The 57,671-nt window shown below is 38.1% G+C and carries 48 protein-coding genes and 1 tRNA gene (2 of these 49 running past the window's edge); 30 read left to right on the top strand and 19 right to left on the bottom strand.

Annotated features, from left to right (window positions below; translation table 11 throughout):
* The 5 genes from MED134_RS12205 to rlmB all read left to right on the top strand — a co-directional run.
* A protein-coding gene (locus MED134_RS12205; RefSeq protein WP_038599584.1) for a SusC/RagA family TonB-linked outer membrane protein crosses the window boundary here: on the top strand, nt 1-2,949 show its 3' portion. The gene continues 294 nt to the left of window position 1, outside the view; only the last 2,949 of its 3,243 coding nucleotides appear in the window; its start codon lies off the left edge, out of view; its stop codon occupies nt 2,947-2,949.
* Between the two features lie 25 nt (nt 2,950-2,974).
* Entirely contained in the window at nt 2,975-4,765 is a 1,791-nt protein-coding gene (locus MED134_RS12200; RefSeq protein WP_038599582.1) for a SusD/RagB family nutrient-binding outer membrane lipoprotein, read from the top strand.
* Between the two features lie 62 nt (nt 4,766-4,827).
* Complete coding sequence (locus tag MED134_RS14785) at nt 4,828-5,763, top strand: hypothetical protein (protein WP_148305672.1); 936 nt, start codon at nt 4,828-4,830, stop codon at nt 5,761-5,763.
* Nucleotides 5,764-5,840: 77 nt separating this feature from the next.
* Nucleotides 5,841-6,605, top strand: a complete 765-nt coding sequence (locus MED134_RS12190; protein ID WP_038599579.1) for a DUF6503 family protein — start codon at nt 5,841-5,843, stop codon at nt 6,603-6,605.
* 7 nt (nt 6,606-6,612) lie between these two features.
* Nucleotides 6,613-7,347 carry a 23S rRNA (guanosine(2251)-2'-O)-methyltransferase RlmB gene (gene rlmB, locus MED134_RS12185; protein WP_035327527.1) on the top strand — a complete coding sequence of 245 codons (735 nt, stop codon included), beginning with the start codon at nt 6,613-6,615 and terminating at the stop codon, nt 7,345-7,347.
* Here rlmB and MED134_RS12180 read toward each other — a convergent pair.
* The gene (locus MED134_RS12180; protein WP_052084285.1) at nt 7,342-8,118 is read right to left on the bottom strand and encodes a rhomboid family intramembrane serine protease; all 777 of its coding nucleotides are present in this window, start codon (nt 8,116-8,118) and stop codon (nt 7,342-7,344) included. The two genes, rlmB and MED134_RS12180, sit on opposite strands and share 6 nt — an antisense overlap.
* 98 nt (nt 8,119-8,216) lie before the next feature.
* On the opposite strand from MED134_RS12180, the gene MED134_RS12175 reads away from it, so the two are divergent.
* Nucleotides 8,217-9,494 carry a replication-associated recombination protein A gene (locus tag MED134_RS12175; protein ID WP_038599576.1) on the top strand — a complete coding sequence of 426 codons (1,278 nt, stop codon included), beginning with the start codon at nt 8,217-8,219 and terminating at the stop codon, nt 9,492-9,494.
* On the opposite strand, the gene MED134_RS12170 is transcribed toward MED134_RS12175, so the two are convergent.
* From MED134_RS12170 to radC, 7 genes are read right to left on the bottom strand one after another with little or no spacing between them, the layout of a single operon-like run.
* Nucleotides 9,491-12,838, bottom strand: a complete 3,348-nt coding sequence (locus MED134_RS12170; RefSeq protein WP_038599574.1) for a VCBS repeat-containing protein — start codon at nt 12,836-12,838, stop codon at nt 9,491-9,493. The genes MED134_RS12175 and MED134_RS12170 overlap by 4 nt on opposite strands.
* On the bottom strand, nt 12,838-13,662 hold the full coding sequence (locus MED134_RS14780) for a hypothetical protein (RefSeq protein WP_052084231.1): 825 nt from the start codon (nt 13,660-13,662) through the stop codon (nt 12,838-12,840). Before MED134_RS14780 ends, MED134_RS12170 begins: the two co-directional genes overlap by 1 nt.
* A gap of 4 nt (nt 13,663-13,666) precedes the next feature.
* Nucleotides 13,667-15,076: a DUF5723 family protein gene (locus MED134_RS12160; RefSeq protein WP_038599571.1), complete on the bottom strand. Its 1,410-nt coding sequence runs from the start codon at nt 15,074-15,076 to the stop codon at nt 13,667-13,669.
* 1 nt (nt 15,077) lies between these two features.
* Nucleotides 15,078-15,638 (bottom strand): hypothetical protein, encoded by a 561-nt coding sequence (locus MED134_RS12155; RefSeq protein ID WP_038599568.1) that lies wholly within the window; start codon nt 15,636-15,638, stop codon nt 15,078-15,080.
* A gap of 52 nt (nt 15,639-15,690) precedes the next feature.
* Complete coding sequence (locus MED134_RS12150; RefSeq protein WP_038599564.1) at nt 15,691-16,374, bottom strand: YjjG family noncanonical pyrimidine nucleotidase; 684 nt, start codon at nt 16,372-16,374, stop codon at nt 15,691-15,693.
* Nucleotides 16,367-17,650, bottom strand: a complete 1,284-nt coding sequence (locus MED134_RS12145; protein WP_038599561.1) for a polysaccharide deacetylase family protein — start codon at nt 17,648-17,650, stop codon at nt 16,367-16,369. Before MED134_RS12145 ends, MED134_RS12150 begins: the two co-directional genes overlap by 8 nt.
* 14 nt (nt 17,651-17,664) lie before the next feature.
* Nucleotides 17,665-18,378 carry a RadC family protein gene (radC, locus tag MED134_RS12140; RefSeq protein ID WP_038599557.1) on the bottom strand — a complete coding sequence of 238 codons (714 nt, stop codon included), beginning with the start codon at nt 18,376-18,378 and terminating at the stop codon, nt 17,665-17,667.
* Nucleotides 18,379-18,532: 154 nt separating this feature from the next.
* Between radC and MED134_RS12135 the strand changes: the two genes are divergently transcribed.
* From MED134_RS12135 to MED134_RS12115, 5 genes are all read left to right on the top strand, one after another.
* Nucleotides 18,533-18,973: a DUF1569 domain-containing protein gene (locus MED134_RS12135; protein WP_038599554.1), complete on the top strand. Its 441-nt coding sequence runs from the start codon at nt 18,533-18,535 to the stop codon at nt 18,971-18,973.
* A 9-nt stretch (nt 18,974-18,982) separates the two neighbouring features.
* Nucleotides 18,983-19,594: a MarC family protein gene (locus MED134_RS12130; protein ID WP_038599551.1), complete on the top strand. Its 612-nt coding sequence runs from the start codon at nt 18,983-18,985 to the stop codon at nt 19,592-19,594.
* A 319-nt stretch (nt 19,595-19,913) separates the two neighbouring features.
* Complete coding sequence (locus MED134_RS12125; protein WP_038599549.1) at nt 19,914-20,462, top strand: hypothetical protein; 549 nt, start codon at nt 19,914-19,916, stop codon at nt 20,460-20,462.
* 265 nt (nt 20,463-20,727) lie between these two features.
* Nucleotides 20,728-21,285, top strand: a complete 558-nt coding sequence (locus MED134_RS12120) for an RNA polymerase sigma factor (RefSeq protein ID WP_038599546.1) — start codon at nt 20,728-20,730, stop codon at nt 21,283-21,285.
* On the top strand, nt 21,275-22,780 hold the full coding sequence (locus MED134_RS12115; protein WP_038599543.1) for a PorT family protein: 1,506 nt from the start codon (nt 21,275-21,277) through the stop codon (nt 22,778-22,780). Before MED134_RS12120 ends, MED134_RS12115 begins: the two co-directional genes overlap by 11 nt.
* A 265-nt stretch (nt 22,781-23,045) precedes the next feature.
* On the opposite strand, the gene MED134_RS12110 is transcribed toward MED134_RS12115, so the two are convergent.
* From MED134_RS12110 to MED134_RS12095, 4 genes are all read right to left on the bottom strand, one after another.
* Entirely contained in the window at nt 23,046-25,352 is a 2,307-nt protein-coding gene (locus MED134_RS12110) for a M1 family metallopeptidase (RefSeq protein WP_038599540.1), read from the bottom strand.
* Between the two features lie 63 nt (nt 25,353-25,415).
* Nucleotides 25,416-25,910 carry a DUF6702 family protein gene (locus MED134_RS12105; protein ID WP_038599537.1) on the bottom strand — a complete coding sequence of 165 codons (495 nt, stop codon included), beginning with the start codon at nt 25,908-25,910 and terminating at the stop codon, nt 25,416-25,418.
* 71 nt (nt 25,911-25,981) lie between these two features.
* On the bottom strand, nt 25,982-26,755 hold the full coding sequence (locus MED134_RS12100; protein WP_038599534.1) for a hypothetical protein: 774 nt from the start codon (nt 26,753-26,755) through the stop codon (nt 25,982-25,984).
* Nucleotides 26,748-27,512 carry a carboxypeptidase-like regulatory domain-containing protein gene (locus MED134_RS12095; RefSeq protein ID WP_084811673.1) on the bottom strand — a complete coding sequence of 255 codons (765 nt, stop codon included), beginning with the start codon at nt 27,510-27,512 and terminating at the stop codon, nt 26,748-26,750. Before MED134_RS12095 ends, MED134_RS12100 begins: the two co-directional genes overlap by 8 nt.
* A gap of 157 nt (nt 27,513-27,669) precedes the next feature.
* On the opposite strand from MED134_RS12095, the gene pepE reads away from it, so the two are divergent.
* On the top strand, nt 27,670-28,374 hold the full coding sequence (pepE, locus tag MED134_RS12090; protein ID WP_038599528.1) for a dipeptidase PepE: 705 nt from the start codon (nt 27,670-27,672) through the stop codon (nt 28,372-28,374).
* Between the two features lie 59 nt (nt 28,375-28,433).
* On the opposite strand, the gene MED134_RS12085 is transcribed toward pepE, so the two are convergent.
* Nucleotides 28,434-28,506 (bottom strand) — tRNA-Gly (locus tag MED134_RS12085).
* Nucleotides 28,507-28,826: 320 nt separating this feature from the next.
* Here MED134_RS12085 and MED134_RS12080 point away from each other — a divergent pair.
* The 8 genes from MED134_RS12080 (at nt 28,827) to MED134_RS12040 (ending at nt 43,276) form a co-directional block, all read left to right on the top strand.
* Nucleotides 28,827-37,052 carry an S-layer family protein gene (locus tag MED134_RS12080; protein WP_148305671.1) on the top strand — a complete coding sequence of 2,742 codons (8,226 nt, stop codon included), beginning with the start codon at nt 28,827-28,829 and terminating at the stop codon, nt 37,050-37,052.
* A 15-nt stretch (nt 37,053-37,067) separates the two neighbouring features.
* Nucleotides 37,068-38,558: a hypothetical protein gene (locus tag MED134_RS15450; RefSeq protein WP_084811672.1), complete on the top strand. Its 1,491-nt coding sequence runs from the start codon at nt 37,068-37,070 to the stop codon at nt 38,556-38,558.
* 7 nt (nt 38,559-38,565) lie between these two features.
* The gene (locus MED134_RS12070) at nt 38,566-39,294 is read left to right on the top strand and encodes a hypothetical protein (protein ID WP_038599522.1); all 729 of its coding nucleotides are present in this window, start codon (nt 38,566-38,568) and stop codon (nt 39,292-39,294) included.
* Between the two features lie 155 nt (nt 39,295-39,449).
* The gene (locus tag MED134_RS12065) at nt 39,450-40,076 is read left to right on the top strand and encodes a hypothetical protein (RefSeq protein WP_148305670.1); all 627 of its coding nucleotides are present in this window, start codon (nt 39,450-39,452) and stop codon (nt 40,074-40,076) included.
* Between the two features lie 4 nt (nt 40,077-40,080).
* A complete protein-coding gene (locus tag MED134_RS12060) occupies nt 40,081-41,229 on the top strand; it encodes a gliding motility-associated C-terminal domain-containing protein (RefSeq protein ID WP_038599516.1) in 1,149 nt (382 codons plus the stop codon).
* A 72-nt stretch (nt 41,230-41,301) separates the two neighbouring features.
* Nucleotides 41,302-41,583: a GNAT family N-acetyltransferase gene (locus tag MED134_RS12055; protein WP_035327485.1), complete on the top strand. Its 282-nt coding sequence runs from the start codon at nt 41,302-41,304 to the stop codon at nt 41,581-41,583.
* A gap of 5 nt (nt 41,584-41,588) precedes the next feature.
* Nucleotides 41,589-42,542 (top strand): GNAT family N-acetyltransferase, encoded by a 954-nt coding sequence (locus MED134_RS15395; RefSeq protein ID WP_237747114.1) that lies wholly within the window; start codon nt 41,589-41,591, stop codon nt 42,540-42,542.
* Nucleotides 42,539-43,276, top strand: coding sequence for a M15 family metallopeptidase (locus MED134_RS12040; RefSeq protein WP_038599513.1), 738 nt, complete (start codon nt 42,539-42,541; stop codon nt 43,274-43,276). Before MED134_RS15395 ends, MED134_RS12040 begins: the two co-directional genes overlap by 4 nt.
* A gap of 2 nt (nt 43,277-43,278) precedes the next feature.
* Here the strand turns inward: MED134_RS12040 and MED134_RS12035 are convergent, their stop codons facing one another.
* The 4 genes from MED134_RS12035 to MED134_RS14980 all read right to left on the bottom strand — a co-directional run bounded on the left by MED134_RS12035 (nt 43,279) and on the right by MED134_RS14980 (nt 47,047).
* Nucleotides 43,279-44,250, bottom strand: a complete 972-nt coding sequence (locus MED134_RS12035) for a tetratricopeptide repeat protein (protein WP_316930965.1) — start codon at nt 44,248-44,250, stop codon at nt 43,279-43,281.
* A gap of 43 nt (nt 44,251-44,293) precedes the next feature.
* On the bottom strand, nt 44,294-44,818 hold the full coding sequence (locus MED134_RS12030; protein WP_038599508.1) for a DUF4136 domain-containing protein: 525 nt from the start codon (nt 44,816-44,818) through the stop codon (nt 44,294-44,296).
* Between the two features lie 65 nt (nt 44,819-44,883).
* Complete coding sequence (obgE, locus tag MED134_RS12025; protein ID WP_038599505.1) at nt 44,884-45,882, bottom strand: GTPase ObgE; 999 nt, start codon at nt 45,880-45,882, stop codon at nt 44,884-44,886.
* A 49-nt stretch (nt 45,883-45,931) separates the two neighbouring features.
* Nucleotides 45,932-47,047, bottom strand: a complete 1,116-nt coding sequence (locus tag MED134_RS14980) for an adenylate kinase (protein ID WP_081965013.1) — start codon at nt 47,045-47,047, stop codon at nt 45,932-45,934.
* 138 nt (nt 47,048-47,185) lie between these two features.
* On the opposite strand from MED134_RS14980, the gene MED134_RS12015 reads away from it, so the two are divergent.
* The 3 genes from MED134_RS12015 (at nt 47,186) to MED134_RS12005 (ending at nt 51,119) form a co-directional block, all read left to right on the top strand.
* Entirely contained in the window at nt 47,186-48,340 is a 1,155-nt protein-coding gene (locus MED134_RS12015; protein WP_038599502.1) for a 5-(carboxyamino)imidazole ribonucleotide synthase, read from the top strand.
* A gap of 10 nt (nt 48,341-48,350) precedes the next feature.
* Nucleotides 48,351-48,830, top strand: a complete 480-nt coding sequence (gene purE / locus MED134_RS12010) for a 5-(carboxyamino)imidazole ribonucleotide mutase (protein ID WP_038599499.1) — start codon at nt 48,351-48,353, stop codon at nt 48,828-48,830.
* A gap of 258 nt (nt 48,831-49,088) precedes the next feature.
* Nucleotides 49,089-51,119 carry a M3 family metallopeptidase gene (locus MED134_RS12005; RefSeq protein WP_038599496.1) on the top strand — a complete coding sequence of 677 codons (2,031 nt, stop codon included), beginning with the start codon at nt 49,089-49,091 and terminating at the stop codon, nt 51,117-51,119.
* A 40-nt stretch (nt 51,120-51,159) separates the two neighbouring features.
* Here MED134_RS12005 and MED134_RS12000 read toward each other — a convergent pair whose 3' ends face one another.
* Nucleotides 51,160-52,380: a glycosyltransferase gene (locus MED134_RS12000; RefSeq protein ID WP_038599492.1), complete on the bottom strand. Its 1,221-nt coding sequence runs from the start codon at nt 52,378-52,380 to the stop codon at nt 51,160-51,162.
* A gap of 88 nt (nt 52,381-52,468) precedes the next feature.
* Here MED134_RS12000 and MED134_RS11995 point away from each other — a divergent pair, with 88 nt between their 5' ends.
* The 6 genes from MED134_RS11995 to MED134_RS11975 all read left to right on the top strand — a co-directional run bounded on the left by MED134_RS11995 (nt 52,469) and on the right by MED134_RS11975 (nt 55,797).
* Complete coding sequence (locus tag MED134_RS11995) at nt 52,469-52,972, top strand: GbsR/MarR family transcriptional regulator (protein ID WP_038599489.1); 504 nt, start codon at nt 52,469-52,471, stop codon at nt 52,970-52,972.
* 87 nt (nt 52,973-53,059) lie between these two features.
* A complete protein-coding gene (locus MED134_RS15215; protein ID WP_148305668.1) occupies nt 53,060-53,440 on the top strand; it encodes a hypothetical protein in 381 nt (126 codons plus the stop codon).
* Between the two features lie 3 nt (nt 53,441-53,443).
* The gene (locus MED134_RS11990; RefSeq protein WP_316930964.1) at nt 53,444-54,358 is read left to right on the top strand and encodes a TIGR01777 family oxidoreductase; all 915 of its coding nucleotides are present in this window, start codon (nt 53,444-53,446) and stop codon (nt 54,356-54,358) included.
* A 5-nt stretch (nt 54,359-54,363) separates the two neighbouring features.
* Nucleotides 54,364-54,840, top strand: coding sequence for an SRPBCC family protein (locus tag MED134_RS11985; RefSeq protein ID WP_038599486.1), 477 nt, complete (start codon nt 54,364-54,366; stop codon nt 54,838-54,840).
* 70 nt (nt 54,841-54,910) lie between these two features.
* A complete protein-coding gene (locus MED134_RS11980; protein WP_035327462.1) occupies nt 54,911-55,462 on the top strand; it encodes a sigma-70 family RNA polymerase sigma factor in 552 nt (183 codons plus the stop codon).
* Between the two features lie 83 nt (nt 55,463-55,545).
* A complete protein-coding gene (locus tag MED134_RS11975; protein WP_038599483.1) occupies nt 55,546-55,797 on the top strand; it encodes a hypothetical protein in 252 nt (83 codons plus the stop codon).
* Here the strand turns inward: MED134_RS11975 and MED134_RS11970 are convergent.
* Nucleotides 55,778-56,629, bottom strand: coding sequence for a hypothetical protein (locus MED134_RS11970; protein ID WP_038599480.1), 852 nt, complete (start codon nt 56,627-56,629; stop codon nt 55,778-55,780). The two genes, MED134_RS11975 and MED134_RS11970, sit on opposite strands and share 20 nt — an antisense overlap.
* A 130-nt stretch (nt 56,630-56,759) precedes the next feature.
* On the opposite strand from MED134_RS11970, the gene gcvP reads away from it, so the two are divergent.
* Nucleotides 56,760-57,671, top strand: the beginning of a protein-coding gene (gene gcvP / locus MED134_RS11965) for an aminomethyl-transferring glycine dehydrogenase (RefSeq protein ID WP_038599477.1). Its footprint extends 1,938 nt past the window's final position; 912 of the gene's 2,850 nt are visible here — the first part of the coding sequence; the start codon lies at nt 56,760-56,762; the stop codon falls past the right edge of the window.

Here is a 57,671-nt window from a genome sequence, read left to right as displayed (position 1 = left end):
CTAGACGAGGTAGTTGTAACGGCACAAGGGGTTAAGCGTGAGAAAAAAGCGCTTGGTTATGCAGTAAGTGAAGTTGCTTCTGAAGAAATCGAAGGGCGTACAGAAGGTGACGTTGCACGTGTACTATCAGGAAAAGCTTCTGGTGTACAGATTACTTCTCAAAGTGGTGCTTCTGGATCTGCAACAAACGTAATTATACGTGGTTACACTTCAATTAATGGTAGTAACCAAGCTTTATTTGTAGTGGATGGTGTACCTTTTAGTAGTGATACAAACACTACAGGAAACTTTCTTAATGGTAACAACGGGTCTTCACGTTTCTTAGACCTTGATCCAAACAACATTGAAAGTGTAAACGTGCTTAAAGGACTTGCAGCTGCAACTCTTTATGGTACTGCTGGACGTAACGGTGTTATCGTAATCACAACGAAGTCTGGAACTACTGGTAATGGTGGACCAAAGAAAAGTGAAATCACAATTAACCAGTCTTATTTTGTTAATGAAATTGCTTCATTACCGGACTACCAAGATAGCTACGGAGGTGGTTTTGATCAATCATTTGGATGGTTTTTCTCAAACTGGGGACCTTCTTTTAATGCTGGTGGAGTAGATGGGTATTTAAACGATCCTGCTCAACTTATTGACGAGAATGGAACTGTTGCTCACCCTTATGACACTCAAGCAGCCTTTAACGGGTCAAGAGGAGATGAATTTGCTGGGCAGCGTTATGAGTACAGACCTTACAATAACGTTTCTCAATTCTTCCGTACAGGAGGGGTCTCAAATACTTCTATAAATATAAATGGAGCATCTGAAGATGGTAAAGTAAATTTCAACGTAAACTACGGTCACCTTGAAGACAAAGGATTTATCCCTGGTAACCAATTACGCAGAAACAACTTATCAGTTGGTGGACGTGCTCAACTTTCTAATAAATTTACTATTGCAGGAACAATGAACTTCTCAAGAACAGATGTTTCATCTCCTCCTGTAGCTGCATCACGTGGTAACGGTACGTTAGGATTCTCAGTATTTGCAAATGTATTCTTTACACCTCGTAACGTAGATTTAGCAGGGCTGCCATTTGACATTCCTGAAACTGGAGGTAGTTTATACTACAGAAATGGTAATGACATTAACAACCCAAATTGGATTGTTAGAAACGCTGGATCTAAAGAATTAACAAACCGTGTATATGGTACATCAACACTGTCATATGCAATTAATGATAATTTGAATTTACAATACCGTGCTGGTGTAGATTTTTACAACTCACGTTTTGAATTTGGTGTAAATAAAGGTGGTGTCCTTGGATCTGGAGGTGTTGATGACATTAATGGTGAATATAACACTAGAGATACTAATGTTCGTATTTGGGATCACTATGTTGCATTAAGTGGAGATTATGACCTCTCTGATAAAATTGGAATGACCTTCGTAACAGGAGCAACTTCTAGATCAAGAGAGATTGATGTTCAAGGTGTAAACAGTACTGGACAACTTGTATTTGGTGTACAACGACACTTTAACTTTTTAGAGCAAACACCTGTACAATTTACATCTTTTAGAAATATAGTTGGAGTTTTAGGGCAAGCAGACATAGATTATGACAATATGTTATTCTTAACACTTGCTGCTCGTAATGACTGGGTTTCTAACTTACCTAAAGAAAACAATTCAAAATTCTATCCTTCTGTAAGTTTATCTTTCTTACCAACAACTGCTTTTGATGGTTTGAAAGGAGATGCTCTTAATTACTTAAAAGTAAGAGCAGGTTTAGGAACATCTGCTGGTTTCCCTACAGGATTCCCTACTGTAAATACAGTAAGCCAGTTTACAAACCAATTTATTGATCCATTTTCAATCAATAACGTAACTACTAACAGTGTAAGTAACTTCCAAGCTAATCCAGATCTTAAGCCTGAGCTTGTTTCTGAATTTGAAGTTGGATTTGATGCTCGTTTCCTTAAAAATCGCGTAAGTCTTGATTTATCATACTTTAATCGTTCTACTGATGATTTAATTGTAACTAAACCTCTTCCTCCATCTACTGGATTTACTTCTACACAAGCAAACGTAGGTAAAGTAGAAGGTGATGGTTTTGAAATTGACTTAGGAGTTGATGTATTCGAATCAGAATCTGATGGATTTACTTGGAATTCTAGAATAAACTTTACTACTAGTGAGCAAATTGTAACAGAGCAAGAAGATGACCAAATCATCTATGCTGGACGACCTGAGCCTTTCCTTGGAGGAAACGCAGCAATACGCGGTGAGCAATTAGGAGTTATTGTAGGTACTCGTATACAAAGAGATGACAATGGAAACTTTGTAGTGAATGGAGCTGGTAACTATGTTGTTGAAGATAACGTTACTCTTGCTGATGGACGTAATATCACTCCAATCATAGGTAACCCTAACCCTGACTATGTAATGAACTGGATAAACAGTTTCTCTTACAAGAATTTCAATTTAGGTTTCCAAATGAACCATACTAAAGGTGGAGATATTGCTTCTTCTACAATTGCGGTATTATTAGGACGTGGACTTATCACAGAAACTGAAGATCGTGAGAATACTTACATACTTCCTGGTGTAACAGCGGATGGTAGTCCTAACCAAACACAGATCAACAACTCACAGTACTACTTCTCAAATGTATTATTTGGACCAAAAGAACTTCAGATATACGACGCATCAGTATTAAGACTTCAAGAAGTTTCTTTAGGATACAGCGTACCTAAGAAATTATTAGAAAAAACTCCATTTGGATCTTTCAGCGTAACTGCTAGTGGGTTTAACTTATGGTATGACGCTTACAATACTCCAGACGGAGCTAACTTTGACCCTAACGTAGCCGGTGTTGGTGTTGGTAACGGGCGTGGCTTTGATTACATCAATGGTCCATCTTCAAAACGTTATGGAGTAAGCGTAAAAGCATCATTTTAATTAAAAAGATTTTAAAAATAGAATTATGAAAAACACATTTAAATTCATAATGGCTGTTGCTATAGCAAGTAGTTCTTTGTTCTTCTCTTGTGAGACGACTGAACTAGAACTTGTAGAAAGCCCAAACAGTCTGCCAGAAGGAACGGGTGACCCATCTTTCTTGCTTAATTCAATACAGCTCGCGTATCGTAATAACGCAATTACTTTTAATGGTAATGGTGAGTCACTAACTAGAATAGGTACTTTTGGTTCACGAGATTATTTTAATGGCCTTACAGGCGGAAGTCTTGATGGAGCTTGGACAAGAACTTATGCAGGTATTTTTGCAGATGTTATTGCGATAGAACAACTTGCACAAGACCCAACCCAAGACCTTCGTTTCCACTTAGGAACTGCTAAGGTAATGCAGGCTCATTCATTATTATGGTTGGTAGATTATATTGGAGACATTCCTTTTACTGAGGCGCTTAATCCTATTGAATTCCCAAGTCCTAATGTAGATGATGGTGCATCTGTTTACGAGGGGGCTCTTGGAATTCTAAATGAAGGTAAAGCTTTACTTGAATCTATTTCAGCTGGTGACGCTCTCGTTCCTGCGGTAGATATGTTTTATGATGAAGATCCTACTAAATGGGTGAAGGCTGCAAATAGTATTGCTATGAAAGCTGCTATAACTACAGGAGATATTGCTACATTTAATGCAATTGTTGCAGAAGGTAATTTTATTACTGATGCTGAGGATGATTTACAATTCCAGTATGGTACTAATTTATTAAACCCGAATACACAACATCCAGATTATTTTGCAAACTATACTGAGCAAGGTGTAGGCCCTTACCGTAGTAACTGGTTAATGGGAACAATGCTAGAGAATAATGATCCAAGAATACGTTACTATTTTTACAGACAATCTGGATGTACACCTGGTGCATCTTGTGATCCTGAAGGAGATGGTGAAACTTTAAGTTGTTCTTTAGAAACTTCTCCTCCTCATTATAATGGATTTACCTTCTGCTTCTTAGAAGATGGATACTGGGGACGTGATTTCGGTGATGATAGAGGTGCTCCACCAGATGAGTTTGTTAAAACTGCAACTGGAGTTTACCCAAGTGGAGGAAAATTAGATGCTAATAACTTTGATAATCTTGTTGTTGTTGAGCAAGAAGATGGTTCATTCGCATTAGAACTAGACGAAGATGACGATCTTGTAGGATTAGGAGAAGGTGGAGTTGGAGCAGGTATTGAACCTATCATCCTTTCTTCTTATGTAGATTTCTGGAGAGCAGAAGCAGCTATGGTTTCTGGTGATCCAGGAGCAGCGGCAGGTTTTATTCAAAGTGGTTTAGAAAAATCTATTGCTAAGGTACAAGGTTTTGGTGACCTAGATCAGAGCGCTGTAAATGGAATATTATCTGCAGACATAGATTCAAACACTGGTGAGTTATCCAATGTTGTTTTAGCTAACACTTTGTTACCAACTTCAGCTGATAATCAAGCATTTATTGATGATGTAGTTGCAGATTTCAATAACGCTGATACAGATGGAAAATGGAATATTCTTGCTGAACAATTCTGGATTACAATGTATGGTGGTGGTGCTGAAGCTTATAACTTTTACAGAAGACAAGGCTACCCAACAACTTTACAGCCTAACTTAGAGGCAGATCCAGGAGCATTTCCAAGGTCATTTCCTTATACTACGTCTGAAATAGTTGCTAATCCTAATATTAGCCAGAAGCCAGATCAAAACGTACAAGTATTTTGGGATACTAACCCACCTTCAGCAGTATCTGGTGGTTTCCCAGCAGCTAACTAAAAAATAAAAGCAAAATGAAAAACTTAATAAAATATGCCTTTGCAGGAGCCATTCTAATAGGAATGGCCTCTTGTGAGGATGATGAACAAAACACAACAGATTTTGTTCAAGAAAATGTTGAAAGAGGAGCTGTTCTAAGAACAACTGAAATCTTTTCTAATGAATTACCTATTAATACACCTGGTGCTCAATTTTCAATTGAGATAGAAGAGCAAGATGTACAGGGAGGTGATTTACTAATGAGTGTAGATGTAGTTGGTCGTTTCGAGGACAACTCAGAAGACGATGGAGATACAACTGGAGCAAACTTAGAAACTTTTTCTTTAGGGACAGTTCCTGCAAGTGAATTTACTGATGGCCCTTTTGGACTACCAAGAACTACACTTACTTATACAATTGAAGAACTAGCAGCACTTGCTAATGTAGACCCTGCTAACCTTTTTGGAGGAGACGTATTTATTATTGACCTTACATTAAACCTAACTGACGGCCGTGTATTTAATGCCGATAATGCAGGAGGAATAATCACTGGAGGTTTCTTTAACTCTCCATTTCGTTATAATGCAAGTGTAACTTGTCCAGTTGGTGAAGAACAATTCCTTGGAGATTATGCACTTTCTATTGTTTCTGGAGTATTTCCTGATTTCGGTGTAACTCAAGATTTTACGGAACAGGTTTATACGATATCAAATGAAGAAGGTGGACCAACTGAGCGTACTATAGAAGACGTAATTTACCTTCCTGAGTTTGGAGGTTTTATAGGAGATATGGTTTTTAATTTAGTTTGTGAAGACACAGTAACACCATTCCAAAACGTAGGTGGTGGAGTTGGTTGTGGTGGAGCAATACAGCAAGGATCTTTTGGAACTAACTTTGGTTCTTATGATCAGACTGATGACACATCTTTCACTTTAGATTTCATCCTTACTGCTGGAGACAGTGGTAGTACTTGTCCAAGTTCACCTTATACATCTGTATTACTATTTACTAAACAGTAATAAGACTTATTTTTTACTTTTAAAGGTCACCTTACAAGGTGACCTTTATTTTTTTGTAACACATTTTACTTAAAGCTATGAAGAAGGCACTTATAATTATTCTAATACTTACAATTGGTTCTTGTAAAAAAATGTCTGAAAAAAAAGAAGAACATTCACTAACAGAAATAGTGAACAAGACGTTGCAAGCTCACGGAAGGTCAACATTTGACTCCCACAAAATTACTTTTACAGTAGGTAATACCACATATAGCCAAGAACAAGAAAATGGTCGAGCTATTCAATCATTCAGCCGCTATAAAGATAATATTGAACACAAAGGGACATACAACGGAGGCTATATAGAATACTTTATTGATGGAGATTTACAAGAGGAAGGTAGTTATCCAGCGCCAATGTTAGAAAAATCTCTTTACGGTTTTCTTTATGCAGCAAACTTACCTTTGTCTTTAGCTACGAACGATATACGCTATAGAAAATTAGATGAAGTAGAAATAAGAAATAAGACTTATTTTACAATTCAGGCCTCAAATGTTGAAATGCCATCTAAAATTGATGATCAATTTATCCTATATATAAATACAGAAGACTTTTTAGTAGAATACATAGCGCTCAACCATTCACTCTCGGGCAGTATGACTCAATTCCGAAGACTTATAAATACAAGAAAGATAAATGATGTAATTTTTCAAGACTATATTATCTTTACCCCGCGAGATAAGGAACTTCCTCTTTCAATGTTATATAAAGAATATAATTCTGCTCAATTGAAAGACCATAGAACTATTAGCTTTCAGAATATAACAGTTACACCTCGCGACTCCCTTAATCTTACTTATTAATTTATTTATGGAAAAAACACTACAAATACACGGAACACGTGCAATCATAGAAGCGATAGAAGCGGGCAAAGAAGTAGATAAAGTTTTTCTACAGAAAGGACTTCACAACTCACTACTGAGCGAACTGAATACACTTATCAAGAAAAATGGGATACAAACCTCTTTTGTACCTATTGAAAAACTTAATAAGCTTACACAACTCAACCACCAAGGTGCTGTTGCTACAATATCTCCGGTTAAATATCACGACTTTGAAGAACTTGTGAATAGAACGGTAGAAAGTGGAGAAACACCATTATTTATTTTGCTTGATCAACTCTCAGATGTACGCAACTTTGGTGCAATTATACGTACTGCAGAGTGTACAGGAGCCCACGGTGTAATAATACCCAAAAAAGGAGGTGCTCCTCTCAATGGTGTTGCTGTAAAAACATCTGCTGGTGCAGCATTTAGTATGCCTATTGCCAAAGTTGATCATATAAAAGATGCTATTTACTACCTGCAAGGATCAGGAATTCAAGTTGTAGCTGCAACTGAAAAAACAGACAACACTCTCTACGACGTAGATTTTAAAGAACCTACTGCAATAGTAATGGGACGTGAAGATAGCGGTGTATCACCAGGTGTACTTAAAATTGTGGATCATCAAGCAAAACTCCCTCTTAAGGGTTCTATTGCATCTTTAAATGTTTCGGTTGCCTGTGGAGCCTTTCTTTATGAAGCGGTAAGACAACGCTTATAAATCATTCTGAGGGACATCCAGAGCTTGCGCATCAACACCGTCGTTACTTACAAAGTGATAAATAATTGTATAACAGTCTGCCTCTGTGTCAATTTTTGGATCAGGGGGTAATTCAAAGAAGTTTCCATCTTCGTCAAACTGCCTCATAAAAGGATCATCTGCCTCATTATAATCAGGTTCCTCCCAAGCATATGTAATGGGTTTTGGTACGCTTTCGCGAAAGCGTAATGCAATCAAAGCACCAGCTATAAAACCAGATAGATGGCCTTCCCAAGAGATATTTTGGCTCGTAGGCATCGTGCCCCATATTAAACTCCCATATAAAAAAACCACAACAAGTGAAAGTGCTACTAGCCTGTAGTGCTTAGCGAGTATACCTTTAAAAAATAAGAAAGCCACGAGCCCATAAATAACCCCACTCATACCAATATGATAAGAGGTGCGACCTATTAACCAAGTTCCTAAACCACTTAGAAACACTATTAAAACTAGAACTTTCCAAGAAATTGTTCTATAAAAATAGAAAAGGGCAGTACTTAAAACTAATAGCGGTGTTGTATTGTGCCACAAGTGCTTTATACCACTATGTATGAATGGTGAGAAAAGGACACCTCTTAATCCCTTAAATGTTCTGGGACGTACGCCCCATTGTGTAAAATCTAATCCAAATTTTATCTCGACCCAAAATACAAACCAGATAATGAGCACAAAAAGCAACGGATACCCCACTACTCCATTATAGAATTTAAAATACGAAGATTCACTATCCATAAGCCCAAGCTTTGCCACAAGAAAGCAATTTTGTGACCATAGTGTATCTAGATGAAAGATTGTCATACAAGACATTTTTAATTAGCTATTTTTGTATGATGAATACACCGCTTGCAGAACGCCTACGTCCTAAAAAACTAGAAGATTACTTGAGTCAACATCACCTAGTAGGTGAGAATGGCTCATTGCAACAGGCTCTCAAAGCCGGGATTATACCCTCACTTATATTATGGGGACCACCAGGTATAGGCAAAACTACACTAGCAACCATAATCGCCGAAGAGTCTAAAAGACCTTTTTATACACTAAGTGCGATAAACAGCGGCGTCAAGGACATTAGAGAGGTAATTGATAAGGCAAAGCAAAGTGGCGGCCTCTTTACTCAGAAAAACCCCATATTATTTATAGATGAAATACATCGATTTTCAAAGTCTCAACAAGACTCTCTACTAGGAGCCGTTGAGCGTGGATGGGTGACTCTAGTTGGAGCAACTACAGAAAACCCGAGTTTTGAAGTTATACCTGCACTCTTATCTAGATGCCAAGTCTACATTTTAAAACCTTTTGAAAAGAAAGACCTCATTCTCTTACTCAATAGGGCTATTAATACCGATGAGATCCTTAAGAAAAAAAATATTACCCTCTTAGAAACAGAAGCTTTATTAAGACTGAGTGGTGGCGATGCTCGTAAATTACTTAATATTTTTGAGCTCATAGTCACTACAGAAAATGATAAGGATGTAGTCGTTACAAATGATATGGTATTATCAAAAGTGCAACAAAACATTGTGCGTTATGATAAAACAGGAGAACAACATTATGATATCATATCTGCATTTATAAAATCTATACGCGGTAGTGACCCTAATGCTGCCGTATACTGGCTGGCGAGAATGATAGAAGGCGGAGAGGATGTGAAATTTATTGCAAGAAGACTTATTATTGCCGCAGCAGAAGACATCGGGAACGCAAATCCTACCGCACTAGTTATTGCTAACAACTGTTTTCAAGCCGTTACTACAATAGGATACCCTGAGGCTCGTATTATTTTAAGTCAGTGTGTGACGTATCTCGCAAGCTCTCCTAAGAGTAACGCTGCATATATGGCTATAGGAAAGGCCCAACAACTTGTAAAGCAAACAGGAGATTTATCTGTACCACTACCCTTACGTAATGCTCCTACTAAGCTTATGAAGGAAATAGGTTATGGTAATGATTATAAATACTCACACGATTACCCTGGTAACTTTGTGCAACAAGAGTTTTTACCTAAAGAAATAAGTGGCACGACTCTGTATGAACCCACAGATAACACAAGAGAAAAAGCTATAAAAGAAAACCTAAAAGCCAAGTGGGGTTCTAAATACAATTACTAGTCTATATCTACCACTCTTATAGCGGCATCATTTACAGCAGAAACTAAGATATTTTTTGACAAGCCTTTGTGCGCTATAGTTTGGATATCTTTTACATTACCATCTAGAAAAAGTAGCGTCTCTGCAGTTGACAGTGCATTATAACCATCTTTCTTATTTGATATTAAAATAACTCCTACTCCAGCATCATATCTAGGCGTTTCAACCTCAGTTTCATAAATAGCACCAGCAATAATTAAGTCTTCATACCCGTCTTTATTAATGTCCAGCACTTCTATAGCAAGCCCTGGTCCAGTTTGTGCTAAAGCTGGAAGTGTAGCCGTAGTAAAACCACCTTCCTTTTTACCTATAAGAAGTAATGAAGAGAATGTATTTACCTCTTTTGCATATGCATTATTAAGACCTTCTCCATATATGTCTTGGAGGGTAGCATTTGCAAAATCAGAATATGTTGTAAATTTTTCAGAAATGAAAGGCATTTGCTGTGTGCTGCATTCCTTACCTCTCGCAGGCACATAATTGCCATTGTACTCATTACTTAACACAAGATCAAAAGTGCCATTACCATCAAAATCGTTTGCAAATACCTTAAATGGTTTTTTCTTTGACGCCTTGTACTTAATGTTACTACCTATGTTTCCTATCACATAATCCTTCACGCCATCACCATTAACATCTGTTTCGGCTGCAGCAAACCATAAGCCTAAAGATTCGTCTAGTTCTGGAAGGCTTTGTTTAACAAAAGTGCCTCCTATGTTTTTAAGTAACCCTACGGGTGACCACTCGCCTACTATTAATAGATCATCCTTTCCGTCATTATCAAAATCTGTAGTGAGTACATCATTTATAATTCCAAAATCTAAAAGGTCTGGCGCTACAGTCTCTGTTACATCTGTAAATACGCCTCCATCATTTTTATATATTACAGAGGCTGTACTTACTGGAAATTTACCCTGCTCTATACGATTACCTATTACTATGTCTTGATCACCATCTTGATCATAATCTATAGCTGCTATGCTCTTACTAAAAGAATAGCGATACTCACTATTACTATCAAACGCTTCTCTCTTGTAGGTGCCACTCCCATCATTTATATACAATCTATTCTCAAGTAATACATCTTGTGAAGCAAACTCATTTCCTCCACTTAATACAATGAGATCTTGGTCACCATCTTGATCTACATCTACAAAAAGAGATTCCATATCTTCATATAACTTATCTGCATTAAGACTAGGTTGTGAAGATTTAATAAATCCGGTTTTAGACTGCAGATAAATAGCGCCAGCTTGCCCAGCGGCACCACCTACATATAAGTCTTTAAGACCATCATTATTTACATCTCCCTTAGATATAAAAGGCCCCAATTGAGACTGTTTGTACGGTAACAGAACTTCTTTTTTAAAATCATTAAAATCATTCTCTTTATGAGTAAAATCTATCCCGTAGGTGGTTTTCGCTTTCGTGAAAGCGTACTTAGGCTCCTCCATTTCTATAACCGGAAGTCCTGTTAAAGCAGCCTCACTTTCCTTTATAACCAGCATTTGATTTGCTCTTACATCTATAAACTCACTGCGTTTTCCAGAGAGCCATTGTACAATAACTTTATCTATATTTTCATCGTCTCCTAACCCAAAATGCGCTATATCTTCCACGGCAGAAAGATAGCCTCTGGTTCTTTTATTTTCGGCTACTTGTATTCCATTTTTTGTAATGATTGTAACCTTAGCAAAATCTTCTGAGAGGACACCTTCGGTTTTTACTTTTATGAAGTTTCCTATTTCATTTTCGACCGATAGGTTTTTAAAAAGGAAAGCCGTGTCGTCTATATTATTTGTGATAAGCTCTAGGTCACCATCATTATCAAGGTCTGCATACGCACCCCCATTTGAGTAAGATGCTACAGCGAGACCCCACTGGTAAGAGTTATTTTTAAACTCAAGATCTCCGTTATTTACAAAAGCGATATTGCTCAACTTCTCAGTAGGCATCGCATCATATAATTTTTGCTTCACCTCTAGTGGTACTACACCGTTAAAGGCTCGCTGTGTCTCACGTACTTGATTTTGAATATCGTTATCAAGCGCATAACGTCTGTATCCATTTGTGACATACACATCCCGGTCTGCATCATTATCAAGATCTGCCATTAGTCCTGCCCAGCTCCAATCTGTTTTTGCCATATGGGCTTGATGCACTACGTTGTCAAACCTGCCATTGCCACGATTGAGCTGCAATGAATTAAACATATACTGGTGCTGGAAACCTAGATCTTCTGTAAGCATATTAAAGCGTTGCTCATTCATACTAGCCATAAGGGTTTTAGAACGTACGTGATCACTAGCAGCCATATCTAAAACAAAAATATCTTGTAGCTTATCATTATTAATATCTGCTATATCTACCCCCATTCCATAAAAAGAAACTTGGCGGGTATGTTCCTTTATTTTATCTGTAAAGGTTCCATCTTGATTGTTTATGTACATCGCATCTGGCACATAATAGTCATTTGCAATATAAAGGTCTAGCCAGCCGTCATTATTTATATCACTGACCACAAGGCCTAGACCAAAGGCGGGTCTAAGCAAACCTGCCTTTTCTGTTATATTTTTAAATGTATTTCCCGTATTTTCATAAAGCTGGACACTACTTTTTTCTAAATTTTTACGAATCTCCATACTGGCAAAAAATCGCTTAGGATCAAGCCCATAGAGTTCATTTTCGTTTGACACAACAAGATCAAGGTCTCCATCTTTATCAAAATCAAAAAACGAAGATTGTGTACTTATACCCGTATCTGCAATGTTGTATTGTTTTGCGCTTTCGCGAAAGCGGTTATCACCCTCATTTATATATAACAGGTTGCCACGCTCTTGTGCTTGCTTAGGTCCTCCTTGTGACACATAAATATCTATGAGGCCGTCATTATTTACATCTGCAAATGTGACACCGTTTGCCCATTGTTTACCTGCATTAATCCCTGCAGTATCTGAAATATCTTCAAACTGTAAATCACCCTTGTTGAGATACAATTTATTAGCCACCTGGTTACCTGTAAAAAAGAGATCTTGAAGGCCGTCATTATTAATATCTGCCACACCAACGCCAGCGCCATTATAGAAATAATCAAAATCAAATAGATTTGCTAGTGAGCCTACATCTTCTTTAAGTGTATTTGAAAAAGTAATCCCGCTTGAATCGCTAGGTATTTGCTCAAAAATCTTTACGTCCTTAGTGTTTACGACTTTTGATGGCCTAGTTTCTTTTAAAATAGTTTGTTCTGTCTTATCACCACAAGACAGTAAAAGTATACTTATGAGTAGTGTGTAAAATTGCTTCATTATTCCTTTGTAAATATCATTTCAACTACGCCCGCGATACCTTTTATTTTACGCTGTACAACGAGCCTACCTTCTAAGAAAAAGGCTGTCCCAGTAAAGTCTGTTGTAGTAACATCAAATGTTTCTTCATTACCCATCTCTGCAACGCCTATCTTTTTTGCGTCATCATAAAATGTGATTGAAGTACCCGTCTGTTTTGCTTTATAAAACCCATCTTCGCTAGTATATGTTGTAGTAGTTTTTACTTGACCAGATTGCGGAGCAACCGTCTCTGGTGCTGCTATATCTAATACTTTATCTTTACTCGCAGATGGCTGTAAGACAGTTTCTTCATTATTTACGACAACTTCGCTTTTTGTTTGTTCTGAAACCTGACGCTCTTCTACCCCAGCCGATGGGTCATAGCTATACTTGAGGGCTTCTATATCATAAAAAGCTTCACGCAAAGCAGCGTGGTATGCCTTTTTGTAATCCTTATTCTTACTCCTCCCTTCAGAAGTTTTAAATATCACTTGATCATTGCAATCTTTTAAAGTTACCTCCAAAGTAGTTTTAATAAAAGTAGCCTTGCCTGTTACATTTGCATATAATATCTTACAAGGGTCTGTGAGTTTATTGTAAGGTTTTTGATCCCTCTTAAGATAAGCCTCAAAACCATATTTATTAAATAGAAACTTTGTGAGACTGTTTACTTGATATTGATCTGGTGACTTTAAAAAATCAAACTGTTCTGGCACAATAACATACTTATAATCATTTACAGATTGTGCGTTTAAGTTAATACTCATTAATGCTATAATAAGTAAAGTGAAAAAGTATTTCATTAGATTATAATTTATTATCAAAAACTAGCTGCATACCCAGCTGTAGACTTGCTCCTCTAGCTTTTGCAACATTTGTATATTGCATTAAATTGTCTGTGGCAAGATAAAGATTAAATTTATTAATTTTAGTACTTACTAAGAACCCTAGATTAGTGGCAGAAAGCTTATCGTACGTATAGGTAAGTCTTGTAAGTAGGCCACTAGTCCAATCTTTATCATAATAAGCAGTAATGGCTGTTTGTAATCCTCTAGGTCTCCTAATAGTATTTAAATGAAGCCCTAGCTTATTTACATATTTTCTTGAACTAGAAGTCCGGCAATTACAAGTACCACTACGATCTTCACCAAAAGCATATTGTACAGATGTTTTAAGCTTTACTGGCCTCCAAGATGTGTAATTATTTGACAAGCTATCATTTGTGTTTATCGAGTCTTTAAACTCATCTTCTATATCTTGCCAATAGTCTGTAAACTCATCACCCTCAATAAGCGCAGAAAATGTAAGCTCTAAACCACTGGTCTCATAGTTACCACTCGCTATAAAATTGCGCACATCATCCTTATGACTTATAACACCTAAATCTATGACACTTCCTGTAATAGACCATTGCTCATTAATAAAATGAGTAAAACCTATATCTAATCCAAATCCATAGTTTTTACTTAAAAAGGCATTGCTTAAAAGCTCTGTAACGTCTGTATCTATCTCGTCATCATAAAAAGACGCAACACCAGAGGTATTTGCCACGAGACTAACATTGCGCAGTGTATGAGTATAAAAATTAGGCCCATTAGGTGTTGTTCTTGTGGTAAAATCTCCTCTATTATTTATACTACTTACATTTGCGACGCTCATATACATTTTTGCTCTCACGCCTAGTTGCCAGGAATCGTTTATTTTTTTATTTATTCCAAAATGGTATACCGAAAGCGCCTCTGCTGTAAAAGCCAACTCAGAAAACTCAAAAGGTACATCTATATAATCTGCATTACCGTTATATGCAAGTGTTGCTAGATCTTTAGGAAAATATGAGAATACATCTATCTCGTGATATATTCCACCAGAATAATATATGTCTGATTTTAAAGAACGCCACCCAAATGAGAGGAGCTCCACTTGCACATTTGTATTAAAATAGTCTGTACTACTCAAATCAAAAAGAGCATTACTAATCGCTTCATTAATAGAAATATCATCTCTAAAGATGTCATAAGCACTTACTCCAGATGAACCTGCCTCAAAAGACAGACCAGAGAGCAATGGAACCCCTATGTGTTTATCAAAACTTACTGCCGTCCCTGGATTGCTTAACAGGCTTTGCGGTAATGCATCAACATTATAGAGCTGAGGCCTGTTCTGAGAAAAAACATAAGACGTACAAAATAGGAAGAAGAGCACTAATCTATTTTTCATCTTACAGATCTGAAAATTCTAGAGAATAAATAGCTTTACTCTGTAAGTTCAATTCACCAGTTTGAGGTAATGTCCCGGCATCAATAATAACTTCATTTGCTAGTTGTATGGAATTACGGATACTTTGCAGCTCTTGTTGTGTTACAGTCTCTGTAAACTCTGTTACAACTGGCTCTCCACTATTAGAACCAGAAACAGGAAAGATTATCTCATACTGTATAGCTCCGTTCTCACTCAGAAAAATGGACCTATTTGTAATAGACTGGTCAAAACTATTTGTTGCTCTATATGTAATTTCTACCTCTACTAGATTTTCTTGAGTAACCTCATCATCTAGAAAGTTAAGCTGGGTCGTGTCTCTCAGTATTATTTGATTATTTACAATCTCCTCATTACTCAAACTAGTGTAGTTTACAGTAAAAAATAACAAATCTGCATCTAGCCTGGGTGTAAGTACGACCTCATCTAGGCGATCAAAATCTACATCATCTACACAAGAGCTACAATATAGCAATATCAAAAAGACACAACCTAGAAATAGTTTTACTGACGATGGCTTCATATGTGGGGTTCTTTATGTAATGCAAACGCTTGTAGTCTATGTGTTATTGCTATTATAGAAAACTCTTGAGATGTGTTATTTCATCTACAACCTTAATCTCTTGTGGAAGTTTTAATTTATGATAATTAAAACAAATGGCATCCATACCTACTTTAAGCGCTCCTACAATATCTGCCTCATAAGTATCTCCTATCATTATACTTTGATCTGCCGCAACGCCAGCTTTATCCATTGCAAAGTGAAATATCTTTTCATTAGGTTTTTTAACCCCTACAGACTCACTAGAGGTCATAGTTTCAAAATATGGTGCAAGTCCAGATTTATGCATTTTTGTAGTTTGCACTTCGTGAAAACCGTTTGTAATAATATGCATCTTGTATCTAGGCGATAAGTAATCTAGCAGTTCTATAGTGCCTTCAAAAAGATGATTGTTTTCTGGAAGACATTCTATATAATCATCAGATAATTTATCTATAATATCATCTGTGACGGAGATTCCCATCTTGTCAAATGTTTTTTTAAACCTACCGTAACGTAGCTGGGCTTTTGTGATGCGCTCTTCTCTGTACCATTTCCATTGCTGGAAATTAATAGGGCTATACACCTCAAGAAACTCGTTGTAGTTAATACTGAGATTATTTCTTTCAAAAATCTTTATAAACGCAAGGCCACTATTGCGATCAAAATCCCAAAGGGTGTGGTCTAGATCAAAAAATATGTCTGTAATTTTACTCATCTGCTAGTAGGTGTCTAAAAAGTTTTTTACTGTATATATCATCAAAAGATTGATTTGAAAACGAAATTCTAAAGACCCCATTTACTTTCTTTATACGATCACTCAACGCTTTGAGGTTTACAAAATCTATAGTGTGATTTTTATAATTAATTACATTATCAGATTGCATACATACGGGATGTATAAGTAATGGCGTTTGTATCTCGTAGTCTAGATCATAAAATAAAAAAGATTGTGAGGTACCTGCTCTAAAACCAGTAATATCTGCATATCCCATTGTATAATCGCTCTGTATCTCTTGATCTAAAGCATCTCTGTATACATATGGTAAATTAAGTTTAAAGTCTGAGACGTGCATACTTCTCATAGGCCTGTGTATAATTTCCTCCAGACGTTTACGCTCTATTGCCAGCGCCTGTCTATCTGTTGATGCTTGTGGTGATAGCAGTAAACCTACGCTGCAATAATCACCTATCATTTTTATGGTACTTTGAAAGCTGCGTTTTGAGTGCTTTATATTTTTTCCTGTCTGCCCGTAATCACCTATTTGAAAAAATATTTGAAACGGAATAGCACTTTGTTTTTGCACGTTTGCAAGCCAGCCAAAGCTGTCGTAAGGATCTTTTCTTGTTCCGAGAAGAACTTGTGAGCGTTTTAAAATTTCGCGAAAGCGTAATTTTCCAAAATCTCTAAAATAACCCCCTACAGCACGCAGTACACCAAGTTTTTTATACTTAAATGCCTGAGGAACGGTAACGAGCATATGAACCTTATAGTCTGTTTTTTTTGTAATTAAATCTGGAAATTGAGTCGTAAGTACACGAGCAAATCGTTGTATCCATATATCTATCACGGGCTGCTCTAAAAAGTTGTGCATACCCGCTAGACTCTCACTTGCCGGAAATCGACCTAAACTATCTTTTACGTGTGGTAAGTACTCCTCATACCTACTTAAGAGATAAAAAGAAGCAGCAAAAATATCATAAGGAATTTGTGCACTAGCGTCTTTTATTTGAAAAAAACACGGTACACCTTCCCAGTCTTGCACAGCAATATCTATGGCTAGTATCCCTTGCTCAAAAAGTAAATCTACACTACGTATGTGCAACTCATTACCTAGCTTTTTTGACGTGTACGAGAGTTTTGCTCCTTCGTATGCAATAAACTCTTCTAGCTTTGTGGTAAATTTTACAGACACCCCCAGTACTCTAGTGCAAATATGTTTAAAAACATAAGAGACACGAGGCGTAATTTTGTGCGTGTAAACAAGTAACATATGGGGCGCTGCTGTTATAGAATACCATCATCGGCAAAGCTAAAATACTGCTTTTCGGTCACAATAATATGGTCTAATACTTGTATATCTAGGCTTTGAGCAGCGGTTTTTAACTTTGTAGTAAGCATCTTATCTGCCTGAGAGGGTTTGAGCGTTCCAGATGGGTGATTGTGCCCTAGTATCATCCCCACAGCACTGAGCTCTATGGCCGTTTTCATAACCATACGCACATCTACCAGCGTGCCTGTAAGACCTCCTTTACTTACCTGCTCCTTGCGTAAGACTTTATTAGAATTATTAAGAAACAACACCCAGAATTCTTCGTGCGGTAATTCTCCTATAATGGGTTGTAAAATGGTATATGCATCTTTTGAAGAAGTAATACGCTTTCGCGAAAGCGTCTCTCCACCACTACGTCTTCTACCCAGCTCTAGTGCCGCTGCGATAGTGACTGCCTTTGCCTCGCCTATTCCTTTAAACTTCATTAAATCCTTTACCGAAAGTTTACCCAGCTCAGACAAGTTATTTTCGGCTTGTGAGAGAATGCGTTTACTAAGGGATACGGCACTCTCTTCTCGCGAGCCAGAGCCTATAAGTATAGCGATAAGCTCTGCATCTGAAAGGACAGAGCGACCTTTAATCATTAATTTCTCTCTGGGCCTATCATCTTCAGACCAGTTTTTTATTGAAATGTAAGAGGACGTGTCTTTTACAGTGTTTTCTTGCATAAGCCTTAAATATAGGGTTTTACAATATTATATCTTATTGCATTTTAAAGAAAACATAAACATCAAGATTGCTCACATTTTTAAAGAAAGCAGTAATTATTGTACATTAATAGTCTAATATTGATATAAGAAAACTAATCGCAAAGAACCGGCTATGAAATCACTTTTTGACCCAACCACATATCAAGAGACAAAAACCAGAATACAAGCCTTACAACCAGATAGCGCAGCTCGCTGGGGTAAGATGAATGTAGGGCAAATGGTAACGCACTGTCAATTTCCTTTTAAGGTAGCACTAAGTGACAAACCAAGAAAAGCAAAGTGGAACCCTATTATGCGGTTATTTAAAAAATCTTTGTATAATGATAAGCCCTGGCGTAAAAACCTGCCTACAGCTCCAGAGGCAAAAATCACAGATAGCCGTGATCTAGACCTTGAACGCGAGAAACTTCTATCTATGGTAGATGCTTTTTATAACAAACGCGAGCAACAAGAGTGGCAACCACACCCTATGTTTGGCCACTTTACTCACGAGCAATGGGGACAACTTGAGTATAAGCACCTTGATTATCACTTAGGCCAGTTTGGCGTATAAACATTTGTTATGACAGAGATATTTACCTCTATATTTTTCATATTTGCCGTTATTGACCCTATAGGGACAATACCTGTTTACCTTGAAGCGACTAAGGAGTTTGACTTAAGATATAAAAAGAAAATTGCCATAAGAGCCTCTGTTATGGCCTTTATGATTTTACTCTTTTTTATTGTTATAGGCCAGCTTATACTTGAGGGAATGTCTGTCTCGCTAGACGCATTTCAGATTTCTGGAGGTGTGATTTTATTTCTCTTTGCCCTTACTATGATTTTTGGTGATGGCAAGCCAGACCAAGAAAAAAATGGCATCACAGATTATAAACACGTTACTATCTTTCCTATTGCGATACCCTCTATAGCGTCTCCAGGAGCTATAATGGCGGTTGTTTTACTCACAGACAATCATTTATATTCCATACAAGAACAACTTATCACTACCGTGCTTGTGCTCATAGTTATAGGCCTCACCTGCTTGATACTTTTAGGTGCAAATAGGTTACAAAAACGTATAGGTAATTACGGAATTACTGTTATAAGTAAGATTATGGGGCTTATACTCGCAGCTTATGCAGTACAGAGTATTTTATCTGGGATAAGTCACTACTTTAGTAAGATTTAAAGCTGCTACACCTACTTATCCAAGTGTACAGTACGTCATAGTAGTGTGGGCCTAGAAAACTCAACCACATATTTAAGTTTTTTTCAATATTAAGACAGCGCTCTACGTCTCGCTAGATATAGTGCGTTTTTCAAAAGACTTCTAAAAAGAGGTTACAAATAGATTGATTTTTTTAGGGTTGCATTTACGCTTTCGCGAAAGCGTTATTCTATCACTTTTAAACCATTAAGTAACTCCCGATAATAGTTGACTTTACTTATCTAGCCTCATTTAAAACAGATTTGTACATTGCTATGGTTAATCAAAAAATCGAAAAACTATGAAATTTAAAGCTATTTACTTTCTCGTAATAATTATGGTATTTGCTAGCTGTGATGATGACAATGTTAACTTGAGCAGTATTGCAGATTCGGCTTCAAATGGAGCTGTAATAGAATTAGTAAGTACCACAAATAACACAATCTCTCAAGAAGATGCTCAGGGCTCACTAGAAGCGAGACTTGAATATAGGGATGATGAGAATGGGACACTTCTAGAAGAGATGAGAGTGTATCTAACCTACTACGACCTATCTGAGATGAGTGGAGACAGTACAGAGTCCCTTGTAGAACAAGAAATTCTTTTTGAGACTATTGGGGCTAGTAACTTTATTGCCGGCGAAAACAGCTTTCCTGTCTATGACCTAGCAATTACTGCAGATCAGTTTTTAAGTAACACAAATAATACATCTGCTAGCATTGCAGCTGGTGATATTTTTACAACAAGATTTGAATTATTACTTACAGATGGTCGTGTTTTTACTTCTACAAATACAGCTGTTAATGGTGGTCTCAATATAGATTTCATAATTAATACAGAGGTTAATTAAAGATTTTATATCATAATCACCCCACTACCATAGAGCGCTTCTTATTTTAAATATGTAGCATTGTTAACATTACAGGTGTCCTTACTGATAAAAAATTACGTTTTCACGCAACCTTTTTATAACTTCTAGTCTTTATTATGAAGAACAGAAAAAAGTTGCTATGAAATTGAAAATATCTTAATAATATATTGAAAGCTTAAGATCTCTTTTTACACCCCAAAAGATCTTAAGCTTTTTATATACTCACTGTTTAACATCAAATCTCTTGGAGCTAGAGAAGCTTTTAAAAAAATGTAAAAAGGGTGACCGTAAGGCACAGCAGTCTTTGTACAATGTATACAAGGATAGACTTTTTGCGCTTAGTATGAAGTATTGTAAAAACAGAGATGAAGCTCAAGATAATCTTCAAGACTCATTTGTAACCATATTTACAAAAATTAATACTTATAAAAATGCAGGCTCTTTTGAAGGATGGATGAAGCGCATTGTTATAAATAAAGCAATAGATAGATATAAGAGAAAACCATATTTAGAGTCTATAGATGATCATCAGGTTCAAGAAGAGGACACGACTATAGATCAAGATGATACGGCCATACCCTTGCAAACATTACTCAAGCTGGTGCAAGAATTACCAGATAGATATAGACTAGTATTTAACCTGTACCAACTAGATAACTATACTCATAAAGAGATTGCAATGGCCTTAAATATAAGCCAAGGCACATCTAAATCTAATTTGCACAGAGCCAAACTAATATTAAAAGAAAGAATAATAGCCTTAACGGCTGCTCAAAAAAATTCCATAGTAAATGGGAACTAGAAAAGACATAGGCAAACTCTTTAAAGAGCGTCTAGGTGGTATAGAGCAATCACCAGATGCTGGACTATGGGATAATATTGCCGCAGAACTTGACCAGACTAAAGGCCGTCGTATAGCGCCATTTTGGTATTATTTTGGAAGTGCTGTTATTATAGGAGCACTAAGCTTGCTTTGGTTTGCTCAACCAGAGCAAGTCGTAAAAAAAGAGAAACAAAGCTTAGTAAATAGCGAGACTATTAAAGACTCTGATAACGTTAATATAGAAGATGCGTTAACCACAACTTCAAAATCTACAGAAGATAAAAACACTACAGCGACTACTGGTGAGCAAGATAAAGTACAAACAATACAACAAGACACCACTTACAACTCACAGACAGCAATAATTCTATCAGGGTTAGCTACAAATAGGCCAACTATTAATACTATTAGTTCTAGTAACAAAACCAATTACTCATTAATAGAAATTGAAGCGCTTAAAAACAATAGTGCTACTGTGACTTCAAACAGTAACCGCAGTAACGAAAGTCACACCCCTCAACTTCTTTACACTAGCAAAGGTAATGAAGAGGCTCTTGCAAAGTATAAAGCCGAGGTCAAGAAGGCATTAGAACTCGAGATTGCTCAGCAAAAAGAGCAAGCAGCTATAGAAGTGGCGGCTATCATTAAGAAAAAGACAGATAGTATTAACAAGGCTGTACAAAAAGCGCTCACTTCAAACACAAAAGCAAAGAAAAAAATAAAACTACCTAAAACAGAAGAAGAACGTGCCGAAGATCGTAGAAACGCTACAGAATATGAGATTGCCATCTCACCATACACCAGTGTTTTAAGTTATGGCTCTGTGAGTAAAGGGTCTTCTATAGATGATAGACTAGTAAACAATCCCCGTGATGCTATATCTACAGTAGGATATGGTATGCGCGTAGACTACACACTAGGCGAAAAAAGTAGCCTTAGACTAGGTATAGGCTATGCTCCATTAAAATATCAAACAGATAACTTTCAAGTGTCTGTAACAGATGGAAATATTAATATCTATGAACTTTCTGCTATAAACTTAGCAAACTTAAATAGTGGTAGTAGTACAGAAAGCTCTCCAGAAGCGCAAAGTTTTTTTAATGCAAATGACATCGTCTCTATAGAGCAAAATATTTCTTACATAGAGGTTCCAGTAGGTTTCCAATATAGATTTATAAATAAACGTGTTTCTTTTAGTGTAAACCCCGGTTTGAGCTTGTTAATCCTGAGTAATAATGAAATATATGCAACCGCAGCCTCTGGGCAATCCATATTTGTAGGTCGTGAAACTAATCTCAACGGGCTGAGTCTAGCATTTAACTTTGGTTTAGGTGGCCATTATAATATAAACGAAAAATGGCGTCTTAATGTTGAGCCTGTTTTTAGATATCAACTCAATCCTTATGCAAATAACTTAAGTAACTTTAGACCATATTATATAGGTGCACAATTTGGAATGTCTTACAAGTTTTAAAGGACTAGTCTCCTGTAAAAAGAACTATTTACTGGATAGTTATAATTACGCTTTCGCGAAAGCGTAAAAGCTCTACAAATACAGTAACACAATAAACTTAGCAACCACAGCCCAATTAAAAAGAGCTATATAAAGGCTCTGTTAAAACAAGCTAAGATGGTTTACAGCCACTTGTACTATTAATACTTTAGAAGTCTATGTAATAAAAAAGCCGTTTCTCAATATTGAGAAACGGCTTTATAAATAGTGACAAAGGTATTAGTTACTAGTTACCCTTTGCATTGTTTTTAAACTTATCAAACTTACCTAGCTTTTTTGCTTTAGGCCAGCTGTTGTTATCTGTATTAATATCTGCAGTTTCAAGATCTGGATCTACTGTAATTTTTACAATTTCCTTATCTGAAGCTATTGCTTTACTTACCTCTGCATCATTCTTTCTCCACACTTGTGCCGGGTATGTAACTTTCTTTTTTGATCCATCTGCATATTCATACTCAACAATAATAGGCATTGGGATTCCTCCTGGCTTCTCAAAAACTACTTTGTATAAAAACTTAGGGGTTTTGATCTTTGCGCGCTCTTCTGGAGTAAAGTTATCCATAAGATATTCTTTAAGGGTAGGTGATGCTTCTAGCATATCTTTACCTCTCATATCTTCTGTAAATTCTGGGCTATCTTCATCTACTACATAAATAGCTTGAATTTGACTAGGATCTGTAATACCATAACGAGCTAGTAATGCCTTTCCAGCCTCTGTTACTTTATCTGTCACATAGTACTGCTTTACATCTTTAAGACCTATATCTACAGCCTCTGTACTATAAAACCATCCTCTCCAGAACCAGTCAAGATCTACTGCAGATGCATCTTCCATCGTACGGAAGAAATCTTCTGGTGTAGGGTGTTTAAACATCCAGCGTTGTGCATATGTTTTAAACGCGTGATCAAAAAGATCGTGCCCCATTACTGTCTCTCTTAAGATATTAAGAGCAGTTGCTGGCTTACCATAGGCATTTGCACCTAGGTTAAAAGCGTTCTCTGGGTTAGACATAATAGGCGCTATATATTCTTGATTTCCTTTCATATACCCTACTATTTTAGAAGGTGCTCCTCGTCTTGATGGGTATGCGTCATTTCCTTTTATAGCTTCTGGATAGTTTTGACCAAACTCTTGCTCTGTAAGGTATTGCATAAAGGTATCTAGACCTTCATCCATCCATCCCCACTGGCGCTCGTCACTGTTTACAATCATAGGGAAGTAGTTATGACCTACCTCGTGTATAATTACTGAGATCATACCAAATTTTGTTCTGTCACTGTACGTTCCATCTTCATTAGGACGACCATAGTTCCAGCATATCATAGGGTACTCCATACCTTGACCCTTTGCGTGTACAGAAATAGCCTTTGGGTAAGGGTAGTTAAAAGTATACTTTGAGTAGGTATCTAATGTTTGTACAATTGCTTTTGTAGAGTACTCCTCCCATAATGGATTTCCTTCTGGTGGGTAGATAGAAATAGCCATTACATCACGCTCTGGAAACTTTACTGCCTGTGCATCCATTATATAACGACGTGATGATGTAAATGCAAAGTCACGCACGTTTTTTGCTCTAAGCTTCCACGTTTGTGTTGCTTTCATTTTTCCAGCGGCCATTTTTTCTGCCTCTGCTTGAGTACGGATGATAACAGGCTTATCATAAGATTTTTTTGCCTGCTCCCATCTCTTCATTTCTTCTTTACTGTAAACATCTTTTAGGTTTACAATCTCGCCTGTACCATCAAGTAAGTGATCTTTTGGTACTGTAATATCTACTTCATAATCTCCAAAAGGTAATGCAAACTCTCCGTTACCCCAGAACTGGTAGTTCTGCCATCCTTCTACATCATTATATACTGCCATTCTTGGGAAGAACTGTGCAATGATATATCCTTTATTACCGTCTTTATAAGTTTCATAACCAGATCTAGCACGATCTACCGTGTGTTCTGGTATAAGATAGTTCCACTTTATAGAAAATGTGTAAGACTCGCCAGCTTTAAGAGGCTGTGGCATATCTATGCGCATCATCGTCCAGTTAATCGTGTGGTTAAGGTTACGACCGTTAGACTTTACTTCTTGTATTTTAAAACCTCCGTCAAAAGGCTCACTTTTCATATATGATCCCACAAAAGAACCTGGCTGCGATACAGCTCCAACTCCTCCACCATTTTTCTCTTTGGCAGGTGAATCTTTCTCTCTTACGTTTTGATCAAGTTGTACCCACAGATACTCAAGATCGTCTGGAGAGTTATTTGTGTACGTAATTGTTTCAAACCCATTAATGATGTGTGTATCATCATTAAGTTCTATTTGCATTTTGTAATCTGCATTATTCTGGTAGTAAGCGTGACCTGGCGCTCCAGAGGCTGTTCTGTACTGGTTAGGTGTAGACATTTCATTGTAAAGTTGTCTAAACCTGTTTGTGTTTTCGTGCCCCATTGCACGCTCTTCTGTTTGTTCTTCTTGAGCAAAAGCGCTTGTGCCTAGAAGTAAAAATGCTGCGAGCAGCATATACGAATAACGAATCATAAGTGTGTTGAATTAGTTTTAGCTCTAAAAATAGCCATCCTTACCAGTGTTTTGGGATAATTTTTAAAATTTTAACAACCCTTTAGCATTTCCCGCAGTAAGCAGAAAACTTTTCTTGTTCTTTCCTATAGTAGTATGCACCATATTTTTTTGGTCTGGAAACAAATCCATAAGTAGCTCATTATCTATCTCAAATGTTTTAATTAGCTCAATATCTGTGATTTCTACATAGCAAACCACATAATCGTCTTCATACTCCTTGCCTAAAAACTGGAGCTGTCTTTTTTCTCCATTTACGGTTATTATGAGCTTTTTTTGAAGGTATTTATTTAGATAAAGGTCCAGTTTTTCTTGATTTGCGGTTGCATCTACTACAATGGTTTCATCATAACGCTCTTGCAGCACTGCTTCAAGATCATCATAAAATAACCGCGATATCATTTGTATGGATTTTTCTTGCTCGTCGTACACTACATCCGTAACACTGAGGTAATACTTATGTAATGAGGCTCCCATAAGCAATGGAGCGATTATAAATAGTAAAAGAACTTTTCTCATAATGAATTTAGATAATGGGTTTACGCTTTCGCGAAAGCGTACTATAAAATTTTCAATAAATGTGCCAGTAGTTAATCTTGAGGTACAAGTTTTCTATAGTCTTCTGACTTTTTCATCATAAACTCAAGCAGTCCCAAGACGTTATCTGTATCTACGAGCTCTTTTGCCTTTGGGTCTTCAAAGGTATAATACACAAAATCTTCTATAGATTCTTTATTTATAGCTAGCTCATTCATATACACACTATCTGAGAAGCTGTGCCTACTTTCTTGCACTAGTTTTTCAAACCTTGATATTTCAATATGTTTTTTGAGCATTTTTAATCTGCCAGTGATTGAGTTTATGAGTCCATCTAGCGGGATGCCTCCCCCACTGGTTACAGCTGTATAATAGCGACGCTCTTCTACCGTGCGCGGCGGGGCTGTGTTTTCTGGTATACCTAAGTCTGTAGGTGTGATTTTTATCTCATATTCTGTAGTACCCACATCTTTTGTTATATCACCAGTGAGATCTATATTACTTATCGTTACTTGATCAAGCTCTGTAATTTTTGGTATTAAATACAAGGTGATTTTACCTCTATTGAACATCGTATTATTTACCACAAACTGTCTAGGCTCATATTGGACTGCGCTCACATTTATGGTATCATTAAGCCTCGCCTTAATAACAAATTTTCCGTTTTGTGAGGTTATCGTCCCTGTTCTTAATGTCATATTTACCACGGTAAGATTTGCCTTATCTATAGTATCATTAAGAACTTGACCCTCTAGCATTATTACATCTTGAGAATATAACACTGTGGAAATTAAAAAAAACAAACAGAAGTTTATATACTTAATCATCGTTAGTAGATTTATTAGGTAAGACGCCCTCAGACTCCTTACGTTTCAAATATGCGGTAGATTTTTGTAACATTAAATCTAAGATAGCCATTGTGTCGCCTTGATTTGATAAACGTACGGCTTTTTTATCTTCAAAAACATAGTATACAAAATCTTCTATAAGGTCTTCTGGTATATTTAAAGACTTCATATATGTACTATCAGAAAATGTTTGATGATTTTGCTCAACCATCATCTTAAATTTTGAAATTTTTAAATGCTTTTTTAGCATTTTGGTACGCCCGCTTATGGCGTTTATAAGGGAGCCTAGTGGACCAGCCCCTGCGGTAGCACTATAAACTCTACGCTCTTCTACTGTCATCGTAGGTTTTGCATTTTCTGGTATACCTAAAGATGACGGCGAGATAAACCTCTTAAGTGGCACTGCCTTGAGATCCTTAGTTATATCTCCTGTAAGGTCTACATTACTTATCACCACTTCATCTAGCTCATTAAGCTTAGGCACAAGATACAAAGAGAGCTTCTTACGTTTATATATAACTGGTGTAATAATTATGCGCTTACTCTCATACTGCACAGCACTTATATTAAGCGTGTCATTAACTCTCACTGGTATTTCAAAAACCCCATCTAGATTAGTAACAGTACCCGCGCGCATATTAATATTTACAACTGTTATGGAAGCAACCTCAATACTATCATTAAGAATTTTACCTTCTAACATTAAGCTATTTTGAGCAGTGAGTAAACTACTCATACATAACAATATGGGAATTATATAGATGTAATGTCTCGCGATAGTATACTGTTTTATGTGTGTTGTAAAAATAGGTCAGCTCTTTACGCTTTAGGTTTAATGTTTTGTTAATTCACTTTTACTTGCTCTAGTTTGTATTTTTGAATAAAGAATTGATATGCCAAAAAATATTATCGCCGCAAGCACCTCTACTATTTACGGGGGCACTTATTTAGAGTATCTCCTTCCAGAACTCAAAAAGTTATTTCATAATGTAACTGAGATTATATTTATACCGTATGCTAGACCTGGCGGCATCACTCACGATGACTATACCGCTATTGCTCAAAAAGCTTTCTCAAAAATTAATATCTCTGTAAGAGGCCTTCATACTTATAAAGACGCAACAGAAGCCCTAAAGGTTGCCCAAGGCATATTTACTGGCGGAGGAAATACGTTTGTTCTAGTTAACCAGCTATACAAAATAGATGTAATGCATACGCTTAGAGATGTAATCTTAAACGGAACCCCCTATCTAGGCACAAGTGCTGGAAGTAATCTTTGCGGTCTCACTATGCAAACTACAAATGATATGCCCATTGCCTACCCGCCAAGTTTTAAAACATTGGGAGTTTTACCTTTTAATGTAAACCCACACTACCTAGATCCAGATACAGACTCTACGCATATGGGTGAGACCCGAGAGACACGTATTAAAGAATACCACATTTACAATACAGTCCCAGTGTTAGGAATACGAGAAGGAAGCTGGATACGAGTAAAGGGCAAACAAATCACATTACAGGGTGACCATACAGCTCGAGTATTCAAACAAGATAAAGAGCCTTATGAGATTGAGTCTTTGTCTGCAATTGAATTATAGATTACGCTTTCGCGAAATAAAATAAAAAAAGCCCTGTATCTCTACAGGGCTTTTTTTTGAGCGGGAGACCAGGTTCGAACTGGCGACATTCAGCTTGGAAGGCTGACGCTCTACCAACTGAGCTACTCCCGCATTTATTGAAGATTGCTCTTCAAAAGGTAATTAACAAAAGGCTTCTTCTGACAAGCCTAAATATTAAAGCGAGGCAAAAATAAATCTTTTTAAACGATACACAAGGAAAAAATTAAAAAATATTCACACACAACATTTTTAAAAATACTGTATTTCATCGATATAAAATCGCATTTCGTCTGAAACCTACTGATTTACAGAACCCTAATTTTAACTTTAAGCCTAGAATAAATTTTATTCTAAATTAGAACTAATAAGCTATGTACTACGTATGTATTTTTAACAAAATTTGTACAAGTAAATGCGTAAATTTCGCGACAATGAAATATAATAAAATTATGTTCCCTCAAATGAAAAAACTACTCACCCTTACAAGTTTTCTCATACTATCAATATCTGCAATAGGTCAGGTTAAGGTAGGTGATAATCCAAACACAATTAACGCGTCATCACTCCTAGAGCTCGAGAGCACAAACAAGGTTCTTGTTGCAACAAGAGTTAGCACTTCTCAGATGAACAGTATCTCTCCTCTTGCTGGAGGGCTTGTTTTTAATACAGATGAGAGCTGTTTTTATCAATATGATGGATCTAACTGGCTAAGTTTATGCCAGATGACCTCTATGATAGTTGATAACGGCGATGGCACATACACCTATACAGATGCAAATGGCAATTCACAAATCATAAACACTCAGGCATCTTCAAATCCTTATGATAACACAACATCAGGGCTTGTTGCGACAAATGTGCAAGACGCTATAGACGAAATTAATGCCGCAGCAGGAACAGTAGCACTTGTAGATAACGGAGACGGTACTTACGTTTTTACAGACGCAAGCGGAACAACCACAACCATCGCAGATACTTCAATCTCTACTTTAGTAGATAATGGAGACGGAACATACACATATACAGACGAAACAGGAGCAACGCAAATTATAGACATTTCAGCTGAGGGTAATAGTTTTGATAATACAGGGACAGGTTTACTTTCTACAAATGTTCAAGATGCTATCGAAGAAATAAACGCTGCTATAGGTACGGTAGGTCTAATAGATAATGGCGATGGGACTTATCAATTTACAGATGCAAGTGGCACTACTATAACTATTTCTGACACCTCAATATCTACACTAGTAGACAATGGAGACGGAACATATACATATACAGATGAAACAGGAGCAACACAAAATATAGACACAAACGCTTCTGCAAATCCGTATGACAATTCGACATCTGGATTAGTATCTACAAATGTTCAAGATGCTATAGATGAAATCTTAAACCAAATAAACTCCGTAAACGTAACGCTTACAGATAATAATGACGGCACATATACTTTCACAGATGTTTTAGGAAATACAACAACCATCGCAGATACTTCGATCTCAACACTCGTTGATAACGCAGATGGAACATACACATACACAGATGAAACAGGAGCAACACAAATAATCGACACAAATGCTTCTGCAAATCCTTATGACAACACGACTTCAGGACTCGTAGCAACAAATGTGCAAGACGCTATAGACGAAATAAATGCAGCAGCAGGAACAGTAGCACTTGTAGATAACGGTGACGGAACATATGATTTCACAGACGCAAGCGGAACAACAACGACCATCGCAGATACTTCTATCTCGACACTCGTAGACAACGCAGACGGAACATACACATACACAGATGAAACAGGAGCAACACAAATAATCGACACAAATGCTTCTGCAAATCCATATGACAACACGACTTCAGGACTCGTAGCAACAAATGTGCAAGACGCTATAGACGAAATAAACGCAGCAGCAGGAACAGTAGCACTTGTAGATAATGGAGACGGAACGTATGATTTCACAGACGCAAGCGGAACAACAACGACTATCGCAGATACTTCTATCTCAACACTCGTTGATAATGCAGATGGAACATATACCTACACAGATGAAACAGGAGCAACACAAGTAATCGACACAAATGCTTCTGCAAATCCTTATGACAATACAACATCTGGATTAGCAGCAACAAATGTTCAAGATGCTATTGATGAAATCAACGCAGCGGCAGGAACAGTAGCGCTAGTAGATAATGGAGACGGAACGTATGACTTCACAGACGCAAGCGGAACAACAACGACCATCGCAGATACTTCTATCTCGACACTCGTAGACAACGCAGACGGAACATATACCTACACAGATGAAACAGGAGCAACACAGGTAATAGACACAAATGCTTCTGCAAACCCTTATGACAACACGACTTCAGGACTCGTAGCAACAAATGTGCAAGACGCTATAGACGAAATAAACGCAGCTGCAGGAACAGTAGCTCTAGTAGATAACGGTGACGGAACGTATGACTTCACAGACGCAAGCGGAACAACAACGACTATCGCAGATACTTCTATCTCGACACTCGTAGACAACGCAGACGGAACATACACATACACAGATGAAACAGGAGCAACACAAGTAATCGACACAAATGCTTCTGCAAATCCTTATGACAACACGACGTCAGGACTCGTAGCAACAAATGTGCAAGACGCTATAGACGAAATAAACGCAGCAGCAGGAACAGTAGCACTTGTAGATAATGGCGACGGAACATATGATTTCACAGACGCAAGCGGAACAACAACGACCATCGCAGATACTTCGATCTCAACACTCGTTGATAACGCAGATGGAACATACACATACACAGATGAAACAGGAGCAACACAAATAATCGACACAAATGCTTCTGCAAATCCTTATGACAACACGACTTCAGGACTCGTAGCAACAAATGTGCAAGACGCTATAGACGAAATAAACGCAGCTGCAGGAACAGTAGCTCTAGTAGATAACGGTGACGGAACGTATGACTTCACAGACGCAAGCGGAACAACAACGACCATCGCAGATACTTCTATCTCGACACTCGTTGACAACGCAGACGGAACATACACCTACACAGATGAGACGGGAGCAACACAAGTAATCGACACAAACGCTTCTGCAAATCCATATGACAATTCAACGTCAGGACTTGTAGCAACAAACGTTCAAGATGCTATTGATGAAATCAACGCAGCGGCAGGAACAGTAGCGCTAGTAGATAACGGTGACGGAACATATGATTTCACAGACGCAAGCGGAACAACAACGACCATCGCAGATACATCTATCTCTACACTCGTTGACAACGCAGACGGAACATACACCTACACAGATGAAACAGGAGCAACACAAGTAATCGACACAAACGCTTCTGCAAATCCTTATGACAATACAACATCTGGATTAGCAGCAACAAACGTGCAAGACGCAATTGATGAAATCAACGCAGCGGCAGGAACAGTAGCGCTAGTAGATAATGGAGACGGAACGTATGATTTCACAGACGCAAGCGGAACAACAACGACCATCGCAGATACATCTATCTCTACACTCGTTGACAACGCAGACGGAACATACACATACACAGATGAAACAGGAGCAACACAAGTAATCGACACAAATGCTTCTGCAAATCCTTATGACAACACGACGTCAGGGCTAGCAGCAACAAATGTGCAAGATGCTATTGATGAAATCAACGCAGCAGCAGGTACCGTAGCGCTAGTAGATAACGGTGACGGAACATATGATTTCACAGACGCAAGCGGAACAACAACGACCATCGCAGATACATCTATCTCTACACTCGTTGACAACGCAGACGGAACATACACCTACACAGATGAAACAGGAGCAACACAAGTAATCGACACAAACGCTTCTGCAAATCCTTATGACAATACAACATCTGGATTAGCAGCAACAAACGTGCAAGACGCAATTGATGAAATCAACGCAGCAGCAGGAACAGTAGCTCTAGTAGATAACGGTGACGGAACATATGACTTCACAGACGCAAGCGGAACAACAACGACCATCGCAGATACTTCTGTATCAACGCTAGTTGATAATGGCAATGGAACTTATGGTTATACCGATGAAACAGGAATAACCACAGTAATTGATACCAACGGCTTTAATATCACAAATACTGTAGCAGGCAATACAATTGTAACGGTTACTGACGCGGCAGGAAATGCAACAGATATTAATGAAACCGTAACAACATTTGCCGATGCAATGGATGGTTTAATTACCTATACAGATGAAAATGGAGATCCACAAACAGTAGCTAAGTCAGATATCACAGATAATGGAAACGGAACTTACACATTTACTAATAATGATGGGTCTGACGTTACCATTAACACAAATGGTATTGTGATTGCTGATGTGAATGACGGACAAGTAATAGCTACCATAACAAAAGCCGATGGCACTATTTCTAACATTGAAGAAACTATAACTTCAATTTCTGATGATAACACTGCCACTTCCGTGAAAACAATTGCAACCTACACAGATGAGGAAGGAAACGATCAAATTATTGAGGAGACAGTAACAGACGTTACAGACTTAAATGCAGCGGCAGTTACAAACACCATTGCTACCTATAACGCTGAAGACGCAACAGCTTTTACAATTGCAGAAACAGTTACTACGATCTCTGATGAAACTGACGGAAACGTAACATTCACCAATGAAACAGGTGCAACAATCACTGTAGCTAAAGCTGACATTACAGATAACTCAGACGGAACGTACACATTCACAAACAATGATGGTTCTGATGTTATCATCGATACAAATGGTGTAGCAATCTCAGATGTAATTGCAGGCAACTTAATTGCTACAGTAACAAATGCAGATGGAACAGAAGTTGAAATTGATGAAACCATCACAACCGCTACGCAGAATGTATTAGATGCAGATGGAAACGCTATCGCAGTATACAACAATGAAAACGGAGATGCTGTAAATATCAATGAGACCATCACTACTGCTACCCAGAATGTATTAGATGCAGATGGAAACGCTATCGCAGTATACAACAATGAAAACGGAGATGCTGTAAATATCAATGAGACCATTACTACTGCTACCCAGAATGTATTAGATGCAGATGGAAATGCAATCGCAGTATACAACAATGAAAACGGAGATGCTGTAAATATCAATGAGACCATTACTACTGCTACGCAGAATGTATTAGATGCAGATGGAAACGCTATCGCAGTCTATAACAATGAAAACGGAGATGCTGTAAATATCAATGAGACCATTACTACTGCTACCCAGAATGTATTAGATGCAGATGGAAATGCAATCGCTGTCTATAACAATGAAAACGGAGATGCTGTAAATATCAATGAGACCATTACTACTGCTACGCAGAATGTATTAGATGCAGATGGAAACGCTATCGCAGTATACAACAATGAAAACGGAGATGCTGTAAATATCAATGAGACCATTACTACTGCTACGCAGAATGTATTAGATGCAGATGGAAACGCTATCGCAGTATACAATAATGAAAACGGAGATGCTGTAAATATCAATGAGACCATTACTACTGCTACGCAGAATGTATTAGATGCAGATGGAAATGCAATCGCTGTCTATAACAATGAAAACGGAGATGCTGTAAATATCAATGAGACCATTACTACTGCTACGCAGAATGTATTAGATGCAGATGGAAACGCTATCGCAGTCTATAACAATGAAAACGGAGATGCTGTAAATATCAATGAGACCATTACTACTGCTACCCAGAATGTATTAGATGCAGATGGAAATGCAATCGCTGTCTATAACAATGAAAACGGAGATGCTGTAAATATCAATGAGACCATTACTACTGCTACGCAGAATGTATTAGATGCAGATGGAAACGCTATCGCAGTATACAACAATGAAAACGGAGATGCTGTAAATATCAATGAGACCATTACTACTGCTACGCAGAATGTATTAGATGCAGATGGAAACGCTATCGCAGTATACAATAATGAAAACGGAGATGCTGTAAATATCAATGAGACCATTACTACTGCTACGCAGAATGTATTAGATGCAGATGGAAATGCAATCGCTGTCTATAACAATGAAAACGGAGATGCTGTAAATATCAATGAGACCATTACTACTGCTACCCAGAATGTATTAGATGCAGATGGAAATGCAATCGCAGTATACAACAATGAAAACGGAGATGCTGTAAATATCAATGAGACCATTACTACTGCTACGCAGAATGTATTAGATGCAGATGGAAACGCTATCGCAGTCTATAACAATGAAAACGGAGATGCTGTAAATATCAATGAGACCATTACTACTGCTACCCAGAATGTATTAGATGCAGATGGAAATGCAATCGCTGTCTATAACAATGAAAACGGAGATGCTGTAAATATCAATGAGACCATTACTACTGCTACGCAGAATGTATTAGATGCAGATGGAAACGCTATCGCAGTATACAACAATGAAAACGGAGATGCTGTAAATATCAATGAGACCATTACTACTGCTACGCAGAATGTATTAGATGCAGATGGAAACGCTATCGCAGTATACAATAATGAAAACGGAGATGCTGTAAATATCAATGAGACCATTACTACTGCTACGCAGAATGTATTAGATGCAGATGGAAATGCAATCGCTGTCTATAACAATGAAAACGGAGATGCTGTAAATATCAATGAGACCATTACTACTGCTACCCAGAATGTATTAGATGCAGATGGAAACGCTATCGCAGTCTATAACAATGAAAACGGAGATGCTGTAAATATCAATGAGACCATCACTACTGCTACCCAGAATGTATTAGATGCAGATGGAAATGCAATCGCAGTATACAATAATGAAAACGGAGATGCTGTAAATATCAATGAGACCATCACTACTGCTACCCAGAATGTATTAGATGCAGATGGAAATGCAATCGCAGTATACAACAATGAAAACGGAGATGCTGTAAATATCAATGAGACCATCACTACCGCTACCCAGAATGTATTAGATGCAGATGGAAACGCTATCGCAGTCTATAACAATGAAAACGGAGATGCTGTAAATATCAATGAGACCATTACTACTGCTACGCAGAATGTATTAGATGCAGATGGAAATGCAATCGCAGTCTATAACAATGAAAACGGAGATGCTGTAAATATCAATGAGACCATTACTACTGCTACGCAGAATGTATTAGATGCAGATGGAAATGCAATCGCAGTATACAACAATGAAAACGGAGATGCTGTAAATATCAATGAGACCATTACTACCGCTACCCAGAATGTATTAGATGCAGATGGAAACGCTATCGCAGTATACAATAATGAAAACGGAGATGCTGTAAATATCAACGAGACTGTAACAGCACTAGCTATTGCAACAGGAGAACTTACCTACGCAAAGGAAGATGGCACCAATGATAATGTAAACCTGATATCAGCAGATGCTGATAACAACATCACAGCAGGAGCAGACGGAGCACTATTTGTAGATGTATCTGCAGAGGAAACAGTAACAGATGTTACAGATTTAAACACTGCTACAAATACAAATCTTATTGGAACATATAATAATGAAGGTGCAACTCCTTTTGCTATTGAAGAGACAGTTACTTCACTAACCTTTGACGATACTACAAACGAGTTAGAGTTTATAGATGAAACTGGCACTCCAAACCCAGTAGATTTAAGTTCACTAGAACATACAGGAACTGAAGGTTCTATTTTCTTTGCAGGAGCAGACGAAACCCCTACTGAAGATAATGACCAATTATTTTGGGATGCTGCAAATAATAGATTGGGAGTTGGTACTAATACACCAGATAACAAGCTACAAGTAACGGGAGCTATTCGTTCTGCAGGTTTTTTAAATTCTGATGGTAATGCTGGCGAACCAGCGTATAGATTTACAGATGACACAAATACAGGAATGTACAGTCCTGCGGCAGATGAAATTGGATTAACCGTTGGAGGAATAGAAGCAATCAATATTGATGAGACTAGTAACGCAACAACAGTAACAATTAATGAAACTTTAGACCTTGACGGGCCTGTACTTGACGAAAATGATTTACCTGGAACAGCAGGGCAAGTACTAACAGCTACTGCAACAGGCACAGAATGGGCAGATGCCGCAGCAGAAACAGTTACAACTTTTGTACAAGACGACACCCCTACTGCCACAGATGCTACAGCAACAGGAGAAATTACTTATACTGATGAAGCCGGTAATCCTTTTACCGCTCAAGTTGTAAGTGCAGATGCAGACAATGCACTCTCTGTCGGAACAGATGGTGGAGCATTTATGGCAGTCGCACCTACGGTTTATTCAGTAGGAAAAGTAGGTGCTGCTGGTGGTGGAGCACTTTTTAATGCTACTGTAGTAAATACAGGTACAGGAACGTACAGAGTAACATTTACCACTGCACTACCTAATGCAAATTATATCATTCAGTTAAGCCAGCCAGGAAGAGCAGGCGCAGGAAATGATGATCCAGGTATATCATACTCGGCACAATCTGGAGCTGGATTTACAGTTAACATTGGAGATAATGACAATGGTGGTTCTGACCGTGCATTCTTCAACTCAGAATTTATGTTTACAGTATTAACCATTCCAGGATTTTAATCCCCTACCCCTATTATGAAAAAAATATTATTTATTCTTTTTATCTCTGTTATCGCTTTCGCGAAAGCGCAAACCACAGACCCCGCATATTTAATAAATGTGCAGAAAGCATCACAGTCAGAAATAGACGCTTATGACCCAGCAGATCTAGAAATAGGAATGTTAGTCTATAATACAGATGTAAACCGCATATTTGAATATACGGCCTCAGGATTTTTGGCAATACTGACTGAAGTTGACGTTTCTGAAACTGTTACTACACTCGTAGATAATGGCAATGGAACTGCTACATATACAAATGAAAATAACATTCCTGTAACTGTAGGTATTGTTGGTCCTCAAGGACCAGCTGGACCGGCAGGTGCAGATGGAGCTCAAGGGCCACAAGGACCCGCAGGAGCAGACGGAGCAACAGGACCGCAAGGACCAACAGGACCCGCAGGAGCAGATGGAGCAACAGGACCGCAAGGACCAGTAGGACCGGCAGGAGCAGACGGAGCAACAGGACCACAAGGACCAATAGGTCCGGCAGGAGCAGACGGAGCAACAGGACCACAAGGGCCAATAGGACCGGCAGGAGCAGACGGAGCAACAGGACCACAAGGACCAACAGGTCCGGCAGGGGCAGATGGAGCAACAGGACCACAAGGACCAGTAGGACCTAAAGGAGCAGACGGAGCAACAGGACCTCAAGGACCGGCTGGACCTGCAGGTACAGACGGAGCAACGGGACCTCAAGGACCTGCAGGACCTGCAGGTGCAGACGGAGCAACAGGACCACAAGGACCCGCAGGTGCAGACGGAGCAACAGGACCACAAGGACCAGCAGGTCCCGCAGGTGCAGACGGAGCAACAGGACCACAAGGACCAGTAGGTCCCGCAGGTGCAGATGGAGCAACAGGACCAGCAGGTCCCGCAGGTGCAGACGGAGCAACAGGACCACAAGGACCGGCTGGACCAGCAGGTGCAGATGGAGCAACAGGACCACAAGGACCAGTAGGGCCATCAGGTACATATACTGGTTTTTTTATAATAGATAATACAACACTTACCACTACTGGGACATATACTCAGGCTATTGTCGGCATTCCATTCCAACCGTCGCAGGTTACTTTTAAGGCACATCCTAACATAGGTTCGTTTAACGTTAATGATGACAATGCGCTAGGAGCAAATAATACTGGTTTACTAGAAAACACGTTTGGAGCAATGAATGGATTTGCACGTGCAGGTAGCCCTATTGCACAGGCGGTTATATTTTCTGGCGGAAGTGGTAGCTCTATAAATAACATATCTAGATATGCTAATAATACACAGTGCATAGGCTTAAGATATACTAACAATAACGGAAATAATCTAGGTGTTATCTCTGCATCTATGGCAAGCTTTACAGCAAATGGATTTAATCTTAATGTAACGTACACACTAGGCACGACAGGTTCGGCAGCAGTACAAAATGACATACTAGATGAATCTGTAATTGTTCTATTTACAGCATACGAATAAAATTACTATGAAACGTAACCCCTTATATATAACTATACTTCTTGTGTTTGTTTACGCTTTCGCGAAAGCGCAAACCACAGATCCTGCATATTTAGTTAATGTACAGAAGGCATCACAGTTAGAGATTGACGCATACGATCCCGCAGATCTAGAGATTGGTATGCTCGTTTATAATACAGATGAAAATAGGATTTTTGAATATACAAATAATGGGTTTTTGGAACTTCTTACGGAGAAGAATATATACACTGGATGGTTTATCATTTCTGGCGAAGGAGTGGTCACAGTAAGCGACATTCCATTTACGCCATCACAGGTAACCTTTTCGGCGGCAGCAAATGTAGAGAGTCGGGATATTGATTCTGATAATGGCGTAGGAAACAATGATAGAGGTATTGACAACTCTTTTGGGTCAATGAAAGGGTTTGCAAGAGATGATGACGGCACAATAACGCAACAAGTGATGTATTCTGGAGGACACGGAAATTCTATAAATGACAACTCTAGATATGCCAGCAGTAGCAACTGTATAGGTATACGGTACGGTGATCAAAATGGTAGTAGTCTAGGTAAAATAGAAGGAGCATTTACCTCCTTTACTGCAGATGGGTTTACTATTACTGTAAATTATACAAATGGTACAATTACTGCAAACAGCACAAACCCATTGGTGGACGTACAACCTGACGATGTTAATAATGAGGCGCTACTAGTTTTATACACAGCTTATAAGTAATGAGATATAGCACAACATATCACAAGCAGCCTGCTTCTATGCTAAGAAATAAACTTTCTAATAAGAAAGAACAAATTATGATGTTCACTTTGAGCTTAAATTTAAATATTCTAAAATCTGAAAGAGGTACTCTTAAAAACTGTGCACTATTTGTTTTGCTTACATTATGCGCTATCACTTTTACTAACGCACAAGTACCTAATGCAGAGCTCCTACTGCGTGTTAATCAAGCTACAACAGTAGATATTGAAGCTATAACAGAGGCAAAAGAAGGGATGGTTGTTTATGACACTACTCTAGATAGGTTAAAAGTTTATGACGGTGTTGCGTGGCAAACTTTACAAAGTAGTCAAAAAGGAACAATCGTTTTAAATAGAAATGGAGGTAATGGAATTCTTCCAACAGCAACAAACACCTATTTTGACTTGCCCCTTACCAGCGCTCATATACAGACTAATGACCAAGATTTATTTACCGTGGTCGGAAATTCAGAAATACGAATAGAGCAAGATGGCGTTTACGCCTTATCTGCATCGTTATCTACCAGCAATATGCCAGCCGGAAATACAAAATATATCTTAGCAGCTAGACAAAATGGTAATCTTATAGGTTATCTTTCTAGAGGTTTTGTAACCTTACCTAGCAGAGACTACTGGGGTTCTTCTGGAACTATTTCCTATAGCTTTAATGCAAATGACATTATAAATTTTCAATATGTTCTCAATGCAGGAGGTCAAAATTTAAATGCCGTTTTTACTAATGCCTCAATAACAAAACTATAATATTATGAAAATTAGACTTATAGTTGCCTTCATTGTTCTTTTTAACGCTTTCGCGAAAGCGCAAGAATCCCTACACAACTTTGGAAATATCCAGATTCATCAAGACGGCGCGATTGGTTTTCACGGGGATTTAATCAATGACGGTGATTTTGACAACAATCTTGGTCTCGCTGGCTTTTACAATCCAACTGAAGAACTTTTTGTACTCGGTAATAACAAGCCTGTATTCTTCAATATGGAAGTTGACGTGCCAAATGACCTCAACTTTGAAGTATCTGTAGGAGTCTCTAGCCTACTAGATTTTATAAACGGTAGAATTACCACTCCTCGCGAAGACCTTGGTATTAATCTTGACTTCACAAACAATGCGATCTATCTGGGAGAAAGCGATAGTAATCACGTAGATGGTTATGTTACAAATCAAGGTAACCTAGAATTTGACTTTCCTATAGGAGATGACTTTAAAATTCGCCAGCTTACGGTGATTCCTCTCAACCCGGCCATAACTACCTATCAAGCTGCATACTTTTTTGAAGATCCAGATACTCCTAGTACATTACCTGGATCATTTAACACAGACCTGTTTGAAAACACATTGTCTATTATAGATCCTAATGAGTATTGGGATTTGAACGGGCCGCTACCAGTACAAGCAAAACTTACTTGGGACGAAGATACTCAAGTGCCGGTACTTACAGATGGCTTGAGCTCACTGCGTGTTGTAGGCTTTTCTAACGTTTTAAATAGATGGGTGAATTTGGGAAATGCTAGTTTTTCTGGTAATGAGATAAATGGCGAGATTACTTCTGAGCTTTTTGATCCTAACGACTTTTCGGCATACACACTTGGATCTGTTCTCAAAGCTGGAAGTGGTATAAATGTCTATACATTCTTCTCTCCTAACGGAGATGGAATTAATGAAACCTTTGTGATAGAAGGTCTTGAAACTAGTCCAGATAATGAACTGTTTATCTTTAATAGATGGGGTGTAGAAGTTTTTAGTATGAAAAACTATGACAACTCTTTTGATGGAACTTCACAAGGAAGAGTCACTATTGCAGAAGATAACAAACTGCCGGTAGGAACCTATTACTATGTCCTTAAACTTAAAGATCAAAAAGATCAAGCCGGTGCATTTTACATAAACCGCTAAATTTTTCCTAAAATCACTCATTGCTAGAACACTTTAATCTATATTTCAACCTTTAACAGAAAAAGGAGAGATATGAATATCCAGCATAAAGAAAGAGAAGATAGAGGTGTTTTTTATATGAAGGGAGATAATGGTATCATCTCAGAACTCGCTTACTCAAAAGATAGAGATTCAGTAATCACGATAGACCACACTGAAACTAAAATACCAGAAGAAGGCAAAGGATTTGCATCAAGGCTTGTGGCTCACACTGTTGATTTTGCAAGAGAAAGAGGGTTAAAAATAAATCCACTTTGCCCCTTTGCCGAAGTTCAATTTGATCGTAACCCAGATTATAAAGATGTACTGGCATAATGACTGTGCTCGAGACAAAACGTTTGTATCTTAAACCATTTACATCACAAGATGCAGAAAACCTTTACGCCCTTAATACAAATCTAGAGGTAATTAAATATACAGGTGATGCTCCTTTTAAAAACATAGAAGAAGCACAAGCCTTTATAAAAAACTATATTACAACAGTCTACCACAAAGCTCATACTACGACTCAAACAGGTTTAGGGAGGTATGCAGTAACACGCAAGAGTGACAATATTTTTTTAGGTTGGTGTGGCCTTAAGTTTAATCAAGATAATCGCCAGGTAGATCTAGGCTTTAGGTTTTTTGAAAAGTACTGGAATCAAGGCTATGCAACCGAGGCTAGTGAAGCCTGCATAAGCTACGCTTTTAAAGAACTTCACCTACCCTATGTAATAGCGCGAACTCATAACAACAATACCGCCTCTCAAAAGGTTTTAAAAAAGCTAAACTTTGTTTTTGTAAACAACATAACACATCACGATATGCCTACTAGGTTATATCATCTCAAAAATGAGGCTTATCAACTCAAAGAAATAAACGCCAAAGAAACCTGGCCCGTACGGCATCCAGTTTTGAGAAAAGGGCGCCCATTAGAAGATGTCTATATGGAGGCAGATGAGCAGGCAAGTACCTTTCACCTGGGTATGTTTCATAATAATGAGATTATAGGCGTTGCAAGTTTTATGGATGACAGTCACGATGGCTTTACTGGCGCACAATATAGACTAAGAGGAATGGCCGTGTTGCCTGAGTATAGAAGAAAAGGCATTGCAGAACTCCTATTAAAAAAAGGCGAGTCATTACTTAAAGAAAAAGGTAAAACACTACTATGGTTTAATGCCCGAGTTGTTGCTTTACAGTTTTATAAAAACCTAGGTTATCAAGTAGATGGCACCTTGTTTGATATTCCTAAAGTAGGACCTCATTATAGAATGAAAAAGCAGCTCTTATGAATAGAAGATCATTTTCAAAACTCACAGCATTAGGTATACTTGCCGCTTCCCTCCCACTTACGGCTAGGGCAGCAGTACTGGAGATGATAGACAGAGATGAGCTACTAGGCAAAGGTTCACCTCTGCTCACCAAGACTTCAACTTATAGACTTAGACCAGAAGCCGCCATCGCTTTTGAAGAGATGAAAATCGCTGCTCTTAAAGATGGTATAAAATTTCAAGTAGTGTCAAGCTACAGAGACTATAATCATCAAAACAGAATATGGGAACGTAAGTATAAACGCTTTCGCGAAAGCGGTCTAAGCCACCTTGCAACCATCAATAAAATTATTGAATACTCTACCATACCTGGCACCTCAAGGCATCACTGGGGTACAGATATAGATATAGTAGATGCAACACCAAGAGTTACTAGCGGATTACTGGTTCCGTCAAAATTTCACGGAAGTGGTCCCTTCTGTAAGTTTAAAGAATGGATGGATGCACACGCAAATAGTTTTGGCTTTTACCTTGTCTACACAGATACGTATGACAGGAAAGGCTTTAAATATGAACCCTGGCATTATAGCTACAAAGCACTCTCTCTAGACTACCTTAAAGCATATCAAGCGCTTGATATAAAGTCGCAATTACAAGCTGCAAACTTACTAGGAAGTGAGTACTTTACAGACTCTTTTATAGAGCGCTATCTTAAGGAAAATGTAGGTGATATCAATCCTGTGCTACTGCCTTAGTATTATAAATTCATAATGGCTTTGCGCTCTTGTAAGGCCTCTTTAAAATCTGACCTACTAGCAAGTGCTTTATTTATCCATTGCTCTGCTTTCTCTTTATCACCTTTATGCTTGTAGATTTGAGCAAGACGTAGATAGGCCCAATCCTTAGGCACACCATCTGCCGCAGAGTGATATTTTATATAATGGTGTAAACCTGTAATACCTTGATCGAGGCCTATACCATACTGCCCAGCTACCTTACCTAGCTGGTACTGCAACCTGTTTTCTTGAGCGTGTTTTTGTTGTGCCTCATAAGCCGTTTCAAAGGCTTTTTGTGGTTCATTATTCTTCTCGTAATGCTCTTGTAATTTTGCATAACAAGTAACAGAACCACCTACCTCAACAGCTTTTATATAATTGTACTCTGCTTGCTTAGGTTTATCATTATACTCTGCAATATAGCCGTGAGCGAGATATCCATCTACTTTTGAGATATCTAGTAGCTGGTCTGCATATTTTCTTGCTTTTGCCTCGCTACCGCCTATTATACCTGGTATTTGAATATAAAATTCTACAAGTGCCCAGCGTGCTTCTATATGTGATGGATCTAGTGTCGCTGCAGTTTCAAATTGTTCTTTTATATCTCCTATCATTGTAGCGGCTCTCAGCTTGTTTACAGCGAGCGCTTTCATACCCAGTACACCCCCATATTTATAATGATAGTTTGCGTTGTTTGGGTACTTTTCTACTAGGTTTTCGTAATAAGGAATTGCTCCATCCCAGTTTTTTGCATATCCTTCTATATCTCCTAGATATTCTAGAGTTTGAGGGTCTTTAGGATGTGTTTTTAAATAATTTAAAAAGAGCGGCTTTGCAAGTTTGTACTTAGATTGTTTAAAATAGGTTTCCGCTTTCGCGAAAGCGTTATCACTACCATTCTGAGCACAAAGCGCTGCAGGAAACAATAGAATAATAAACCACTTTTTCATCATATTATTTTAATCAAATATATACCATTATGGTGCCAAAGTACAATTACTGCTCTGGCGGAAATTTGTTAAAAATTTTTTCTACTAACTTTTTAAAATGTGCATCCCGTTTATCAGGTTTTGCATTTACTTTAATATCGCTCTCACTTATAGCCTCCCATACCGTGGGTTGATTACCTAATGCTTTGTAAACAGTAACTACCATCTTGAGGTGTCGCTCTGGACCGCCTATGGGTATGCCACCGCTTACACCTACGCCTACAGTACCTCCACCGCCTCCTACACCTACGCCTAAGGTGTTTCTAGAGCGTGTCTCATACTCTTCTGAGGTGATTTTTATAAAAAAGTCATTAATCTCTGTCTTGATATAACCGTGAGATTGCAGCATACTATCTGTATACTTCACCACTCTACGCTCATCAAATTCAAGTAGTCCAGTTGGTTCAGAGAAGTCATAATTATAAGAGGTAAGCTTTGAGAAATCTACCTTTGTATCATAGTCATAGTCTACAAATGTTGTCCCGCAACTCGTGAGTAGGACACATATAATGAGGCATAAAAAAATCCGCATAAATCTTTGTTTTGCATAAAGATAACAAAGGTTTACACGGATTATTATATTTTGTTAGTTCTTAACTACCCATTCATCATTTTCCACAAGGCGTCTTTAAGTTCTATAAGACCTTGTTGTGCAACTGCAGAGATAAATAAATAAGGAATAGGAAGTTCTCTATCTAGCTCTTCAGAAAGCTCTGCCTTAAGCTCATCATCCAGCATATCACTTTTTGTAATAGCAATCATTCTGCTCTTGTCGAGCATTTCTGGATTATACTTTTTAAGCTCATTGAGCAAAATCTCATATTGCTCTGAGATACTATCTGCATCTGCCGGAATCATAAAGAGCAATGTAGAGTTACGCTCTATGTGGCGTAAAAATCGATGACCTATCCCTCTACCCTCTGAGGCTCCTTCTATAATACCTGGTATATCTGCCATTACAAATGACCTATAATCGCGGTACTCTACAATACCCAAATTAGGCTTAAGAGTGGTAAACTCGTAATTTGCGATTTTTGGTTTGGCCGCCGTGATAGATGCTAGTAATGTAGACTTCCCTACATTAGGAAAACCTACCAGACCTACGTCTGCCAGAACTTTAAGCTCTAAGGTAAGTGAGACTTCATAACCATCTATACCTGGTTGTGCATATCTAGGTGTCTGGTTAGTGCTACTTTTAAAGTGCCAGTTACCACGACCTCCCATACCACCTTCGGCAGCGATAAACTCTTGACCATCCTCTGTGATTTCAAACAAGACTTTATCTGTCTCTGTATCTTTTATTGTAGTACCTAGAGGCACGTCTATATAGGTATCTTCTCCGTCTAGGCCAGTAGATCTTGACTTTGCACCATTACCTCCGTGACCAGCTCTCAAGTGACGTTTAAATTTAAGGTGTATAAGTGTCCATAAGTTTGAGTTACCTCGCACTATAATATGTCCACCACGACCACCATCACCACCGTCTGGGCCTCCTTTTTCTATAAACTTTTCGCGGTGTAAGTGCGCAGATCCAGACCCCCCATTACCAGAGGTTGTGTGAATCTTTACATAGTCTACAAAATTTCCTTCAGTCATCTTTCAGCTAGCCTTTATATTTAATTGTAATGATTAGTTCTTCACTAATCTATAACGTGTCAATCACGTCACTTAATCTTGCAGTAATCTCTTCTATACTACCTACCCCGTCTACTCCGTGGTACTTATCTTGTTTCTCGTAGTATCCTTTTAAGATTGCCGTCTCTGCATAATATACTTTTATACGATTACGTATCACATCCTCATCTGCATCATCTGCACGACCAGAAGTTTTACCACGCTCAAGTAATCGCTGTACAAGCACCTCATCATCTACCTCTAATGCAACCATACCTGCAACCTCTGTATTTTTTGAAGCTAGTAATGTTGCAAGAGCATCTGCCTGAGCTTCTGTACGAGGAAAACCGTCAAAAATAAATCCTTTTGCATCTGCATTTTTCTCTACCTCTGCACTAAGCATATCTATCGTAACAGTATCTGGCACTAACTGTCCTTTGTCTATATAAGACTTTGCCAGTGTTCCAAGTTCTGTAGCGTTTTTTATGTTGTATCTAAAAACATCACCAGTACTTATATGTACTAGGTCATACTTCTCTTTTAAAACTTCGGCTTGTGTTCCTTTACCGGCACCTGGAGGGCCAAATAAAACCAGATTGGTCATATGAGTTTTTTTAAGTTTATATATTGATGTGAGGTTACGCCCTAGACCATTATAATCTAGACCAAACCCTACCACAAAATCATTAGAAATTTCCAGACCTATATAATCTACCTTATACGGTTTCTTATAGGCTTCTGGTTTATATAAAAGTGAGGCTATACGATATGACGCCACCTCTTCTTGTTCAAGTATTTTTATAATAGTCTCTATAGTATTACCAGAGTCTACTATATCTTCTACTACAATTACATCTCGTCCTTTTAGTGACGGCTCTGCCCCCATTACGGTATGAATCTCATCGCTTTGTTGAGTTCCATCATAACTAGCCACCTTGATAAAGCTCATCTCGCACTCGTGGTCAAACTTTTTTATGAGCTCTGCACTAAATAAAAAAGCACCATTAAGCACTGTAAGAAACACCGGTCGCTTACCTCTATAATCTTCATTAAGGCGCACAGCCACACCGTTTACAGCGTGTTGCACATCTGTTTTTGAAATAGATTTTTCAAACGTTAGGTCGTGAAGTGTAATTGTATTTTTCATAAATAATAAAGGGCAAAGATAGTATTTGAAAATCAGTCCATATAGCTATCTCGATATGAATACATAATTATGAGTTACTCTCAGACGATTTTGTATTTTTGAACCACTATTTTTCGCTTTCGCGAAAACTTATATGCTATGAAAAATTACTTCTCTTCTCAATTTAAATTAGGCATCTTAGGTGGTGGTCAACTAGGTAAAATGATGCTTTATGACACCCGCAAGTATGATATACAGACCTACGTACTTGACCCAAGCAACGAGGCTCCCTGCAAGATTGCCTGCAATCATTTTACACAAGGTAGTCTTATGGACTATGATACTGTAGTAAAATTTGGCCGTAAGGTAGATGTACTCACCTTTGAGATAGAGAGTGTAAACATCGATGCCCTAGAGACGTTAGAAAAGGAAGGCATACAAGTGTATCCTCAACCATCAGTTTTACGCAACATACAAGATAAAGGTGTACAAAAGGACTTTTATAAAAAGCACAACATACCAACAGCAAGTTATGAGAAGTACGCTTTCGCGAAAGCGGTAAAAGAATCTCCACAATGGCTAGACAACCTACCATTTATTTGGAAATCTTGTACAGGAGGCTATGATGGCAAAGGAGTATCTGTAGTGCGCACCGCAAGTGATCTTGACACTTTACCAGAAGTACCTTGCATAGCCGAAAAAATGATCCCATTTAAAAACGAGCTAGCCGTAATAGTAGCTCGCAATGTATCTGGAGAAGTTAAAACCTACCCTGTGGTAGAGATGGAGTTTCATCCAGAGGCAAACCAAGTAGAGTATGTTATCTGCCCAGCTCGTATAGATGAGACCGTAGCTCAAAAAGCACGAGATATTGCAGAGAAAGTTTCTAACGCTTTTGGTCACGTGGGCTTACTTGCGGTAGAAATGTTTCAGACAGAAAATGATGAGATTCTTGTAAATGAAGTAGCTCCAAGACCACACAATAGCGGTCACTACAGTATAGAAGGAAGTTTTACAAACCAGTTTGAGCAGCACCTCAGAGCTATTTTAGATCTACCGCTAGGCAATACAGATAGTAAAGTGGCTTCTGTAATGGTAAATCTAGTAGGAGATGAAGGCTATACTGGCCCAGTAAAATATGAAAACATAGAGCATATAATGGGTATGGACGGGGTTACCCCTCATATTTATGGTAAAAAGGAGACGCGCCCTTTTAGAAAAATGGGTCACGTAACTATTGTAGATCACAATATAGAAAAAGCAAGAACTGTAGCCGAAAAGGTAAAAGGAAGCATAAAAGTAATCGCACAATAAATCAAACACGATGAAAGTAGGAATCATAATGGGAAGCACGAGTGACCTCCCAGTAATGCAAGAAGCTATAGACTTCTTAAAAGAGATGGATATCGATATAGAGGTAGACATTGTAAGTGCACACCGCACACCAGATAAACTTTTTGATTATAGTAAAAATGCACATACGCGCGGCATAAATGTAATTATAGCTGGTGCTGGTGGCGCTGCTCACCTTCCAGGTATGGTTGCTTCCTTATCACCATTACCAGTGATAGGCGTGCCTGTTAAGTCTCGCAACTCTATAGATGGGTGGGACTCTGTGCTCTCTATATTACAAATGCCAGGCGGAGTACCTGTTGCAACAGTAGCACTAGACGGCGCAAAAAATGCTGGAATACTTGCCGCACAAATTCTAGGCGCAAGAGATACCGCACTACAAGACAAAATGCTAGCCTATAAAGAAGGCCTCAAGCAAAAAATTATAGAAGGCGCAAAAAGCATTAAATAAAAAAGACCGCTCTTACGAGCGGTCTTTATCAATGCAGTTGTGGGGGATTGATACTGTATTTATTAACCATTCTAAATATTAATCAAACCTTTTTAATATCTACATCGATTGGGGGAAATCAATTTCATATTTTCTCAAATATATATCTATTTCAAATAGACAGAGCGAACATAAAAAAAATATCGCATATATCGACAAAATGCGTTATTTTTTCGATAAATGACTCATTTATAACGAATTCTAATTTTCAAAGCACATATGTCACTTACATCTAATCCACTTTTACAAGACTTTAATGAAGCTCCATTTAATACTATTAAGGACGAGCACTTTAAGCCAGCCTTTATAGAAGCGATACAAATTAATCGTAATGAGATAGATGCTATTACAAATAATACTGAGGCACCTACCTTTCAAAATACGATTGCTGCTCTCGACTATTCTGGACAACAACTAGATCGTATTTCTAGTGTGTTTTTTAACCTTAATAGCGCAGAGACCTCTGAGGCCATTCAAAAAATAGCACAAGAAGTATCGCCACTTCTTACCGCTTTTAGCAATGATGTTACTCTTAACGAGACACTGTTTGAGCGTATTAAAAGTATATACGCCCAGAAAGATGATTTGGATCTTTCTGTAGAAGAAAAAACGTTATTAGAAAAAAAATATAAAAGTTTTGCTCGTAATGGGGCAAACCTACCTGAAAATAAAAAATCACGCTTACGCGAAATTGATACAGCTCTCGCAAAATTAAAACTCAGTTTTGGCGAAAATATCTTGGCGGAAACAAACAGCTACGAGCTTCACCTCACAAATGAAGAAGATCTTGCTGGAGTCCCTGCAAGTGCAAAAGAAGCCTTTGCAGCAGAGGCAGCTTCTAGAGATAAAGAAGGCTGGGTAGTAACACTTGACTACCCTAGTTACATTCCCTTTATGAAATATGCAGATAATCGTGAGCTACGCAAAAAGCTTTCTCTTGCCTTTGGCAGTAAAGCCTTTAAAGGTAATGAGTACGATAATCAAAAAAACGTCATTGAGATTGTTAACCTTCGTCACGAGCGTGCACAGCTACTAGGTTATGATACGCACGCCCATTTTGTACTTGAAGAACGTATGGCACAAACGCCAGCTAAGGTTAAAGATTTTCTAAACGAACTCTTAGAAAAAGCAAAACCCGCAGCAGAGAGAGAGTTTGCACAATTAGAAAATTTTGCAAAAACACAAGACGGTATAGACGCACTTCAAAAATGGGATGGCTCTTACTATTCTGAAAAACTAAAAAAAGAACTCTTTAACCTAGATGACGAGCAACTCAAACCTTACTTTAAATTAGAAAATGTTATAAATGGTGTGTTTGAAGTAGCAACACGCCTTTTTGGGTTGCAGTTTGAGCAAGTAACAAATGTAGATGTATATCATAAGGATGTAAAAACATATAGAGTAACAGATGTAGATGGTAATTACATCTCTCTTTTTTATGCAGATTTTCACCCAAGAAAGGGAAAACGTGGTGGTGCCTGGATGACCTCTTTTAAAGGTCAAAAAATTGAGAATGGAGTAAATGAGCGACCACACATATCTAACGTATGTAACTTCACTCCATCTACACCTAGCAAGCCATCCCTACTTACTTTTAATGAAGTTACAACACTCTTTCACGAGTTTGGTCACGGGTTACACGGTATGCTAGCAAATACTACCTACCCTAGCCTATCTGGAACTTCTGTATACTGGGACTTTGTAGAGTTACCTAGCCAAGTACTAGAAAACTGGTGTTATGAAAAAGAAGCTCTAGAGCTCTTTGCTACTCATTATGAAACTGGCGAAGTAATACCTATGGAGCTTGTTCAAAAAATAAAAGACGCAGCAACATTTCAAGAAGGAATGCAAACATTGAGACAGCTTAGCTTTGGGTTGCTAGATATGTCTTGGCACGGGCAAGACCCAAGCAATATAACAGATGTAAAAGCTTTTGAAAAAGAAGCCTTTGGCAACACTGCTTTGTATCCAGACACTCCAGAGACCTGTATGAGTACAGCCTTTGCTCACATTTTTCAAGGAGGTTACTCATCTGGATATTATAGTTATAAATGGGCAGAAGTACTAGATGCAGATGCTTTTGAATATTTTAAAGAACAAGGGATATTTAATAAAGACGTAGCAACTAAGTTTAAGGACCACGTACTCTCAAAAGGAGGAACTGAGGACCCTATGACACTCTATAAACGTTTTAGAGGTCAAGAACCTAAACCAGAAGCACTACTCAAAAGAGCAGGACTTATAGATTAATATATTAAGTCGATTAAAAACAAAAAGGAGTAAGCGTGGCTTACTCCTTTTTGTTTTTTTGTGCTATCCATTTTGACATAAATAGTGTGCTACGCATTGTGTGATGTTGTAACATCTGGCCTGTAAAGTTTGCAGCACGATGCATAATCAAATTATCTATCAGGTGCTGTAATGTATCTGTAAGCAGGCTGGCAAATGATTCTTTTTGAAAATTGTTATTGATAATAGTCACTCCGTTTTTTTGGGCTTGTGACCATTGTGCTTCATTTGTGTAAAGAGAGACCGCTGCTTTTACAAATGCATCATAATCATCATTTACACTGCCGGGCCAGTCTAGGTGCTGGCTCATTCCCTCTGCTCCTATCGCTGTTGTTACAGATGGAGTGCCACATTGCATAGCATCTATAAATTTACCTTTAAGGCCAGCCCCATACCTAAGCGGTGCTAGTAAAACTCTGGCATTTCTTATCACCTGGTGAGCGCTCTCTGCTCTTCCTTTTACCAAAAACCCCTCTTTGGGATTATGCAGCTGTAATGCCTTCTCTGGTACATAAGCACCATAAATATGCATCTCTGCTTGCGTCAATTGCTGGCGTATATGCGGCCAAATATGTTTTTTTAGTTCTAGGGTGGCATCCCAGTTAGGTGGGTGTATAAAATTGCCTATGGCTATAAAATGTGCCCGCTCTTTAAAAGGAACAAAATCAGTCTCAAGTGTAGAAACTAGAAAGGGCACATAGTGCAATAATGACGCAGGAACCTTGAAAAAAGTTTGTAGCAAATCCATCTCTACTGTTGAGATCATTAAGGTGAGATCACATCTGTAAATGGAGGCTATCTCCCTTTTGGCGATATCAGAAATTAAGTCCTTGGGTTCAAAAACTCGCTCTTCTTTTACGGCTTGCGCTCTTGCTTTTCTTAGGCAGTGCAGATCTTCGGTGTCTAGTATTTTTAGAGCATTGGGGCACGCTTCGTCTATTCGCCAGCCAAATTGCTCCTCTGCCATAAATCTATCAAAGAGTACGATGGTGGGGTTGTACGCTTTCGCGAAAGCGTTAAAAGAATCATCGTTAAGCTGTATCGTTACGGTCTCAATATCAAAATCATTTAGCGAGATTGCATTTTGAGAAGCTCCGGCTGTACTTGCATAGGTGACACTCCAGCCTTTTTCTTTAAAAATAGTAAGCAGCTGTAACATCCTACTTCCTGCTGCCGAAGAAGTGGGCTCTACCCAAACTGTTGAGATCACAAGTACATTCATAATCCAAAAATAGGGATAACAAAACTGACAGTGAAAATTTAACTTTCATTTATTATTGAAATTACAATAACATTCTTATATTTGACGTATGGAATTTGATCAAGCAAAAAATAAGTTTATACAAACTTGGGGAGCGCTAGGTACGCAATGGGGTATTAATAAGACAATGGCTCAAATACACGCCTTGCTTATGGTGTCTCCAGAGGCGCTCAGTATGGAAGATATTATGGGCGAGCTTTATATCTCTAGAGGAAACGCAAGTATGAACCTGCGAGCACTTATAGACTGGGGAATTATCTTTAAAGAGTATAAAACGGGTGAACGCCGAGAGTATTTTGTAGCCGAAAGTAACATAGATGAGCTTGCCAGAAAAATAGCCAAAGAAAGAAGTAAGAGAGAGATAAAACCTACGCTACGTGTCTTGCAAGAAGTAAGTAGCATAGAAGGAACAGGCACTACAGAGGCTGCCCACTTCAAGACCAAAACGGCAGAGCTCTATGAGTTTGTATCTAGAGCAGATAGTATGCTAGAAAAAATTACAGACTATAAAGAAAGCTGGATTACAAAAACAATTATGAAGTTAATGAAGTAACAATTGTTAACCATTACATTTAAGGAGCACTGTAAAAGTGCTTTTTATTTCACTTAAAGTTTCAATAATTTCTGAAATATAAATATTATGAAAACACTATTCCTTATCAACAAAACTCTCATTATTACTAATGCGATTTTATTTATAACAGTCTATGGCGGTCTACTTTTCCTGCCCATAACTGGAGCCATACAAGTATGTTGCTTTGTGTACCTCCTATTTCGCTGGTCTGATGTAGCGCCCCATCTCAAGAAGTACTTTATAATATATGGAGTTGTAACGGTCTTGAGCCTTTCGCTTCTTTTATGTTTAAATCATTTCTCATCGCTTAACTTCTTGTTTTGGCTTCCTATTATACTAGGCATTACTCTAAGCATCTACTTTTTAATACTCACATACAAGCAGAGTGAGTATACACTTACCTCGCAAGAAAAAGACATATCAATCGTATCAAATAAAACAATCTAGGCAATGATGAAAAAATTAATAATCGCTGGTGGTAGTGGCTTTTTAGGCAGTATACTTATTAACCACTTTCAAAATCAATTTGAGGAAATAGTTCTGCTTTCGCGAAAGCAAAAAGAACCTTCTCACAATGTTCGTACAGTACTGTGGGATGCAAAAAATGTAGCAGGATGGAAAAACGAATTTGAAGATACAGATGTAGTCATAAATATGGCTGGTAGATCTGTAGACTGTCGTTATCACAAAAAGAACAGAGACGCAATTTTAAACTCACGAGTAGACACGACAACCATTATAGGTAAGGCTATCTCTCAGTGCAGCAATCCGCCACAGGTGTGGCTTAACTCATCTACAGCTACTATATACAGACACTCGCTAGAAACACCTATGACAGAGGTAAATGGTGAGGTAGGCACTGGCTTTTCTGTAGAAGTTGCAAAGGCGTGGGAGCAAGCTTTTTTTGACAGCAATACTCATCTTACTCGCAAAGTTGCGCTACGTACTTCTATCGTTTTAGGAAAGGATGGAGGAGCACTACAACCTATCAAAAAAATAACTCAGTTAGGTCTAGGTGGCAAACAAGGCGATGGCAAACAAAAATTCAGCTGGATACATCAAGATGACTTTGTGCGAAGCTTAGACTTTTTAATTAAAAGCGATACTTTAAAAGGGCCATTTAATATAGTCTCCCCTATGGTCACAACTAATAGCGAACTTATGAAGTATATGAGATCTGTTTTGAAAGTTCCCTTTGGTCTTCCTGCGTCAAAACCACTTTTAGAGATAGGAGCTTTTATCATTAGAACAGAAACCGAATTACTTCTTAAAAGCAGGTATGTGATACCAGAACGGTTAATAAAAGCTGGATTTACGTTTACACACCCAGAATTAAAGAAAGCACTATATAACTTACTAGCTTAATAACTATGAGCACCATACAACTTGAAACTATAATTAATGCTCCGGTAGCGGCTGTTTTTAAACTATCGCTCAACATAGACTTTCATATGCAGTCTATGGATCAATCGCAAGAAAAAGCCATAGCTGGTGTAACTTCTGGTTGCATTAAAAAGGATGAAACGGTTACCTGGCGAGGAAAACATTTCGGCCTCTGGTTAACGCACACGAATCTTATTACAGAGTACGAACCCTATACGAGCTTTGTAGACGAAATGATTAAAGGTAGGTTTAAGTCTTTCCACCACAAGCACATTTTCATAGACCAGAATGGTAGCACTAAAATGCAGGATATCATTACATATAAAACTCCATATGGTCTTGCTGGAAACTTTTTTGATAAAACCGTCCTCTGTAATTATTTAACTCGTCTCATAAAAAAAAGGAACGCGCATCTCAAACACACACTAGAAAACGGTGGCGATTCCACTTTCGCGAAAGCGTAAAAAAGCACGGCAATAAGAAAAACTTTATATTTGGCTGTTATTTAAATCCCACAAATGCGACCTTTATTATATGGCAACTAATCAAATTGACCCCACAAAGTGGGTAGATCAATATTCTGACTACCTCTTTAACTATACGATTGCCCGTGTAAATGATCGCGAAGTGGCACAAGATCTTATTTCCGAAACATTTCTTGCGGGATTAAAATCTATGAAGAATTTTAAGGGTGAGGCAACAGAGCGCACCTGGCTCATCTCGATCTTAAAACGTAAAATTATAGATCATTATCGTAAGAGCAACTCTAAAAAGGGTAAGGCAGAAGTACGTATAAATTATAAGGATGAAGAAAGTGAAGGCGACTGGCTAGAAGAACGCGTAGCAGACCCCTTTGATAAAACTGCTGAGGATAGCATACAAAACGTAGAGCTAGGCGAGGCAATCTTTAATTGCTTAAGTAAACTGCCAGAAAAACAAGCCCGCATTTTTAAGATGAAAACTATAGATGACTTTGATACTGAAGCCATTTGTAATGAATTTGATATTACTCCGTCTAATTTTTGGGTGATCATACACAGAGCCCGAACGGCTATGGCAAGTTGTATGGAAAAAGACTGGCTATAACCCCAAGCTGAATAAAAAAAAATCGTAATCAATATGATTACATAGTTAAAAAGAAACCCTCTCAAGGGTCTAAATTTTAAGAAATGAAATTAAAAACAGAATGTCACGAGGCTAACCACATTTGCGACAAGAACCAGTATAAAGAGGCTACTTTTATGGAAAAGGTGCGTCTTAATATACACCTTATTTACTGCCGTGCTTGTAGAAAATACTCTATGAGAAATTCTAAACTCACCAAGGCTGTAAATAATCCTACTGTGCAAACGGTAAGTACCTCTGAAAAAGAGGCAATGAAACAACGCCTTCAAGAACAGATTAATAGCTCAAATAGTTAATCACAAGTACAAGCCACAGCCATAATAATGGTATTCCTTCTACCCAAAAGGAAGAAAAGTACATTGTAGCCGCAGAGCGTTTTTGTGATAGGTAGATACAAATACTAGTTACCATCATAATAAACAGCTGACTTAAAAAGGTATCAAGATTAAATTCATCTTTAAAGAATTCTAATATACAGCATAATAAAAGCCAGGTCACTCCAATGATTTTGGCTTTTTTTACACCCACTATTTGAGGCAAAGTTTTAAGAGCTAGATTATCAAAATCCATATCCCGTATCTCAAAAGGGATCATAAGCGCTAGCACAAATAGTATGCGCTGTATAAAAATCACACCAACATCCCAAGTAATAGTTCCATCTTGCAAGACCGGCAAGATTACGGTAACCCCACTCCACACGACACCTATTATAAAAATCTTGAGACCAGCTACACTACGCAAATTTCCTTTTACGAGTGAAGCTTTGTTTTTTGGCATAAAAAAAGGGATAGCATACAGCAGCGTCACAAGCCCCAGTATGCCACAGGCAACCCACACCTCTAGTGACATAAATAAGGAAGTTACCAGCATACCTACTCCACATATAACCGAGTATATTTGGATTGTTTTTAGGGATTGTGCTAGACTACGGTGATGTAAACCAGCTATTTCGGCATATTTAACAAAATTATATCCCGTCACTGTGCTAAAAAACAAAAAACTTAGCACCACAAAATTAACGTTTATGTCTAATGATAAATAGGTAATCCAACCTAGTGCTACAACAGATAAACTCACGTGAGTACTACTATTTATATAAAAATCAAAAAGACGTTTTATGCGCTGCATTAGACAAAAGTACTACAACTGTTAATAAGCCACCTATATGGTTGAAAACATTAGCACTCCCATTGTGAATTATGTACTAAAAATCGGTTTCATTGCATTATTTTTGTGCATCCTTAAATAAATCAATACGATGAATACAGATTCGTTTGCATTACGCCACATAGGCCCACGTAGAAGTGATCTCCCAGAGATGCTTAAAACCGTAGGAGTTGAGACTATGGAACAACTCATTTTTGAGACCATTCCAGATAACATCAGACTCGACAATCCATTATCATTAGATCCAGCTATAAGTGAGCACGAGTTTGCTGCTCACATTACTGCACTTTCTAACAAAAACAAAGTATACAGATCATTTATAGGTCTAGGGTATAATCAAGCAATTACACCTGCAGTCATACAGCGTAATATTTTAGAAAATCCAGGATGGTATACGGCATATACACCGTACCAAGCAGAGATTGCACAAGGAAGACTTGAAGCTTTGCTCAACTACCAGACTATGATTACAGACCTTACCGGTATGGAGCTTGCAAATGCTTCCCTGCTTGATGAGGCAACAGCCGCTGCAGAGGCTATGGCACTCTTATTTTCTGTACGTAGTCGTGCACAAAAGAAGGAAGGTGTACACAAGTTTTTTGTATCTGAAGAGATATTGCCACAAACGCTGTCATTACTACAAACACGCTCTACTCCTATAGGAATAGAACTTGTAGTAGGTAAGCACGAAGACTTTGACTTTTCTAGCGAATACTTTGGGGCTATTTTACAATACCCAGGAGTATCTGGAAAAGTATATGATTATGCTGCCTTTGTAGAAAAAGCAAATGCTGCCGAAATTAAAGTAGCCGTTGCTGCAGATATATTAAGTCTTGTAAAACTACGTGCTCCAGGCGAGTTTGGAGTAGATGTAGTGGTAGGTACCACACAACGTTTTGGTATTCCGCTAGGGTACGGAGGTCCTCACGCAGCATACTTTGCAACTAAAGAGGCTTACAAGAGAAGTATCCCGGGCCGTATCATCGGTGTGACAAAAGACACA

The organism is Dokdonia sp. MED134, assembly GCF_000152925.2.
Classification (GTDB): Bacteria; Bacteroidota; Bacteroidia; order Flavobacteriales; family Flavobacteriaceae; genus Dokdonia.
The sequence above is the reverse complement of the archived record's forward strand: the minus strand, read 5'-3'. Positions and strand labels throughout refer to the sequence as shown.

What these genes read in the sequence shown, in the direction of transcription:
- MED134_RS14785 (WP_148305672.1), top strand. Translation starts at nt 4,828, where the DNA reads ATGGCCTCTTGTGAGGATGATGAACAAAACACAACAGATTTTGTTCAA.
- MED134_RS12035 (WP_316930965.1), bottom strand. Translation starts at nt 44,250, where the DNA reads ATGATGAAAAAGTGGTTTATTATTCTATTGTTTCCTGCAGCGCTTTGT.
- MED134_RS11970 (WP_038599480.1), bottom strand. Translation starts at nt 56,629, where the DNA reads ATGCAGCGCATAAAACGTCTTTTTGATTTTTATATAAATAGTAGTACT.
- MED134_RS12015 (WP_038599502.1), top strand. Translation starts at nt 47,186, where the DNA reads ATGAAAAATTACTTCTCTTCTCAATTTAAATTAGGCATCTTAGGTGGT.
- MED134_RS12110 (WP_038599540.1), bottom strand. Translation starts at nt 25,352, where the DNA reads ATGATTCGTTATTCGTATATGCTGCTCGCAGCATTTTTACTTCTAGGC.
- MED134_RS12190 (WP_038599579.1), top strand. Translation starts at nt 5,841, where the DNA reads ATGAAGAAGGCACTTATAATTATTCTAATACTTACAATTGGTTCTTGT.
- MED134_RS12125 (WP_038599549.1), top strand. Translation starts at nt 19,914, where the DNA reads ATGAAATTTAAAGCTATTTACTTTCTCGTAATAATTATGGTATTTGCT.
- MED134_RS15450 (WP_084811672.1), top strand. Translation starts at nt 37,068, where the DNA reads ATGAAAAAAATATTATTTATTCTTTTTATCTCTGTTATCGCTTTCGCG.
- MED134_RS12055 (WP_035327485.1), top strand. Translation starts at nt 41,302, where the DNA reads ATGAATATCCAGCATAAAGAAAGAGAAGATAGAGGTGTTTTTTATATG.
- MED134_RS12080 (WP_148305671.1), top strand. Translation starts at nt 28,827, where the DNA reads ATGAAATATAATAAAATTATGTTCCCTCAAATGAAAAAACTACTCACC.
- MED134_RS11980 (WP_035327462.1), top strand. Translation starts at nt 54,911, where the DNA reads ATGGCAACTAATCAAATTGACCCCACAAAGTGGGTAGATCAATATTCT.
- MED134_RS12040 (WP_038599513.1), top strand. Translation starts at nt 42,539, where the DNA reads ATGAATAGAAGATCATTTTCAAAACTCACAGCATTAGGTATACTTGCC.
- MED134_RS12000 (WP_038599492.1), bottom strand. Translation starts at nt 52,380, where the DNA reads ATGAATGTACTTGTGATCTCAACAGTTTGGGTAGAGCCCACTTCTTCG.
- MED134_RS11975 (WP_038599483.1), top strand. Translation starts at nt 55,546, where the DNA reads ATGAAATTAAAAACAGAATGTCACGAGGCTAACCACATTTGCGACAAG.
- MED134_RS12170 (WP_038599574.1), bottom strand. Translation starts at nt 12,838, where the DNA reads ATGAAGCAATTTTACACACTACTCATAAGTATACTTTTACTGTCTTGT.
- MED134_RS11995 (WP_038599489.1), top strand. Translation starts at nt 52,469, where the DNA reads ATGGAATTTGATCAAGCAAAAAATAAGTTTATACAAACTTGGGGAGCG.
- radC (WP_038599557.1), bottom strand. Translation starts at nt 18,378, where the DNA reads ATGCAAGAAAACACTGTAAAAGACACGTCCTCTTACATTTCAATAAAA.
- purE (WP_038599499.1), top strand. Translation starts at nt 48,351, where the DNA reads ATGAAAGTAGGAATCATAATGGGAAGCACGAGTGACCTCCCAGTAATG.
- MED134_RS11990 (WP_316930964.1), top strand. Translation starts at nt 53,444, where the DNA reads ATGATGAAAAAATTAATAATCGCTGGTGGTAGTGGCTTTTTAGGCAGT.
- MED134_RS12145 (WP_038599561.1), bottom strand. Translation starts at nt 17,650, where the DNA reads ATGTTACTTGTTTACACGCACAAAATTACGCCTCGTGTCTCTTATGTT.
- MED134_RS12130 (WP_038599551.1), top strand. Translation starts at nt 18,983, where the DNA reads ATGACAGAGATATTTACCTCTATATTTTTCATATTTGCCGTTATTGAC.
- MED134_RS15215 (WP_148305668.1), top strand. Translation starts at nt 53,060, where the DNA reads ATGAAAACACTATTCCTTATCAACAAAACTCTCATTATTACTAATGCG.
- MED134_RS12005 (WP_038599496.1), top strand. Translation starts at nt 49,089, where the DNA reads ATGTCACTTACATCTAATCCACTTTTACAAGACTTTAATGAAGCTCCA.
- MED134_RS14980 (WP_081965013.1), bottom strand. Translation starts at nt 47,047, where the DNA reads ATGAAAAATACAATTACACTTCACGACCTAACGTTTGAAAAATCTATT.
- MED134_RS11985 (WP_038599486.1), top strand. Translation starts at nt 54,364, where the DNA reads ATGAGCACCATACAACTTGAAACTATAATTAATGCTCCGGTAGCGGCT.
- obgE (WP_038599505.1), bottom strand. Translation starts at nt 45,882, where the DNA reads ATGACTGAAGGAAATTTTGTAGACTATGTAAAGATTCACACAACCTCT.
- MED134_RS12175 (WP_038599576.1), top strand. Translation starts at nt 8,217, where the DNA reads ATGAATACACCGCTTGCAGAACGCCTACGTCCTAAAAAACTAGAAGAT.
- MED134_RS12105 (WP_038599537.1), bottom strand. Translation starts at nt 25,910, where the DNA reads ATGAGAAAAGTTCTTTTACTATTTATAATCGCTCCATTGCTTATGGGA.
- MED134_RS12070 (WP_038599522.1), top strand. Translation starts at nt 38,566, where the DNA reads ATGAAACGTAACCCCTTATATATAACTATACTTCTTGTGTTTGTTTAC.
- MED134_RS12150 (WP_038599564.1), bottom strand. Translation starts at nt 16,374, where the DNA reads ATGAGTAAAATTACAGACATATTTTTTGATCTAGACCACACCCTTTGG.
- MED134_RS12060 (WP_038599516.1), top strand. Translation starts at nt 40,081, where the DNA reads ATGAAAATTAGACTTATAGTTGCCTTCATTGTTCTTTTTAACGCTTTC.
- MED134_RS12135 (WP_038599554.1), top strand. Translation starts at nt 18,533, where the DNA reads ATGAAATCACTTTTTGACCCAACCACATATCAAGAGACAAAAACCAGA.
- rlmB (WP_035327527.1), top strand. Translation starts at nt 6,613, where the DNA reads ATGGAAAAAACACTACAAATACACGGAACACGTGCAATCATAGAAGCG.
- MED134_RS12095 (WP_084811673.1), bottom strand. Translation starts at nt 27,512, where the DNA reads ATGAGTAGTTTACTCACTGCTCAAAATAGCTTAATGTTAGAAGGTAAA.
- MED134_RS12180 (WP_052084285.1), bottom strand. Translation starts at nt 8,118, where the DNA reads ATGGATAGTGAATCTTCGTATTTTAAATTCTATAATGGAGTAGTGGGG.
- MED134_RS14780 (WP_052084231.1), bottom strand. Translation starts at nt 13,662, where the DNA reads ATGAAATACTTTTTCACTTTACTTATTATAGCATTAATGAGTATTAAC.
- pepE (WP_038599528.1), top strand. Translation starts at nt 27,670, where the DNA reads ATGCCAAAAAATATTATCGCCGCAAGCACCTCTACTATTTACGGGGGC.
- MED134_RS12160 (WP_038599571.1), bottom strand. Translation starts at nt 15,076, where the DNA reads ATGAAAAATAGATTAGTGCTCTTCTTCCTATTTTGTACGTCTTATGTT.
- MED134_RS12155 (WP_038599568.1), bottom strand. Translation starts at nt 15,638, where the DNA reads ATGAAGCCATCGTCAGTAAAACTATTTCTAGGTTGTGTCTTTTTGATA.
- MED134_RS12115 (WP_038599543.1), top strand. Translation starts at nt 21,275, where the DNA reads ATGGGAACTAGAAAAGACATAGGCAAACTCTTTAAAGAGCGTCTAGGT.
- MED134_RS12030 (WP_038599508.1), bottom strand. Translation starts at nt 44,818, where the DNA reads ATGCGGATTTTTTTATGCCTCATTATATGTGTCCTACTCACGAGTTGC.
- MED134_RS12200 (WP_038599582.1), top strand. Translation starts at nt 2,975, where the DNA reads ATGAAAAACACATTTAAATTCATAATGGCTGTTGCTATAGCAAGTAGT.
- MED134_RS12100 (WP_038599534.1), bottom strand. Translation starts at nt 26,755, where the DNA reads ATGATTAAGTATATAAACTTCTGTTTGTTTTTTTTAATTTCCACAGTG.